This window comes from Actinoallomurus purpureus, assembly GCF_024055795.1.
GTDB classification, from domain to species: Bacteria; Actinomycetota; Actinomycetes; order Streptosporangiales; family Streptosporangiaceae; genus Actinoallomurus; species Actinoallomurus purpureus.
Genome location: NZ_JAMXMY010000016.1, coordinates 170,807 through 225,167 on the forward strand (window position 1 = coordinate 170,807; position 54,361 = coordinate 225,167).

The 54,361-nt window shown below is 71.2% G+C and carries 64 protein-coding genes and 1 tRNA gene (1 of these 65 only partly in view); 27 read left to right on the forward strand and 38 right to left on the reverse strand.

Features of this window, described 5'->3' with window-relative positions; translation table 11 throughout:
• Positions 1-90: 90 nt before the first annotated feature.
• From NE236_RS27500 to purU, 4 genes are all read right to left on the reverse strand, one after another.
• Positions 91-1,278 (reverse strand): M20 metallopeptidase family protein, encoded by a 1,188-nt coding sequence (locus NE236_RS27500; RefSeq protein ID WP_252845054.1) that lies wholly within the window; start codon positions 1,276-1,278, stop codon positions 91-93.
• Between the two features lie 11 nt (positions 1,279-1,289).
• A complete protein-coding gene (locus NE236_RS27505) occupies positions 1,290-1,847 on the reverse strand; it encodes an alkaline shock response membrane anchor protein AmaP (RefSeq protein WP_252845055.1) in 558 nt (185 codons plus the stop codon).
• A gap of 2 nt (positions 1,848-1,849) precedes the next feature.
• Positions 1,850-2,497 (reverse strand): DUF6286 domain-containing protein, encoded by a 648-nt coding sequence (locus NE236_RS44695; protein ID WP_252845056.1) that lies wholly within the window; start codon positions 2,495-2,497, stop codon positions 1,850-1,852.
• Positions 2,498-2,645: 148 nt separating this feature from the next.
• On the reverse strand, positions 2,646-3,491 hold the full coding sequence (gene purU / locus NE236_RS27515) for a formyltetrahydrofolate deformylase (protein WP_252845057.1): 846 nt from the start codon (positions 3,489-3,491) through the stop codon (positions 2,646-2,648).
• 326 nt (positions 3,492-3,817) lie between these two features.
• Between purU and NE236_RS27520 the strand changes: the two genes are divergently transcribed.
• The 8 genes from NE236_RS27520 to NE236_RS27555 all read left to right on the forward strand — a co-directional run bounded on the left by NE236_RS27520 (position 3,818) and on the right by NE236_RS27555 (position 15,315).
• Positions 3,818-5,920, forward strand: coding sequence for a hypothetical protein (locus NE236_RS27520; RefSeq protein ID WP_252845058.1), 2,103 nt, complete (start codon positions 3,818-3,820; stop codon positions 5,918-5,920).
• A gap of 164 nt (positions 5,921-6,084) precedes the next feature.
• Positions 6,085-7,029, forward strand: a complete 945-nt coding sequence (locus tag NE236_RS27525) for a CE1 family esterase (protein ID WP_252845059.1) — start codon at positions 6,085-6,087, stop codon at positions 7,027-7,029.
• A gap of 40 nt (positions 7,030-7,069) precedes the next feature.
• Complete coding sequence (locus NE236_RS27530; RefSeq protein WP_252845060.1) at positions 7,070-8,254, forward strand: amino acid deaminase/aldolase; 1,185 nt, start codon at positions 7,070-7,072, stop codon at positions 8,252-8,254.
• Between the two features lie 105 nt (positions 8,255-8,359).
• The gene (locus NE236_RS27535) at positions 8,360-9,478 is read left to right on the forward strand and encodes a carbohydrate kinase family protein (RefSeq protein WP_252845061.1); all 1,119 of its coding nucleotides are present in this window, start codon (positions 8,360-8,362) and stop codon (positions 9,476-9,478) included.
• 87 nt (positions 9,479-9,565) lie between these two features.
• Positions 9,566-10,909, forward strand: a complete 1,344-nt coding sequence (locus NE236_RS27540) for an ABC transporter substrate-binding protein (RefSeq protein ID WP_252845062.1) — start codon at positions 9,566-9,568, stop codon at positions 10,907-10,909.
• A complete protein-coding gene (locus NE236_RS44700; RefSeq protein ID WP_252845063.1) occupies positions 10,906-11,865 on the forward strand; it encodes a carbohydrate ABC transporter permease in 960 nt (319 codons plus the stop codon). Before NE236_RS27540 ends, NE236_RS44700 begins: the two co-directional genes overlap by 4 nt.
• Positions 11,862-12,662, forward strand: coding sequence for a carbohydrate ABC transporter permease (locus NE236_RS27550; RefSeq protein WP_252845064.1), 801 nt, complete (start codon positions 11,862-11,864; stop codon positions 12,660-12,662). The genes NE236_RS44700 and NE236_RS27550 overlap by 4 nt, the downstream gene beginning before the upstream one ends.
• A gap of 25 nt (positions 12,663-12,687) precedes the next feature.
• Positions 12,688-15,315, forward strand: a complete 2,628-nt coding sequence (locus NE236_RS27555) for a sugar-binding protein (protein WP_252845065.1) — start codon at positions 12,688-12,690, stop codon at positions 15,313-15,315.
• A 60-nt stretch (positions 15,316-15,375) separates the two neighbouring features.
• On the opposite strand, the gene NE236_RS27560 is transcribed toward NE236_RS27555, so the two are convergent.
• Positions 15,376-15,675, reverse strand: a complete 300-nt coding sequence (locus NE236_RS27560; protein WP_252845066.1) for a DUF3618 domain-containing protein — start codon at positions 15,673-15,675, stop codon at positions 15,376-15,378.
• 114 nt (positions 15,676-15,789) lie between these two features.
• Here NE236_RS27560 and bcp point away from each other — a divergent pair, with 114 nt between their 5' ends.
• Together bcp and NE236_RS27570 are read left to right on the forward strand one after the other, a co-directional pair.
• Complete coding sequence (gene bcp / locus NE236_RS27565) at positions 15,790-16,311, forward strand: thioredoxin-dependent thiol peroxidase (protein WP_289850932.1); 522 nt, start codon at positions 15,790-15,792, stop codon at positions 16,309-16,311.
• Between the two features lie 177 nt (positions 16,312-16,488).
• Positions 16,489-16,562, forward strand: a tRNA-Leu gene (locus tag NE236_RS27570).
• Positions 16,563-16,665: 103 nt separating this feature from the next.
• Here the strand turns inward: NE236_RS27570 and NE236_RS27575 are convergent.
• Complete coding sequence (locus NE236_RS27575; protein WP_252845068.1) at positions 16,666-17,493, reverse strand: SAM-dependent methyltransferase; 828 nt, start codon at positions 17,491-17,493, stop codon at positions 16,666-16,668.
• A gap of 195 nt (positions 17,494-17,688) precedes the next feature.
• The gene (locus NE236_RS27580; RefSeq protein WP_252845069.1) at positions 17,689-18,906 is read right to left on the reverse strand and encodes a S53 family peptidase; all 1,218 of its coding nucleotides are present in this window, start codon (positions 18,904-18,906) and stop codon (positions 17,689-17,691) included.
• A gap of 377 nt (positions 18,907-19,283) precedes the next feature.
• Between NE236_RS27580 and NE236_RS27585 the strand changes: the two genes are divergently transcribed.
• From NE236_RS27585 to NE236_RS27625, 10 genes are all read left to right on the forward strand, one after another.
• The gene (locus NE236_RS27585; protein WP_252845070.1) at positions 19,284-19,592 is read left to right on the forward strand and encodes a LysR substrate-binding domain-containing protein; all 309 of its coding nucleotides are present in this window, start codon (positions 19,284-19,286) and stop codon (positions 19,590-19,592) included.
• A 31-nt stretch (positions 19,593-19,623) separates the two neighbouring features.
• Positions 19,624-19,707: a putative leader peptide gene (locus tag NE236_RS45245; protein WP_372494447.1), complete on the forward strand. Its 84-nt coding sequence runs from the start codon at positions 19,624-19,626 to the stop codon at positions 19,705-19,707.
• A gap of 87 nt (positions 19,708-19,794) precedes the next feature.
• The gene (locus NE236_RS27590) at positions 19,795-20,619 is read left to right on the forward strand and encodes an ABC transporter permease (protein ID WP_252845071.1); all 825 of its coding nucleotides are present in this window, start codon (positions 19,795-19,797) and stop codon (positions 20,617-20,619) included.
• Positions 20,592-21,374, forward strand: coding sequence for an ABC transporter ATP-binding protein (locus NE236_RS27595; protein ID WP_289850933.1), 783 nt, complete (start codon positions 20,592-20,594; stop codon positions 21,372-21,374). The genes NE236_RS27590 and NE236_RS27595 overlap by 28 nt, the downstream gene beginning before the upstream one ends.
• Positions 21,371-22,369 (forward strand): ABC transporter substrate-binding protein, encoded by a 999-nt coding sequence (locus tag NE236_RS27600; protein WP_252845073.1) that lies wholly within the window; start codon positions 21,371-21,373, stop codon positions 22,367-22,369. Before NE236_RS27595 ends, NE236_RS27600 begins: the two co-directional genes overlap by 4 nt.
• Positions 22,363-23,469 carry an LLM class flavin-dependent oxidoreductase gene (locus NE236_RS27605; protein ID WP_252845123.1) on the forward strand — a complete coding sequence of 369 codons (1,107 nt, stop codon included), beginning with the start codon at positions 22,363-22,365 and terminating at the stop codon, positions 23,467-23,469. The genes NE236_RS27600 and NE236_RS27605 overlap by 7 nt, the downstream gene beginning before the upstream one ends.
• Positions 23,466-23,993 carry an NADPH-dependent FMN reductase gene (locus tag NE236_RS27610; RefSeq protein WP_252845074.1) on the forward strand — a complete coding sequence of 176 codons (528 nt, stop codon included), beginning with the start codon at positions 23,466-23,468 and terminating at the stop codon, positions 23,991-23,993. Before NE236_RS27605 ends, NE236_RS27610 begins: the two co-directional genes overlap by 4 nt.
• 33 nt (positions 23,994-24,026) lie before the next feature.
• Positions 24,027-24,530 (forward strand): flavin reductase family protein, encoded by a 504-nt coding sequence (locus NE236_RS27615; protein WP_252845075.1) that lies wholly within the window; start codon positions 24,027-24,029, stop codon positions 24,528-24,530.
• A gap of 134 nt (positions 24,531-24,664) precedes the next feature.
• A complete protein-coding gene (locus NE236_RS27620; protein WP_252845076.1) occupies positions 24,665-25,540 on the forward strand; it encodes an MEDS and STAS domain-containing protein in 876 nt (291 codons plus the stop codon).
• A complete protein-coding gene (locus NE236_RS27625; RefSeq protein ID WP_252845077.1) occupies positions 25,537-26,460 on the forward strand; it encodes an anti-sigma factor RsbA family regulatory protein in 924 nt (307 codons plus the stop codon). Before NE236_RS27620 ends, NE236_RS27625 begins: the two co-directional genes overlap by 4 nt.
• Here the strand turns inward: NE236_RS27625 and NE236_RS27630 are convergent.
• The 6 genes from NE236_RS27630 to NE236_RS27655 all read right to left on the reverse strand — a co-directional run bounded on the left by NE236_RS27630 (position 26,457) and on the right by NE236_RS27655 (position 29,107).
• Positions 26,457-26,891, reverse strand: coding sequence for a ribosomal protein L7/L12 (locus tag NE236_RS27630; protein ID WP_252845078.1), 435 nt, complete (start codon positions 26,889-26,891; stop codon positions 26,457-26,459). The genes NE236_RS27625 and NE236_RS27630 overlap by 4 nt on opposite strands.
• 17 nt (positions 26,892-26,908) lie before the next feature.
• Entirely contained in the window at positions 26,909-27,343 is a 435-nt protein-coding gene (locus NE236_RS27635; RefSeq protein ID WP_252845079.1) for a hypothetical protein, read from the reverse strand.
• Positions 27,336-27,848 carry a SigE family RNA polymerase sigma factor gene (locus NE236_RS27640; protein ID WP_252845080.1) on the reverse strand — a complete coding sequence of 171 codons (513 nt, stop codon included), beginning with the start codon at positions 27,846-27,848 and terminating at the stop codon, positions 27,336-27,338. Before NE236_RS27640 ends, NE236_RS27635 begins: the two co-directional genes overlap by 8 nt.
• 41 nt (positions 27,849-27,889) lie before the next feature.
• Positions 27,890-28,360 carry a hypothetical protein gene (locus NE236_RS27645; protein ID WP_252845081.1) on the reverse strand — a complete coding sequence of 157 codons (471 nt, stop codon included), beginning with the start codon at positions 28,358-28,360 and terminating at the stop codon, positions 27,890-27,892.
• Positions 28,361-28,571: 211 nt separating this feature from the next.
• On the reverse strand, positions 28,572-28,805 hold the full coding sequence (locus NE236_RS27650; RefSeq protein ID WP_252845082.1) for a hypothetical protein: 234 nt from the start codon (positions 28,803-28,805) through the stop codon (positions 28,572-28,574).
• Positions 28,802-29,107: a hypothetical protein gene (locus NE236_RS27655; RefSeq protein WP_252845083.1), complete on the reverse strand. Its 306-nt coding sequence runs from the start codon at positions 29,105-29,107 to the stop codon at positions 28,802-28,804. Before NE236_RS27655 ends, NE236_RS27650 begins: the two co-directional genes overlap by 4 nt.
• Positions 29,108-29,253: 146 nt before the next feature.
• On the opposite strand from NE236_RS27655, the gene NE236_RS27660 reads away from it, so the two are divergent.
• Positions 29,254-30,549, forward strand: a complete 1,296-nt coding sequence (locus NE236_RS27660) for an NsdA family TPR-like regulatory protein (RefSeq protein WP_252845084.1) — start codon at positions 29,254-29,256, stop codon at positions 30,547-30,549.
• Positions 30,550-30,855: 306 nt separating this feature from the next.
• Here NE236_RS27660 and rdgB read toward each other — a convergent pair whose 3' ends face one another.
• The 11 genes from rdgB to clpS all read right to left on the reverse strand — a co-directional run bounded on the left by rdgB (position 30,856) and on the right by clpS (position 38,759).
• Positions 30,856-31,452: an RdgB/HAM1 family non-canonical purine NTP pyrophosphatase gene (gene rdgB, locus NE236_RS27665; RefSeq protein ID WP_252845085.1), complete on the reverse strand. Its 597-nt coding sequence runs from the start codon at positions 31,450-31,452 to the stop codon at positions 30,856-30,858.
• Positions 31,449-32,168 carry a ribonuclease PH gene (gene rph, locus NE236_RS27670; RefSeq protein ID WP_252845086.1) on the reverse strand — a complete coding sequence of 240 codons (720 nt, stop codon included), beginning with the start codon at positions 32,166-32,168 and terminating at the stop codon, positions 31,449-31,451. The genes rdgB and rph overlap by 4 nt, the downstream gene beginning before the upstream one ends.
• Before the next feature lie 168 nt (positions 32,169-32,336).
• On the reverse strand, positions 32,337-33,086 hold the full coding sequence (locus tag NE236_RS27675) for an MBL fold metallo-hydrolase (RefSeq protein ID WP_252845087.1): 750 nt from the start codon (positions 33,084-33,086) through the stop codon (positions 32,337-32,339).
• 11 nt (positions 33,087-33,097) lie between these two features.
• A complete protein-coding gene (gene murI, locus NE236_RS27680; RefSeq protein WP_252845088.1) occupies positions 33,098-33,916 on the reverse strand; it encodes a glutamate racemase in 819 nt (272 codons plus the stop codon).
• A 106-nt stretch (positions 33,917-34,022) separates the two neighbouring features.
• Positions 34,023-34,802, reverse strand: a complete 780-nt coding sequence (locus tag NE236_RS27685; RefSeq protein ID WP_252845089.1) for a thioesterase family protein — start codon at positions 34,800-34,802, stop codon at positions 34,023-34,025.
• A 132-nt stretch (positions 34,803-34,934) separates the two neighbouring features.
• Positions 34,935-35,882 carry a PLP-dependent cysteine synthase family protein gene (locus NE236_RS27690; protein ID WP_252845090.1) on the reverse strand — a complete coding sequence of 316 codons (948 nt, stop codon included), beginning with the start codon at positions 35,880-35,882 and terminating at the stop codon, positions 34,935-34,937.
• 1 nt (position 35,883) lies between these two features.
• Positions 35,884-36,156 carry a MoaD/ThiS family protein gene (locus NE236_RS27695; protein ID WP_252845091.1) on the reverse strand — a complete coding sequence of 91 codons (273 nt, stop codon included), beginning with the start codon at positions 36,154-36,156 and terminating at the stop codon, positions 35,884-35,886.
• Between the two features lie 197 nt (positions 36,157-36,353).
• Positions 36,354-36,785: a M67 family metallopeptidase gene (locus NE236_RS27700; RefSeq protein WP_252845124.1), complete on the reverse strand. Its 432-nt coding sequence runs from the start codon at positions 36,783-36,785 to the stop codon at positions 36,354-36,356.
• 92 nt (positions 36,786-36,877) lie between these two features.
• On the reverse strand, positions 36,878-37,825 hold the full coding sequence (locus NE236_RS27705) for an anti-sigma factor RsbA family regulatory protein (protein ID WP_252845092.1): 948 nt from the start codon (positions 37,823-37,825) through the stop codon (positions 36,878-36,880).
• A 103-nt stretch (positions 37,826-37,928) separates the two neighbouring features.
• Positions 37,929-38,465, reverse strand: a complete 537-nt coding sequence (locus tag NE236_RS27710; protein WP_252845093.1) for a DUF2017 domain-containing protein — start codon at positions 38,463-38,465, stop codon at positions 37,929-37,931.
• A gap of 3 nt (positions 38,466-38,468) precedes the next feature.
• Positions 38,469-38,759: an ATP-dependent Clp protease adapter ClpS gene (gene clpS, locus NE236_RS27715; protein WP_252845094.1), complete on the reverse strand. Its 291-nt coding sequence runs from the start codon at positions 38,757-38,759 to the stop codon at positions 38,469-38,471.
• Positions 38,760-38,791: 32 nt separating this feature from the next.
• On the opposite strand from clpS, the gene NE236_RS27720 reads away from it, so the two are divergent.
• Positions 38,792-40,123 (forward strand): nicotinate phosphoribosyltransferase, encoded by a 1,332-nt coding sequence (locus NE236_RS27720; protein WP_252845095.1) that lies wholly within the window; start codon positions 38,792-38,794, stop codon positions 40,121-40,123.
• A gap of 119 nt (positions 40,124-40,242) precedes the next feature.
• Here the strand turns inward: NE236_RS27720 and NE236_RS27725 are convergent, their stop codons facing one another.
• Positions 40,243-40,551 (reverse strand): hypothetical protein, encoded by a 309-nt coding sequence (locus tag NE236_RS27725; protein WP_252845096.1) that lies wholly within the window; start codon positions 40,549-40,551, stop codon positions 40,243-40,245.
• A 167-nt stretch (positions 40,552-40,718) separates the two neighbouring features.
• On the opposite strand from NE236_RS27725, the gene NE236_RS27730 reads away from it, so the two are divergent.
• Together NE236_RS27730 and NE236_RS45250 are read left to right on the forward strand one after the other, a co-directional pair.
• The gene (locus NE236_RS27730) at positions 40,719-41,564 is read left to right on the forward strand and encodes a helix-turn-helix domain-containing protein (RefSeq protein WP_252845097.1); all 846 of its coding nucleotides are present in this window, start codon (positions 40,719-40,721) and stop codon (positions 41,562-41,564) included.
• A gap of 8 nt (positions 41,565-41,572) precedes the next feature.
• A complete protein-coding gene (locus NE236_RS45250; protein WP_372494446.1) occupies positions 41,573-41,668 on the forward strand; it encodes a DUF397 domain-containing protein in 96 nt (31 codons plus the stop codon).
• Between the two features lie 169 nt (positions 41,669-41,837).
• Here the strand turns inward: NE236_RS45250 and NE236_RS27735 are convergent, their stop codons facing one another.
• From NE236_RS27735 to NE236_RS27750, 4 genes are all read right to left on the reverse strand, one after another.
• Positions 41,838-42,488, reverse strand: a complete 651-nt coding sequence (locus NE236_RS27735) for a class I SAM-dependent methyltransferase (RefSeq protein ID WP_252845098.1) — start codon at positions 42,486-42,488, stop codon at positions 41,838-41,840.
• Between the two features lie 39 nt (positions 42,489-42,527).
• A complete protein-coding gene (locus NE236_RS27740; RefSeq protein WP_252845099.1) occupies positions 42,528-42,992 on the reverse strand; it encodes a hypothetical protein in 465 nt (154 codons plus the stop codon).
• A 358-nt stretch (positions 42,993-43,350) separates the two neighbouring features.
• Positions 43,351-44,280, reverse strand: a complete 930-nt coding sequence (locus NE236_RS27745; protein ID WP_252845100.1) for a CU044_5270 family protein — start codon at positions 44,278-44,280, stop codon at positions 43,351-43,353.
• Positions 44,273-44,830 carry an RNA polymerase sigma factor gene (locus NE236_RS27750; RefSeq protein WP_252845101.1) on the reverse strand — a complete coding sequence of 186 codons (558 nt, stop codon included), beginning with the start codon at positions 44,828-44,830 and terminating at the stop codon, positions 44,273-44,275. The genes NE236_RS27745 and NE236_RS27750 overlap by 8 nt, the downstream gene beginning before the upstream one ends.
• Before the next feature lie 183 nt (positions 44,831-45,013).
• Between NE236_RS27750 and NE236_RS27755 the strand changes: the two genes are divergently transcribed.
• Together NE236_RS27755 and NE236_RS27760 are read left to right on the forward strand one after the other, a co-directional pair.
• On the forward strand, positions 45,014-45,592 hold the full coding sequence (locus tag NE236_RS27755; protein ID WP_252845102.1) for a nicotinamidase: 579 nt from the start codon (positions 45,014-45,016) through the stop codon (positions 45,590-45,592).
• Positions 45,593-45,645: 53 nt separating this feature from the next.
• On the forward strand, positions 45,646-46,194 hold the full coding sequence (locus tag NE236_RS27760) for a gluconokinase (protein ID WP_252845103.1): 549 nt from the start codon (positions 45,646-45,648) through the stop codon (positions 46,192-46,194).
• Between the two features lie 18 nt (positions 46,195-46,212).
• Here NE236_RS27760 and NE236_RS27765 read toward each other — a convergent pair whose 3' ends face one another.
• The 5 genes from NE236_RS27765 to NE236_RS27785 all read right to left on the reverse strand — a co-directional run bounded on the left by NE236_RS27765 (position 46,213) and on the right by NE236_RS27785 (position 50,397).
• Positions 46,213-47,985, reverse strand: coding sequence for a DEAD/DEAH box helicase (locus tag NE236_RS27765; protein ID WP_252845104.1), 1,773 nt, complete (start codon positions 47,983-47,985; stop codon positions 46,213-46,215).
• 134 nt (positions 47,986-48,119) lie between these two features.
• Positions 48,120-49,130 (reverse strand): zinc metalloprotease, encoded by a 1,011-nt coding sequence (locus tag NE236_RS27770; RefSeq protein ID WP_252845105.1) that lies wholly within the window; start codon positions 49,128-49,130, stop codon positions 48,120-48,122.
• A gap of 83 nt (positions 49,131-49,213) precedes the next feature.
• Positions 49,214-49,459, reverse strand: coding sequence for a DUF3039 domain-containing protein (locus tag NE236_RS27775; RefSeq protein ID WP_252845106.1), 246 nt, complete (start codon positions 49,457-49,459; stop codon positions 49,214-49,216).
• 4 nt (positions 49,460-49,463) lie between these two features.
• Positions 49,464-50,039: a YqgE/AlgH family protein gene (locus NE236_RS27780; protein ID WP_252845107.1), complete on the reverse strand. Its 576-nt coding sequence runs from the start codon at positions 50,037-50,039 to the stop codon at positions 49,464-49,466.
• Between the two features lie 106 nt (positions 50,040-50,145).
• Complete coding sequence (locus NE236_RS27785) at positions 50,146-50,397, reverse strand: hypothetical protein (RefSeq protein ID WP_252845108.1); 252 nt, start codon at positions 50,395-50,397, stop codon at positions 50,146-50,148.
• On the opposite strand from NE236_RS27785, the gene NE236_RS27790 reads away from it, so the two are divergent.
• Positions 50,390-50,821, forward strand: coding sequence for a hypothetical protein (locus tag NE236_RS27790; RefSeq protein ID WP_252845109.1), 432 nt, complete (start codon positions 50,390-50,392; stop codon positions 50,819-50,821). The genes NE236_RS27785 and NE236_RS27790 overlap by 8 nt on opposite strands.
• Positions 50,822-50,909: 88 nt before the next feature.
• On the opposite strand, the gene NE236_RS27795 is transcribed toward NE236_RS27790, so the two are convergent.
• From NE236_RS27795 to icmA, 4 genes are all read right to left on the reverse strand, one after another.
• Complete coding sequence (locus tag NE236_RS27795; RefSeq protein WP_252845110.1) at positions 50,910-52,301, reverse strand: NAD-dependent malic enzyme; 1,392 nt, start codon at positions 52,299-52,301, stop codon at positions 50,910-50,912.
• A gap of 75 nt (positions 52,302-52,376) precedes the next feature.
• Positions 52,377-53,012 carry a cytidylate kinase-like family protein gene (locus NE236_RS27800; RefSeq protein WP_252845111.1) on the reverse strand — a complete coding sequence of 212 codons (636 nt, stop codon included), beginning with the start codon at positions 53,010-53,012 and terminating at the stop codon, positions 52,377-52,379.
• A gap of 27 nt (positions 53,013-53,039) precedes the next feature.
• A complete protein-coding gene (locus tag NE236_RS27805; protein WP_252845112.1) occupies positions 53,040-53,963 on the reverse strand; it encodes a tetratricopeptide repeat protein in 924 nt (307 codons plus the stop codon).
• Positions 53,964-54,109: 146 nt separating this feature from the next.
• Positions 54,110-54,361 carry the 3' end of a coenzyme B12-dependent isobutyryl-CoA mutase large subunit gene (gene icmA, locus NE236_RS27810; protein WP_252845113.1) on the reverse strand. 1,407 nt of this gene lie beyond the right edge of the window, so only the last 252 of its 1,659 coding nucleotides appear in the window; its start codon lies beyond the right edge, outside the window; it ends in the stop codon at positions 54,110-54,112.

The window sequence follows — 54,361 nt, forward strand, 5'->3', positions numbered from 1 at the left end:
CATGATAGGGGCCGGTGCGCGGCGATGGCGACCGAGCGGCGGGGCTCACCTCCGGAGCAAGGAACCCGGCGCACCGGCCGGGCACCGGGCTCAGGACCGCGCGAGTCTCCGGAGCGCGAGTTCGGCGAGCAACGCGGCCCCGTCCGCCAGCACGCCGTCGTCGAAGACCGCGTCCGGTGCGTGGTTGAACGGCGCGGTCGAGGGATCACGGTCGGGCGGACAGGCGCCGAGGAACACGAACGCCCCGGGCACCTGCTCCAGCACGTATGAGAAGTCCTCCGCCGCGGTGATGGGATTGGGTCCCCACACGAACCGGTCGGGGCCGTACAGGTCGCCGATCGTGGCCTCGGCGAACTCCGCCTCGGCGGCGGCGTTGACGGTGACGGGATACCCCATGTGGTGATGGACCTCGACGCCGAGGCGGTGCGCGGCCGCGATGCCGCGCAGAACCTCGTCGACGCCCTCGATGACCCTGGCGTGCGCCTCACGGGAGAAAGAGCGGATCGTCAGGTCGAACCGCGCCTCGGCCGGGATGATGTTGGCGGTGGTGCCGGCGTGGAAGCGGCCGACCGTGATCACCACCGGGTCGAAGGCGTCGAACGTCCGGGTGGTGAACGTCTGCAGCGCCGTCACCATCTCACAGGCCGCCGGGATCGGGTCCTTGGCGAGGTGCGGCTGGGAGCCGTGGCCGCCCGCGCCGCGCACGGTGACGTGAATCTCGTCCGCGGCGGCCATCAGCGGACCGCGCCGGGTCATGAACCAGCCACCCGGAAGGAGCGCTGAGGTGACGTGCAGGCCGTACGCCGCGACGGGCCGTGTTCCGGCCGCGTCGAGCACCCCTTCGGCGATCATGTGGAGCGCTCCGGCGAAGCCCTCCTCACCGGGTTGGAACATGAAGATCACGCTGCCGGCGAAGTCCGCGTCCGCGAGGATCCGCGCCGCACCGACGAGCATGGCGGCGTGCAGGTCATGACCGCAGGCGTGCATCCGGTCCTCGATGCGGCTGGCGTAGTCGAGACCGGAGCGCTCGGTCAGGGGAAGCGCGTCCATGTCCGCGCGCAGGAGGACGGCGGGGCCGGGCGACGAGCCGCGGAGCACGGCGGTCACCGAGGACGACGACCGCCCGAGGCCGATCTCCAGTGGAAGCCCGTCCAGCGCGGCCAGCACCTTCTCCTGGGTGCGAGGCAGCTCCAGGCCCAGCTCGGGCTCCCGGTGCAGGTCTCGGCGGAGGCGTACGAGATCGTCTTGAAGGTCGCCGGTGGCGCGCGGGGAGGGCATGGCTCCTCAGGTTACGCCGCGCCGGCCTCTTGGCGGTCGCGCACGACCCGAAAGATCACGACGCCGGTGATGTCGTCGCGGGCGAGCGCCGCCCGCAGGCGGGTCAGCGCCTCGCCGCGGATCCGCCCCCCGAGTCCGGCGAGGTCCGCGTCGGCGGCACACGTGACGCGCAGCAGCACCCGAGGGCCGGTCGCCCGCCCGGTGAGCCGCGCCCGCACGTCGCGTACGCCGTCGTACGCCGTGACGTCGGCGAGGACCGTGCGGACGGCGACGCGTGCGGCCATCCGTGTCGCGCCGGACCGCGTGTCACCGATCGCCAGCCTGCGGAGCCGCCGGCCCCGCCCCAGGGAGATGAGCCATCCGGCTCCCATGGCACCGACCGCACCGGCGGTCACGGCGACGACGGGCCAGAACCAGCCGTGCGCCGGCATCCAGCGCGACATCCCGGCGGTCCAGATCGGCCGGTGGGCGCATCGCCGCCCGAACGCCCCCCATCCGGCCGCCAGTGCCGAGCCGCCCACGCCCAGGAGCGCCAGGCCGGTCAGCGCGAGCCACACCCGGTTCGTCACGTCTAGTCCTCCCGCCACCTGAGGTGTACGACGACGCGCGGCGCCCGCACCAGGTCGGTGGCGTCGATCCGCGCCCGTACGGCGTCGGCCACCAGTTCCCGCAGCGTGCCCGGGTTCCGGTACCCGGTGGCCGCGTGAACGACGGCCCGACGCCGCAGCGGTCCGCGCAGCCGTACCCTCGCCTCGGTGATGCCGGGTACGCCCAGGGCGGCCGCCTCCAGCGCCGTGCACAGCCCCGCGCGCCCGACTCCGAGGAGGCACCGGGGGTCGCTCGCCTCCATCGCGGCCACGCCTCCGTGTCCGGGCAGCAGGGCGACCAGCACGAGCAGTAGTCCGGCGAGCCCGGCGCCGCCCGCGATGGCGAGGACGGCCGGGTCGTTCCAGGCCATCGTCCGCAGCAGCCGCTCCGCGTGGGCGACGGCCCGGGTCCTCGGGAGGGGATGACCGAGCATGGTGGAGATCAGCCCGGCGGCCGTCCCCGCGCCCGTGACCGTCAGCAGCGCCGCCGTGACGACCGCGGCGGGCGTCCTCCGGGGCCGGAAGAACCGCACCGCCACCCGGCGGAGGTCGGACGGATCCATCGGCCGCGCATGGACGGTGTGCACGACCGTGTCCCCGGCACCGATCGCGTCATCGGTGGTCCCCTCCACGGCGGTCTCCCGTCCGTCGCCCGTCGCACGGTGCCGTCACCGCGCGTCCTGCGGTCGGTTCGCCGGGGGTCGAATCGCTCACTCGAACAGTGAGACTAGAGAGCGGACGGTAATGATCGTTCCGCGACCGGCCCGCGGAACGGGAAACTCAGCGGAACACCACGGTTCGCTCGGCGTTGAGAAGGATCCGGTGTTCGGCATGCCAGCGCACGGCGCGGGCCAGCGCGAGGCACTCCATGTCCCGCCCGACCGCCATCAGCTCCTCCGGCCCCTGGGTGTGCTCGACGCGCGCGACCTCCTGCTCGATGATCGGCCCCTCGTCGAGCCGCGGTGTCACGTAGTGCGCGGTCGCGCCGATGAGCTTCACACCGCGCTGGTGCGCCTGGTGGTACGGACGGGCGCCCTTGAAGCTGGGCAGGAACGAATGGTGGATGTTGATGACGCGGCCCGGCAGCTTCGCGCAGAAGTCGTCGGACAGCACCTGCATGTACCGGGCGAGCACGACGAGGTCCGCCTGGTAGTGCTCGACCAGCGCGAGGAGCTCGGCCTCCTGCGCGGCGCGGGTCTCGGACGTGACGGGCAGGTGGTGGTAGTCGATGCCGTACGACTGGGTCAGCGGCCGCATGTCGGGGTGGTTCGACGCGACCGCGACGATGTCGACGTCGAGCAGGCCGGAGCGCTGACGGTAGAGCAGGTCGTTGAGGCAGTGTCCGTACTTGGACACGAGGATGAGAACCCGGGACCGGACGGCCAGGTCATTCAGGTGCCAGTCCAGCGCGAACTCCCCGGCCAGGGTGCCGAACGCCTCGTGGAGCGCGTCCTGCAGCCCCTCCGGCGCCTCGAACTGGATGCGCAGGAAGAAGCGCCCGGTGCTCCGGTCGCCGAACTGCTGGCTCTCCAGGATGTTGCAGTCGCGCTCGGCGAGCGCCCCTGACACGGCGGCCACGATGCCCGGCCGGTCGGGGCAGGACAGCGTGAGCACGTATTCGGACATGGCCTTACCTTCGAGATGTCGTGGATCATGCGGCCACACGGCCCGGTCGCTCAGGTCACGGGCCGGCCCGCGGTGTCCCTACGAGGGTAACGGGGCGGCCCGACCATCATCGGTGGTCAGGCCGGTGACGGCGCCAGGGCACCCCTTCCACCCTCAGAGATGGGCAAAACCTGCGGCGGCATGAGCGTACCGGCCGTGCGCCATGTTCGGAGCGGCCATACTTCACCCTGCCGACCAGGAAATTTAACGCGCGTGGCGGGTCGCACTCCGACCGACGGCCGTATTCTCCGCACCGGGTTTCCGGACCACTCGAGGGAGATGATCAGGTGCTGAGAGGCCCAGTCGTCGTGATGGCGGCGCTCGCCCTGACGCTCTTCGCGCCGTGCGGCTCGCCGGCCCGCGCCGAGACGGCGGCACCCGCGCGGCACGCCGTGCTGATCGGTGTCCCGGGCCTCCAGTGGAGCGACGTGAGCCCCACCGCGACGCCGCACCTCTGGCGGCTCGCGCGGGGGGCCGCGGCCGGGCTGCTGTCGGTCCGTGCCGTGGGCCGGCTGACCTGCCCGGGTGACGGCTGGACGACCGTGTCGGCCGGCGCCCGGTCCGCGGCGGGCCCGTACTGCCGCCGGGCGATCACCGTCTCTCCCTCCGGAACGGGCGCCGTCGTGAACGACATCGCCACGATCCGCCGTGTCAACGCCGGATTCGGCACGGTCGGGCTGTTCGGGGACTCCGTGCACCGGGCGGGCGGCTGCACCACCGCCGTGGGTCCCGGAGCGGCGCTGGCGGCCGGCGACCTCGGCGGCCGCGTCGACACGTACACGCGGGACATCGCCACGCTGCCCGCGGGCGACTGGGCGCGCTGCGCCGCCACCGTCGTCGACGCGGGCGCCGTCGCCGGGCCGGACCGCGCGTCCTCGGCGCGCCGCGCGGACGCCGCGGTCGGGGCGGTGCTGGCGCGCCTGCCGGCCGACGCCGACGTGCTCGTCGCCGGGATCTCCGACCACGACCGGACACCGCACCTCCGGCTCGTGCTGGCGACCGGGCCGGGGACCGCCGGGCGCTACCTCGGCTCGGAATCCACCCGGCGGGCCGACATGGTGATCCTGCCGGACCTCACCGCGACCATGCTGGCCTGGCTCGGCGTCCCCTACCCGGCCGGGCTGATCGGCACCCCGCTGCTCCCGGACGCCCACCGCCCGGCCGTCCTCGACTCGGCGGTGAACGACCTCAGGGCACAGGACGTCGCGGCTCAGACCCACCGCGACCTGCTCCCCCGTTTCTTCGCGGCGTTCGTGATCGGACAGCTGCTGCTCTACGGCGCGGCGGCCCTCGCGCTCCAGCTTCGGTGGGCCGGGCGGCGGCGCGTGCGGATCCTCGCCGCCACGCGCCTGACCGCACTGGTCGCGGCCGCCGTTCCCGCCTCGACGTACCTGGTCAACCTGGTGCCGTGGTGGCGCGCCGCCCACCCGCTCCCCTCCCTCGTGGCGGCCATCGCGGCCGTCGACGCGCTCGTGGTCGCGGTCGCCGTGTCCGGGCCGTGGCGGCGGCGGGTGCTCGGTCCCGGCACCGTCATCGCGGGCATGACCGCCGCCGTGCTGGGAGCGGACCTCCTCACGGGCAGCCGACTACAGCTCAACAGCCTCATGGGGTACTCCCCGCTGGTGGGCGGCCGCTACTACGGCATGGGCAACATCGCCTTCGCGGTGCTGGCCACCTCCACGCTGCTGGCCGCCTCCGGGGTGGCCCAGTGGCTCGAACCCCGCCGGGGCCGCAGGGCGGCCGTCGCCGCCGTGCTCGCCATGACGATGACCGCCGCGCTCCTGGACAGTTGGACCGCCTGGGGCAGCGACTTCGGCGGTCTGATCGCGTTCGTCCCCGGCCTGGCCACGACGGCGCTGCTGGTGAGCGGCCGCCGCGTGTCCTTTCTCCGGCTGCAGGTGCTCCGCGCGGCCGGCATGGCGCTCGTACTCGGGGTGGCGTTCATCGACCATCTGCGGCCGCCCGCCGAGCAGACGCACATGGGCCGCTTCTTCGGCCAGCTCGTCGAGGGCAACGCCCTGCCCTGGCTGGAACGCAAGTTCACCGCCATGATCCGTACGTTCGGCAACCCGACGCTCCTGCCCATCGTGGTCGCGGCCTTCCTGTTCCTCGTGCTCGTGCTGCACCGGCCGGGCCGTGCCGGGGCCGGCGGCCTGCAGCTCGCCTACGACCGCGCCCCGATGCTGCGGGCCGGCCTGTCGGGTGCGTTCGTGACCGCCTTGGTCGGCGGGGCGGTGAACGACTCGGGGCTCGCGGTGCCCGCCCTCGCCCTGGCCGTGGCCGTCCCGCTCGCCCTCACCGCGGCCGTGATCGCGCTCGAGGTCCGGGAAGGCTCCGATGCCCCGACCGGCCCGGTCCCCGGCCTCGCCCTGCGCACCGTCGAAAACTGATTCGACCGCTCCATAGCGGTAGGCCCTGTGGAGAAGACCCCACCCCCTCAGCGGGCGGCGTGACACGCGCTGGGCCATCGACTCGCACGTCGGTGCTATGGCGCGCACAGATTCGTACTACCAGTGAGTAGTTTCGAGGGGTGCGGGCGGGTTGGATCGGTGCCATGCGACGGGTTGCGGCGCTCGCGGTCATCGTCCTTCTCCTCCTCGGCGCGTGCGAGTCTCCGGGCTCCGGTGGGCACGGCTCGCCTCGGCCGGGGGCCTCTCACAGGCCCGCGGGCCACAAGGCGCCGGCGTCGGTCGGCGGCGTTCCCACGGCGGCGGGCACCCACCGGATGAAGATCGATGTGGGCACGCCCGGCCACCGGGAGTACCTGATCCACGTCCCTGCGGCGCTGGCGGAGCAGCGTTTCCGCTCGGGCCGCCCTGCACACCCCCTCCCCGTCGTGCTGGCCCTGCACGGCGGGGCCGACAACATGAACGGCTTCGAGAAGAAGACCGGGTTCGACGGCGTGGCCGACGACCACGGGTTCCTCGCCGTCTATCCCGACGGGTTCGCCTTCACGTGGAACGCCGGGGACTGCTGCGCCCCCGCCCGGCCGGCCCACATCGACGACGTCGGCTTCCTCACCAGGCTCATCGATCACCTGACCGGCATCGGGCTCGCCGATCCGAAGCGGGTCTACGTCACGGGGTTCTCCAACGGCGCGGGCATGGCCTACCGGTTCGCCTGCGAGGTCGCGGGGAAGGTCGCCGCGATCGGGGTCGTGTCCGGCGCGCTGGCCACGGCCTGCCATCCCGCCCGGCCGGTCGCGGTGATGGTCTGGCACGGCACCGAGGACCACAACGTCCCGTACGACGGCGGCGGGCATCGTGATCTGGGCGATCGCCGGCCGTTTCCCCCCGTGAGCAAGGCGGTGGACTTCTGGCGTCGGGCCGACGGCCTGTCCCCGCTCCGGACGAGCGTCGATCGCGGCTGCCGGTCCACGGGACGCGGTGACGCCGGCGTCGAGGTCGTCCTGTGCACGGTCGTCGGTGGCGGGCACCAGTGGCCGTCCGACGCGAGCCGCCGGCTCTGGGCGTTCTTCGCCGCTCATTCCCGGACGTGAACTCTTTTCATATTCGACCGGTCTGTGGCACGCTGCGGGCATGACGCTGCGCAAACGGTACGACATGGCCACATCTCACCTGGAACCCCCATTCGCCATCGTCGATCTCGCGGCGTTCCGCTCCAACGCGGCGGATCTGACCCGGCGCGCGCACGGCAAGCCGATCCGGGTCGCCAGCAAGTCGGTGCGCTGCCGGGCACTGCTCGAACAGGTGCTGGCCATGGACGGATTCGCCGGCATCATGGCGTTCACGCTCCCGGAGGCGCTGTGGCTGGCCGGCGAGCGGGTCAGCGACGACATCCTCGTCGCCTATCCGACGGCCGATCGGACCGCCCTCGCGCGGCTGGCCGACGACGAGCACGCCGCGGCCACCGTCACCGTCATGGTCGACTGCGTCGAGCACCTCGACCTCATCCAGAAGGCGACCGGCGGCCGCCCCGTCCGGGTCTGCATCGACATCGACGCCGCGTGGCGCGCGGCCGGTGGCCGCATCCGCGTTGGAGCGCTCCGATCCCCCGTGCGCTCGCCCGAACAGGCCGCGGAGCTCGCGCGGGAGGTCGGCCACCGCCCGGGCCTGCGGCTGGTCGGCCTGATGGCGTACGAATCCCAGATCGCGGGTGTCGGGGACGACCCGCCGGGCCGACCGATGTTCTCCCGCGCTCTCCGCCTGATCCAGGCGCAGTCGCGCGTCGAGTTGGCGCGCCGCCGGGCGCTGATCGTCAAGGCGGTACGGGAGATCACCGACCTGGAGTTCGTCAACGGCGGCGGGACCGGCAGCGTCGAGAAGACTGCGGCCGAGAAGGCGGTGACCGAGGTGGCGGCGGGCTCGGGCCTGTACCAGTCCGTGCTGTTCGACCACTACACGAACTTCTCCGGCAGCCCGGCGGCGCTGTTCGCCCTACCCGTCGTACGGCGCCCCGGGCCGGGCGTGGTGACCGCGCTCGGTGGCGGCTACCTCGCCTCGGGGGTCGCCGACCGGAACCGGCTTCCGCAGCCGTACCTGCCCGCCGGGCTGCGCTTCGACGCGCGAGAGGGCGCCGGCGAGGTGCAGACCCCGCTGCTCGGCGCCGCCGCCGACGGGCTGCGGATCGGCGACCGGGTGTGGTTCCGGCACGCGAAGGCCGGTGAGTTGTGCGAGCGGTTCGACACCCTTCACCTGGTCGACGGCGACCGTGTCATCGACTCGGTACCGACCTACCGTGGGGAGGGAAGGACGTTCCTCTGAGCCGAGGCCTCCCCCGGCTGGAACTTCTCGAACATCTCCTGGGAACGCTCCAGGAGCGCGTAATGTCGTACGACAGTGTTGAGATCCCCACGGATGGGAGGCGCCGTGGACCAAGTCAGACCGATGATCGCGCCGCCGGGTCGCCCGCCCGAGCCGCGACTGGAAGATCCGTGCGTCGAGCGGGAGACCGCCGCCGAGCTCCTGCACGGCGACGCCGGTGGTCTCGATGTCTTCCTGGCCGGCACGGTGTTCATGGACATGATCTTCACCGGCCTGCCGGGCCTGCCGCCGCCCGGGACCGAGTTGATCACCGACGGCCTGGGGTCGGCGCCGGGCGGCATTGCCAACATCGCGGTCGCGATGAGCCGGCTGGGACTCAACGTCGGTCTGGCCGCGGCGTTCGGCGACGACATGTTCGGCGCCTACCTGTGGCGGACCCTGTCCGAGCAGGAGGGGGTGGGGCTCGCCCATTCCCGGCGGCTGCCCGGCTGGCCCACGCCGGTCACCGTGTCGCTGGCCTACGACGCCGACCGCAGCATGGTGACCTATCACCGGCCCATGCCGGTGCTGCCCGAAGCGCTCGTCGGCACCCCGCCCAGAGCCAAGACCTGCTTCCTCGACCTCGCCCATCCCGTGCCGGGATGGGCCGCGACGATGCGCGAGAACGGCGCCGCCGTCGTCGCCGACGTCGGCTGGGACCCCACCGAGACCTGGTCCGTCGACGTCCTCGACCGCCTCGAGCTGGTCGACGTGTTCCTGCCCAACGCCGTCGAGGCCATGGCGTACACCCGGACCAGCTCGCCCGAGCAGGCCCTCGACGCCCTGGTCGAGCGCGTGCCCATCGTCGTGGTCAAACGCGGCGGCGACGGCGCGATCGCGATCGACACGACGACGGGCGAGCGCGCCGAGGTGACCGCGCTGCCGGTCAGGGCCCTGGACCCCACCGGTGCCGGCGACGTGTTCGCCGCCGGATTCGTCTACGGCACCCTCGCCGGGTGGTCCCTGAACGAGCGGCTGCGGTTCGCCAATCTCTGCGCCGGGCTGTCCGTCCGGCACCACAGCGGGTCGCTGGGCTCGCCCTGCTGGGGCGAGATCGCGGCGTTCGGCGAGTCCGGCGAGGTGCCCGACGAGATTCTGCGGGACTACGCCTTCGTCGTCCCCTACATCCCCGACTCCTCGGCCGACACGGTGGCGCGCGCGGAGCCGACCGTACGCCATGCGTGATTCGTAACGAACGGCCGCACCACCGAGAAGATCTTGAGAGTAGGCCTCGCCGCCTATCGCCGGTTCGGTTGACGAAGGAGCCCCGCCATGCGGAAACCGTTCGTGGTCCTGACAGCGGCACTGGTCGCCGCGTCCGCCTGCGCCCCCGGGTCCGGCGGTGACAAGCCGAAGTCGACGGCGCCCAGCGCCGTCAGCACGGACGTCGCCAAGGCCGGCCCGGTCACGCTGACCGTCTGGGACCAGGAGGTCCTCGGGGGCCAGAACGAGCAGATGGAGAAGCTCAACGCGGCGTTCCACGCCAAGTATCCGAACGTGACGATCAAACGGGTGTCGCGGTCCTTCACCGACCTGGAGAAGACGCTGCGCCTCGCGCTGTCCGGCGGCAGCCCGCCCGACGTCGTCGAGGCGAACCAGGGGTACGGCATCATGGCCGCCCTCGTGAAGGCCGGCGCGCTGGTCCCCCTGGACCCGTACGAGCAGGCGTACGGCTTCCGAAAGCGCTTCCCCGCCGGGCTGAACCAGCTCAACAGCGTCACCCCGGACGGCAAGACGATCGGCTCCGGCAGCCTGTACGGCGTCGCGATGACCGGCGAGGCCGTCGGGATCTACTACAACACCGACAAGCTCACCAAGCTGGGTCTCAAGCCGCCGACGACGTGGGCGGAGTTCGAGCAGGACCTGGCGACGGCCAAGGGCAAGGGCGAGACCCCGATCTACCTGGCCAACCTGGAGAAGTTCCCCGCCATCCACGAGTTCGGGGTGCTGCTCGGCCAGACGACGGGCAAGGACGCGCTGCGGAACCTCGTCTTCGGCCGCGGCGGCGCCTGGACCGATCCATCGGTCGTGCAGGCCGCGCAGAAGCTCGCCGACTGGGCCAAGAACGGCTACTTCCCCTCCGGCGTCAACGCCGGCAAGTACAACGACTCCCCCGGACCGTTCGCCAAGGGCGAGGGCGTGTTCCTGATCGGCGGCCCGTGGTTCGCCGCCGACCTGCAGAAGAAGATGGGGGACAAGGTCCGCTACCTCCTGCCGCCGCCCGCCCAGGCCGGAGGGGCGCCCGCCGCCACTCTCGGCGGCCCGGGCCTGCCCCTCGTGATCACCTCCAAGTCCAAGCACCCGGACGTCGCCGCCGCGTACCTGAACTTCATGACCACCCCGCAGGCGATGGACGTCGTCACCCAGACCGGCGGGCTGGCCGCGGTGACCCCCGCGAGCGCGCAGCCGACCACGCCCGTGGGCCGCGACCTGTACTCCGCCTGGAAGACCGCCAGCGAGAAGGACATCCTCGTCCCCTACCTGGACTACTCCACGACGACCTTCCTCGACACGCTCGGCGGCGTCCTGCAGGAGATCATCGCGGGGAGGAAGACGGCACAGCAGGGCATGCAGGACGCCCAGCGCGACTACGCGGCCTTCCTGGCCAAGCGGTGAAGCCCCCGGTCACCAGAGCACCCGACCACGCGGCCGGCGACCGCGCACCCGACCCGGCCCCGGCTCCCGCACGCCCGGCGGGTGCCAGGCCGCCGGGCGAGCCCCGCAGGATCGGCTACCTCTACGTCCTCCCGGCCCTGGTGGTCTACGCGGCGTTCCTGCTGTGGCCGCTGCTGCACGGCGCGTACCTCTCGCTGTTCCACTGGGACGGGCTCACCGTCGGCACGTGGGCCGGGCTCGGCAACTACACGCAGGCGATCAGCGACCCTCACCTGCGCGGCACGTTCCGACACGCCGCCGTGCTCGTGCTCTTCTACGCCGTCCTCCCCTGCTGTATCGCGTTCCTGCTGGTCGCCGTCATGTCCCGGTCCCGGCCACGCGGCCTGACCTTCTTCCGTACGGTGCTGTTCCTGCCGCAGGTGGTGGCCATGGTCGCGGTCGCGGTGGCCTGGCAGTGGATCTACTCCGAGCACGGCCCGATCAACGGCACGCTGCGCCTCGTCGGCCTGGGCGGGCTCGCCCGCGGCTGGCTGGGCGACTTCACCTGGGCACTGCCGTCCGTGGGGCTCATCGGCACGTGGGCGGAGATCGGGCTCGCCATGGTGCTGTTCCTGGCCGGCGTGCAGAAGATCCCCCGCGAGCTGTACGAGGCGGCGCGCGTGGACGGCGCCGGGGCCGTCCGGGAGTTCTTCGCGGTCACCCTGCCCGGCCTCCGGCGGGAGCTGTCCGTGGCGCTGACACTGACCATCATCGCCGCCCTCCGCAACTTCGACCTGATCTACCTGACCACCGGCGGCGGCCCCGGCGACGCGACACGGGTCCCGGCGTACGAGGTGTACAACCGGACGTTCAACACCGGAGAGGTGGGGCTCGCCTGCGCCATCGGCATCACGATCGCGATCGTCGTGTTCGCCGTGACCGCCGGCGTCGGCCGCCTCGTGGAGGGCCGCGCGTGACACCCACGACCTCGCGTGCCGAGCGCACCACGACGTACGCGGTGCTGATCGTCTTCACGGTGATCGCCGTGTTCCCCCTGCTGGCGGTCGCCTCCCAGGCGTTCGGCCTGCCGCACCCGTCCACCGACGCGTTCACCGGAGCCTGGCGGAAGGGCCACTTCGCGCGGTACCTGACCAACAGCCTCATCGTCGTCACCGTGGTCGTCCTCGCCGCCTCGGTGCTGTCGATCCTGGCGGGGTACGCCCTGGGAACGATGGAGTTCACGGGCACGACAGCGCTGTTCTACGTGTTCCTCGCCGGTCTGATGGTGCCGACCGAGGCCATCGTGGTGCCGCTGTACTTCGACCTGCGCTCCGTCGGCCTCGACAACACGCTGCCCGGCCTCATGCTGCCGCAGATCGCGCAGTCCGTGTCATTCGGGGTGTTCTGGATGCGCGCCTACTTCCGGTCGGCCCCACGCTCCCTGATCGAGGCGTCCCGCATGGACGGCGCCTCCAGCTGGACCACGCTGTGGCGGGTGCTGCTGCCGGTCGGCCGCCCGGCGATCCTCACCATGGTCGTACTGATCGCGATGTGGACGTGGAACGAGTTCCTGCTCGCCCTGGTGATCATGAACTCCAACGAGGACCTGCGCACCGCGCCGCTCGGCCTGTCGATCTTCCAGGGCCAGCACCAGACCGAGTACCAGATGCTGATGGCCGCCGCGCTCATCGTGGCGGCGCCCGTCGTGCTCGTCTACGTCTTCCTCCAGCGGCACTTCATCGCCGGAATGCTCTCGGGGGCGATCAAGGAATAGCGTGACCCACAAGGAGTTGACGCCCATGCGCACGAAGCTCGCCCTCTCCCTGACACTCGCCGCGGGCCTGATGGGCCTGGCGCCCCCCGCCCACGCCGCACCGGCCGACCCGCCCCGGCCGGGCCGACTCGACGTGCTGTTCGTCGGCGCGCACCCGGACGACGAATCGTTCAACCTCTCCACGTACGGGCAGTGGCACGAGAAGGCGCACGTGAAGACCGGGGTGCTGACCATCACCCGAGGTGAGGGCGGCGGCAACGCCGTCGGCACCGAGGAAGGCCCGGCGCTCGGCCTGCTCCGCGAAGGCGAGGAACGCGCCGCCGTCGCCAAGGCGGGCATCACCGACGTCCACTACCTCGACAAGGTCGACTTCTACTACACCGTCAGCGACCGCCTCACCCGCGACGTCTGGGACCACGAGTCGACGCTCGCCAAGGTCGTCCGGCTCGTCCGCGAGACGCGCCCCAAGGTCATCACGACCATGACGCCGTCCCCCATCCCCGGCCAGCACGGCAACCACCAGGAGGCCGGGCGCCTGGCCGTCGAGGCCTACTACCTCGCGGCCGACCCGAAGGCCTTCCCCGAACAGCTCACCAAGGAGCACCTCAGGCCCTGGCGCGCCGCCCGCCTGCTCCACCAGGAACACCTCGTCAAGAGCGGCACCGGCGCCTCCTGCGAGACGACGTTCACGCCCACCGACCCCAGCGCCGACGTCTACGGCGTCTGGGACGGCCGCGCCTCCGCGAGCGGCAAGACCTGGGCGCAGATCGAGGCCGAGGCCGGGCGCCTCTACGCCAGCCAGGGCTGGGCACACAACCCTGACGCCCCCGGCGACCCGAACAAGATCGGCTGTGACTACTTCACGCTGGTCGACAGCCGGGTGCCGTTCACCCGCGGGAACCACGATCCGCTCGCCGCGCTCGAAGGCGCGACCTACCCTGCCAAGGGCGGCCTTCCCCTCGGCACCGAGTTCTCCCTGACCACCAGCCGCTTCGGCGTCGCCCCCGGCGAGCCGTTCACCGTCACCGCGCACGCCTCGGTGCCCGGCCGCGTCGCGCTGTCCGTGCCCGCCGGCTGGACCGTCACGGGATCGGGCGCCCTGCGTCACGGCGCCGCGACGTTCACCGTCACCGCCGCGGGCAAGGCCGGCCGCGTCCGGCTCGGCGCGACGCTGGCCGGCGCACACGGCACCGGCACCACCGGCCGCGCCGTCGAGGTCGAACCCGCCGTCACCGGCCGCCAGCAGCCGCTGCCCCGCGTCTCCGACTTCGACGCCTGGGCGGCCGAGACCGGCGCCCCGCAACTGTCCGACCGGGTCAAGCGGGTCCTCACCCTCGCCTCCGGCGGCTCCCGCCAGGTCCGCGTCGACCTCGCCGACACCACGAAGGAGGCCCAGAAGGGCTCCGTCGCCCTCAACCTGCCGAAGGGCTTCGCCGCCGACGCCGCGTCCAAGCCGTACACCCTCGCCGCCGGCGCGACCGGCTCGGTGACCTTCACCGTGCGCGACACCGACACGTCACTGCCGACCTCCAACCAGGGCGGCAGCGGCGGCGACTACGACTACACCATCACGACCACGTCCTCCGGCTCCCCCGACGTCGCGACCGCCACGCTCGAACTGGTTCCGGCCACCACCGTCCCGCACGCGGCCAAGGAGCCCACGGTCGACGGCGCGGAGTCCGCCGCCGAGTACCCCGGCCCCACCCTGAACCTCTCCCGGCTCTGGGAGGGCACCGCCTGCGAGTCCGCCGCCGACTGCGCCGCCACCGGCAAGGTCGCCTGGTACGACGACGCCCTGTACGTCCTCGTCCACGTCACCGACGACAAGCAGGGCAGCGTCCTCGACCCCGCCGACTGCAAACGGCACTGGCGGACCGACTCCGTCGAGATCTCCCTCGACCCGCGCGGCGACGCCGAGAACACCTCCACCACCTTCAAGACCGGCATCCTGCCCACCACCACGAGCGGGACGCCCTGCTTCGAACGCGATGCCGACAACCGCCAGGGCCCCGGCACGCAGACCGCCCCCGGTATGCGGGTCGCCTCGACCGTCAGCAAGCCCTACACCGGATACACCGTCGAAACGAAGATCCCGCTCGCCGACCTGCCCGCCGCCGTCGACCCGTCCCGGCTCGGCCTCGACATCTTCGTCTACGACTCCGACACCACCGACAAGACCGGCCAGACCCGCATCGGCTGGTCCACCTGGGGCGGCGTCCAGGGCGACCCGTACCGCTGGGGCCTGGCCACCCTCCCCGGCTACACCCCGCCGTCCGGCCGGCCCACCACCGCACCGCCCCCGGTGATCTCCAAGACCGCGGCGCTGTCCGTCAACTCGCCCCAGTCGATCCTGCAGGCCGCCACCATCGGCGTCCCCCTCGCCGCCGGACCGGCCGCACCCCGATCCGACACCGCCCGCGTCGTCGGACGGCCCACGGTGAACGGCGGCGCCGTCACCTTCCGGCTCCGGGCCACCGGCCCCGGCACCGCGTACGCCTATGTCTGGAACGGAAAGATCCTCGGTGAGAAGAAGGTGGCCTTCACCGAGGCGGGGACCCGCACCCTGACGGTCCCCGGCGCCGACGGCACGCTCAGCGTGGCCTTCGACGCCCAGGCGGGCGGCACCGCGAGCACCGCCGTACGCCTGCGCTGACGAGAACGACGAAGCGCCCAGGTCCCGCCGGCAAGGGACGTGGGCGCTTCGTTCGTACGATCAGCGGCGGCGTCGGCGCAGCAGCAGGCGGATCGCGACGGTCGTCACCACGACACCGGCGCCGAGCAGGACCGGCCCGGTCAGCGGGCTGCGCGGCCGATCCCGGGTCTCCTTGCGGGCGATCGCGCCGATGTCCTCGGCGACGCGCCCGGCCTCCTCCTTGACCTTCGCCATGCCACGCTGCGCGGCGTTCTTGGGGCTCAGCCGGTCGGCGAGCTCGTCGATGCTGCGCGCCAGCTCCTCGCGCGTCTGCTCGATGTCCCGCTCAATCGCCGCTGGATCGCGGGCTCTGTCGGCCATGAGGTTTCCTTCCTGCGGTCGTGATCGAATCGGCGGCATGACCCCCGGACAAGTCTGTCAGGTACGACCGCCGTACATCGCCTCCTGGCCACTTGTACCCCGATCACGCGCCGTATGCTGCGACACGGGTACGGTGGGACTCAGCTCGATCGGAAAGGTGATCCAGTGACGGAGCAACGACTGCAGCCCGGAGACGTGGCCCCGGAGTTCACGCTTCCCGACGCCGACGGCAACCCGGTGTCGCTGTCGTCGTACCGCGGCCGACGCGTGATCGTCTACTTCTACCCGGCGGCCATGACGCCCGGCTGCACCAAGGAGGCCGTCGGCTTCCGCGACGCCCTCCCCGCGCTGGAGGAGGCGAGTGTGGCCGTGCTCGGCGTCTCCCCCGACGAGCCCACCAAGCTCGCGAAGTTCCGCGACCGCGACGAGCTGACCTTTCCGCTGCTGTCCGACCCCGAGACCAAGGTCCTGCAGACGTACGGCGCCTACGGCGAGAAGAAGCTGTACGGCAAGACCATGGTCGGCGTCATCCGGTCGACGTTCGTCGTCGACCCCGACGGCAGGATCGAGAAGGCCTTCTACAACGTGAAGGCCACCGGCCACGTCGAACGCATCCTCAAGGAACTCGGCCTCTGACCCGACCGCCGCAAGACTGTCCGACCCTGGCGCTATCTTCGCCCCAATCGACAGTTTCCATTTCTGCCGTCAAGCGTGGGACAAGGAAAGCCGGCAGCGCGCAACCTGACGCCCGATCAGGTTTTCGCCGGAAATCCTGCGAACGTATGCCGGTAGAATGAACGGCAAGAAGAGCAAGGGGCCGTAGCCCAACCGGCCGAGGCACACGGTTTAGGTCCGTGACAGTGTGGGTTCGAGTCCCACCGGCCCCACAATGTGATGTCTCAGGACATCGGAAACCCTCCGAACCCACGGTTCGGAGGGTTTTTCATCGTCACATGCGGGGCTTCAGGGCGTGCGGTCTGCGGACGGCATTCAGGGTTTGCGGGCGACGCCGGCGTACATCCAGCGGGTGCCGTCTCCGGTGCCGGGGTCGGGCCGCCACTGGGGCACCCACACCACACCGGGCTCCAGCAGGTCGAAGCCGTCGAAGAGGGCCTCGACCTCCTTCTGGGTCCGGCTCCGCAGGCGGGCGGTGGCGTTCTTCCACGCGCTCACGGCCTTGTCGCCCGTCTCCGGGTGCCCTTCGGTCGTGCTGTGCGACATGATCAGGAGGCTGCCGGGGGCCATGACCTCGCGGAACGCCTTGATCGCGTCGCGTATCTCGTCGTCGGTGGCGAAGTGCAGCACCGCCAGCATCAGCACGGCGACCGGCTCGTCGAAGTCGATCAGTGACCGCGTCTTCGGGTGCTCGAGGATGGCGGCCGGTTCGCGGAAGTCGGCCTGGATCACGATGGTGGTCTCGGACGGCGGCAGCAGCGCCCGGGCGTGGACGAGCACGATCGGGTCGTTGTCGACGTAGACGACGCGGGCGTCCGGGGCGAGCGACTGGGCCGCCTCGTGCACGTTGCCCTGGGTGGGGAGCCCGGTGCCGAGGTCGAGGAACTGCCGGATGCCGCTCTCGACGGCGAGGCGCACGGCCCGGCCGAGGAACGCGCGGTTCTCGCGGGCGGCGCGGGGGATGTCGGGCCCGGCCTCCATCGCGATCTCGGCCGCCGCCCGGTCGGCGGCGTAGTTGTCCTTGCCGCCGAGGAAGACGTCGTAGATCCGGGCCGGGCTCGGCGTCCGGACGTCGATGCCCGGTGGGGCCTGTTCCTCGCCCCGGTCCGTCCCGCTCGCCGCCGGGTCCGTTCCGTTCGTCACGGCCGCCACCCCCTCATCGGTCGCCGATCGACTCTGGTCGACTCGTAGAGATCATCGTACTGATCGGTATCCGTGGTGGCGCCGCATGCGGACATCCCGTACGCCGCCGGCGACCTCCGCGCCTGCCATCCGCTCGGCCGGAGACGTGAAAGGCGGGCCCGGCGTCGTGCTCGCCGGGCCCGCCGTCTCATTCGCCTAGAAGGCACCGGTTCCGTTGGGGGTGCCCAGGCCGGTGGGGCCGTCCCAGCCGGTGCGGGCCTTGCACAGCTGCGAGGTGGAGCAGCTGCCGTTGCTGCCCGAGGTCACGTCGAACAGCGAACTGGAGTGCGAGTAGGGGTAGTTGTTGTCGATGCTCGCGGCGTTGCCGGCCGCGCCGTACACGCCGCCGATGACGGGCGCCGCGACGCTGGTGCCGCCGAAGACCATCCAGCCGCTCTGGCCCTGGTAGGCGGTGCTGTCGTAGACGGCGACGCCGGTGTTCGGGTCGGCGACCGCGGAGACGTCGGCGACGGCGCGGCGGGAGCAGCCCGTTCCGACGCCGGACTGGCCGGACAGTGCGGTGTTGTAGGACGAGCAGCCGCTGCCCGCGCCGCTCCAGGCGGTCTCGGTCCAGCCGCGGGTGTTGCTCGCGGTCTTCAAGGAGGTGCCGCCGACGGCCGTGACGTAGTGCGAGGAGGCCGGGTACTCGACGCCGTAGCCGCTGTCACCCGAGCTGACGGTGATCGCCTTGCCGGGGTGGTTGTAGTACGTGCCGTAGGTGGAGTCCGACGCGTCGGAGCCGCCGTAGCTGTTGCTGATGACGTTGGCGAGGCCGGCCGCGGTGTTCTCGGCGGTGCCGAGGTTGGCGAACGACGCGGAGGTCGCCTCCACGAGCACGATCTTGCAGTTGGGGCAGACGGCGGAGACCATGTCGAGGTCGAGGGAGATCTCCTGCGCCCAGCCGCCGTCCGTGCTCGGGTATGACGTGCCGCCGGTCTGGTTGACCTTCTTGAAGCAGCCGTTGGCGGTCGTGCACGCGGGGAGCCCGTACTGGCTCCGGTAGACGCCCAGGTCGGCCTCTGCCGTGGGGGCGTTGTAGGCGTCGACGATGGCGACGGTCTGGCCGGAGCCGCCACTGGCCGACAGCTTGTAGGCGCTTTGCAGGTTGGCCGGCGACAGGCCGGACGGGGCCGCGGCCGCGCGCCGTACGGCGGCGGCGCTGGTGGCGACGTCACCGCGGACGAGCGCGTTACAGCTCGCCCGGCCCGCTCCCGGCGTGGAGCAGGCGTGGTGGAACGGGTGTTGGACCACGGGCGCCGCCGCGACGGTCGCGCTCGTGGCGGCGGCCGGGGCGGCGGAGGCCGGGCTGGACAGGAAGGGGACCAGGGCGAGGATCAGCCCACCCGCAAGGGTCCCTGCTGTGCGTCGTCGCATGTGCTCTCCTCAGAGCCGGCGGGGGGAACGACGCCCAGATCCTCACATGCGTCTCGACAACACCAAAAGGGCCTAGTTTGGTCGCTTTTTCGGCAATACCTGCCAAATCTGTAAAAAACAATGACAATAACGGTGTGCGTCAATACATCTATCTGAAATGTCAAGGAGGTGACGGTAAAACTCCGGCAAAGTCGCCCTGAGCTCGAGGCGCGGCCGTGCCCGTCGAGCCGGCCGCGCCTCGTGCTGGAACGAGCGTCAGACGATCGCGGTCACCTCGACCTCGAGCAGGGCGCCGGGAACGAACAGGCGGGACACCTCGACGGTCGTACTGGCGGAGGGGGCGCAGGATCGCGGGCAGTTCCCGCCCTGAGGACACGTTGATCAGCGCGACGCCGCACCCCGGGTTCCGGCCGCGGATCACCTACGTCGTGGGCGAGTGGATCGCCAAGCAGGGGCTGGTGGCGGCGGGCCTGGGCGTGACGCTCATCCCGTCGCTGGCGGCGGGGGCGGCGCGGCCGGACATCGTCGTGGTGCCGCTGCATCCCGATGACTCCCCGGTGCGCCGGGTGTACGCCGCGACCCCCGCCGGCGTCACGGCTCCCCCCGCGCTGACGGCGTTCCTCGGCTTCCTCGACGAGGCGGTGGCGGGGCTGCGCCGGCGGAGTATTTCCTACATATCCGGTTGACTTTGTCCGTATTCTCGCCGACCATGGCAGCGTGAGTCCTGGTCAGCTTCTCGTGGTGCGCCTGCACGTCGATCTGCGACGGCAGGCCAGCGCGCTGTGTGCGCCGAAGCACTGAGTCCTCTCGCCGGCGACCGCGTCGGCTGCCATGAGCGCCCCCCGCGCTCCGACATCGACAGCTCACCACACGAAGGTCACCCATCCCATGTCCTCACCCGCCCTGGATCTGGGGCAGGCGCACCGGGCTGCCCGGCGGCGGGCACGCGTCCCGCGGGCCCCGGGACTGCCGCGCCTCATCAGTCCGATCGTCCTCGTCCTGCTCTGGCAGGCCGCCGGCTCGTCCGGTCTGCTCCCCGAACACCTCATCGCCGCACCGGTGAAGATCGCACGTACGGCCGTCGACCTGACCGAGGCCGGGACCCTCCCGGACGCGATCATCGTCTCCCTGCAGCGCGTCGCCGTCGGCTTCCTCATCGGCGCGGTGGCGGGCGTGGCGCTCGCACTCGCCGCCGGGCTCAGCCGGCTCGGCGAGAACGCCATCGACCCGCCGATGCAGATGCTGCGGGCCCTGCCGTTCTACGGCCTGATCCCGCTGTTCATCCTGTGGTTCGGGATCGGCGAGACGCCGAAGATCGCGCTTGTCGCCCTCGGCGTCGCCTTCCCGCTCTACCTCAACACCTACGCCGGAATCCGCGCCGTCGACGGCAGGCTCGTCGAGGCCGGCCGGGTGCTGAGGCTCGGCAGGACCGCGCTCATCCGGCACGTCATCCTGCCCGCCGCGCTCCCCCAGGCGCTGGTCGGGCTGCGGCAGAGCCTCGGCATCGCCTGGCTGGCGCTCATCGTCGCCGAGCAGGTCAACGCGGACGCCGGACTCGGCTGGATGATCAACGATGCCCGGGAGTTCATGCGCACCGACGTGATCGTCGTCGGGCTCGTCGTCTACAGCGTTCTCGGCCTGCTCACCGACGCCCTCGTACGGCTCATCGAGAGGAGGGCACTGGTATGGCGGCAAGCCTTCCAACCCGCGTGACCGGATCCGTGGAGACCCGCGCGGCGGCGACCGCCCGTGTCGCGAGCGTCCGTGGCCTCACCCGCGTCTTCGGTGACCGCACCGTGATCGACGGTCTCGACATCGACATCGAGCGCGGCGAGTTCGTCGCGCTGCTGGGACGCAGCGGATCGGGCAAGTCGACGCTGCTGCGCGCGCTGGCCGGCCTCGACCGGGACGCGACCGGCAATCTGACCGTCGACGGGACCGTCGCGGTCGCCTTCCAGGAGCCACGGCTGCTGCCGTGGAAACGCGTGATCGACAATGTGGCGCTGGGGCTGGACCGGCCGAGGGCCGAGGCGCGGCAGGCCCTGGAGGAGGTCGGGCTGGGCGGGCTCGCCACGGCGTGGCCGCTCACGCTCTCCGGCGGGGAGGCACAGCGCGCCTCGCTGGCGCGCGCCCTGGTCCGCGAACCCGACCTGCTGCTGCTCGACGAACCGTTCAGCGCGCTGGACGCGCTCACGCGGATCACCATGCACCGGCTCGTGCTCGACCTGTGGACGAGACACGGCCGGAAGGAGGAGGACGCGGCCGGGCGCGGAGGCCTGAGCGTGCTCCTCGTCACCCATGACGTCGACGAGGCGCTGCGGCTCGCCGACCGCGTGCTCGTCCTGGGCGAGGGCCGCATCGCGTACGAGACGCGGGTCGACGCCCCGCGCCCGCGTTCCGCCGGGGATCTGATCGGGCTGCGCACCGACCTCCTCGAACAGCTCGGAGTCAACGAGGAGGACCGATGAAGAGGCTCGTCACCGTGCTCGCCGCCGCCGTCGTGGCCGTGGCCGGCTGCGGGAGCTCGGGGAGCGGCGCGGACACCGCGATCCGCAAGGACGGCTCGGTCGACCTGGGCAAGGTGACCCTGCACGTCGGGGACCAGAAGGCCGGAGTGCAGGTGATGCTGCAGGCCGCCCACGAGCTGTCCGGCGTGAAGTACAAGATCGCCTGGTCGCAGTTCACCTCCGGGCCCCCGCTGCTCGAGGCGGCGGGCGCCGGCGCGATCGACGTCGGCGGTGTCGGGAACACGCCTCCGATCTTCGCCGCCGCGGCGGGCTCGAAGATCACCGCGATCGGCGCGGGCGCCCAGGACGTCAGGGCCCAGGCGGTCCTCGTGCCGAAGAACTCCCCGATCCGTACGATCCAGGATCTCAAGGGCAAGAGGATCGCGCTCGCCAAGGGCAGCTCCGCGCACGCGCTGCTGCTGGGCGTACTGAAGAAGGCGGGCCTGGGCTTCGCCGACATCCAGCCGCAGTACCTGCAGCCCGCCGACGCCCTCTCGGCGTTCAGCGCGGGCAAGGTCGACGCCTGGTCGATCTGGGATCCGTACCAGGCGCAGGCCCAGGCGCAGACCGGTGCCCGCACCCTCGTGAGCGGCGACGGCTTCACCAGCAACTACAACTTCACCGTCGCCTCGGCCAAGGCGCTGAAGGACAAGGCCAAGGTCGCGGCGCTGCGTGACTACCTGGCCCGAGTGAACCGGGCGTACATCTGGACCGCCACCCACCAGAAGGAGTGGGCGCAGACGTGGTCGCGGGAGATCGGGCTGGCCCTGCCGGTGGCCGAGGTCGCCGTCGGGCGGCGCGTCACCAGGCCCGTACGACTCGACGCGACCGTCATCGGCGCCGAGCAGGCCCTCGCCGACGCGTTCGCCGACGCGAAGCTGCTCCCCGGCCGGGTGAAGTTCACCGACTTCGTCGACCCCCGCTTCAACGACACCGTCCCTGGAGGATCATCGTGACCGCGTTCCACTGGTTCCTGCCCACCAGCGGCGACGGCCGCACCCTCGTCGGGGGCGGTCACGGGGCCGGCATACGCGGCGTGCAGCGCGAGCCCGACATCGAGTACCTCGCGCAGATCGCCCGTACCGCCGAGCAGCTCGGATTCGAGGGCGTGCTGACGCCGACCGGCACCGGCTGCGAGGACGCGTGGCTGACCACGGCGGCGCTGACCCGCGAGACCGAACGGCTGAAGTTCCTCGTCGCCTTCCGCCCGGGCCTGCTGTCTCCGACACTCGCCGCGCAGATGGCCGCGACGTACCAGCGGCTGTCCCGCGGGCGGCTGCTGCTCAACATCGTCACCGGCGGGGAGACGGCCGAGCAGGCGCGCTTCGGCGACCACCTCGGCCACGACGAACGCTACGCGCGCACCGACGAGTTCCTGTCCATCCTGCGGGGGGCGTGGAGCGGCACGCCGTTCGACTTCGCGGGCGCCTACTACGACGTCGAGGCCGCCACCGTACGGGAGGCTCCTGACCCGGTGCCCGAGCTGTACTTCGGCGGGTCGTCCGGCGCCGCGGGTCCCGTCGCGGCACGGCACGCGGACGTCTACCTCACGTGGGGAGAGCCGCCCGAGCAGGTACGCAGGAAGATCGAGTGGGTCCGGGAGCTCGCTGGCGAGCAGAAACGGACCCTCCGGTTCGGCATCCGCCTGCACGTCGTGACCCGCGACTCGGCCAAGGATGCCTGGGCGGCCGCGAACCGGCTTCTCGACGACCTCGACCCGGCCGAGATCGCCGCCGCCCAGAAGGGGCTCGCGCGCAGCGAGTCGGTCGGCCAGCAGCGGATGCGCGCCCTGCACGAAAGCTTCCGCGACGGAGGGTCGAGCCACGGCCTGGAGATCTACCCGAACCTGTGGGCGGGCGTCGGTCTCATCCGCGGCGGGGCCGGCACCGCGCTGGTCGGCAGCCACGCCCAGGTCGCCGAGCGGATCGAGGAGTACGCCGCGCTCGGCATCGACGAGTTCATCCTCTCCGGCTACCCGCACCTGGAAGAGGCGTACTGGTTCGGCGAGGGTGTCCTGCCCGAGCTCGCCCGGCGAGGCCTGCTGAGGGCCGCATGAGCGCGCCGCAGGAACGCAGCACGGTTCCCACGCGGCTCGGCACGCGCGTCGTCGCGCTGGTCGGCAACCCGCGCCCGGCGTCGCGCACCCACGCCATCGCCGCCCGTGCCGCCCGGGCGATCGCGCCGGGCGCCACACCGGAGACGGTGGACCTGACCGAGTTCGCGGACCGGCTCTTCAGCCAGGACCCGTCCCCACTTCTGGACGAGGCGGTGTCGCGGGTGGCGTCCGCGGACCTTCTCGTGGTGGCCAGCCCGACGTACAAGGGCACCTACACCGGCCTGCTCAAGGCGTTCCTCGACCGGGTGCCGTCGTTGGCCGGCGTGACGGCGCTGCCCCTGCTGGTGATGGGTTCGCCCCGGCACGCTCTCGCGGTCGAGGTCCACCTGCGGCCGCTTCTCGTCGAACTCGGCGCGAGCGTCCCCACACCCGGCCTCGCCATCGTCGAGGCCGACATCGACCGCCTGGACGACGTCCTGGCCGAATGGGCCGCCACCGTACGGCTCCCCGAAGCCGTCTGGTGACCCCGGCGTCAGCGAAAACGGAGGCGACAGGTGATGGGCACACGCGTGAGACAGACACCGGTGGTGGACGGGGAGCGCTTCCGTCAGGCGCTGGGCCGGCACGCGGCCGGGGTGGTCGTGGTGACCGGCCCGGGGCTCGTGGGGCTCACGGCCACATCGTTCACCTCCGTCAGCCTCGATCCCCCTCTCGTGTCGTTCTGCGTCGCACGCACGTCGACGACCTGGCCCGACCTTCGCAAGGCCGCGACGTTCGCGGTGAACGTGCTCGCCACCGACCAGGCGGAGATCGCGTCCCGGTTCAGCGTGCGGGGCATCGATCGCTTCGGGCCGCCCACGTCATGGCGTCCGGGGCCGGGTGAGGTGCCGATCCTCGACGGGACGGCGGCGCACCTGCTGTGCGAGCCGTACGACACGATCGCGATGGGAGACCACTGGCTGGTCGTCGGTCTGGTCGTCGACACCGGCCTCGGCTCACCGGCCGTTCCTCTTCTCTACCATCGCGGCCGGTACGGCCGGTTCAACCCGCACTCCGGGTGATCGGTGACGACGCGAGCGTGACAGCGGGTTTCACGGAAAGTTTCGGCCATGGCCGGTTCCGTGAAAACGTCGTCACGCTGCGTCGTTCGCCGTATGGTAGAGGCCACCTGCCGACGTGACGCGGGAGGAGGCACATGGAGCCCTGGTTCGCCCAAAGATCCGTCGGAGAGTTGCTGCCCGGAGACCATGCATGGTTCTCCTATGCCGACCGGGAGGAGCAGGACCACGTCATCGGCGCCTTCCTCCACGGCGGGCTGGCCGGATCCGACAAGGTCATCTACATCACCGACACCGGCCCGCGCGACCTGCCCGACCTGCGATCGCGTTACCGGCTCGACCCAGAGGCCTACCTGCGCAGCGGGCAGTTGGCCATCCTGCCCCAGGCGGAGACCTGCCTGACCCGTGGAGTGTTCGACCCGGCGCGGATGACCGCGACCCTGCGAGAGGTCCTCGAGCGGGCGGAGTCGGAGCGCTTCCGCGGCGTCCGGGTCACCGTCGACATGACGTGGGCGTTCCAGCAGGAGAGAGGGCGTGACGGCGTGCTGGAGTGCGAGGCCCGGGTCGACGCGGCGATCTCCCCGAGTACCATGGCGATCGCGATCTGCCAGGTCGACGCGCGCTCATGCACGCCGGAGGAACTCACCGCGCTGAAGGAGAGACACGAGGTGCTCGTGGGCGCCGATCCCTACTTCGATGACGGAGTGCTGAGCATCACCCCGACCTTCCGCCCCCGCGGTCTGCGGCTCAGCGGCGAGCTGGACGGCGCGCGGCACGCCGTGTTCGCCGAGTCGCTGCGGAAGGTCGTCGACCGGAGCGGCGACGTGCATCTCGACCTCGCCGAACTGCGGTTCATCGACCTCGGCGCGCTCAGCATGATGGCGGGCACGGCCATGCACCTCGGCGCACGCGTGGTCCTCGACAATCCCTCGGCCCATCTGGCGGACATCGTCGAGCTCGTGAGCAGCCGGCTGCTGCCGTGGCTGGAGATCGGCGACGGTGAGGCCCGATGACCGGACTGATCCACCAGGTCCTGATGTACGACAACGAGAAGGACATCCTGGACACGGTCGTGCCGTTCCTCCAGGAGGGTCTCAGCGCGGGCGAGGCCGTGCTCACGGTCGGCACCGCGCCCAACCTCTCCTGCCTGCGTCAGGCGCTGGGCACCGACTCCGACTCCGTCGAATTCGCCGACTCCGCCTCCTGGTACATCCAGCCGACGCGCACCATCAACAACTACAGCTCGTTCATCGCCGAGAACGCCACCGCCCGGATCAGGGTCGTCGCCGAGCCCGGCTGGGAGACCGGGACGCCCGCCCAGATCTCCGAGTGGACCAGGTACGAGTCAATCATCAATCAGGCGTTCGCCGACGTCAGCGCGTCGGTGCTGTGCCTGTACGATCGGCGCACCACCGACCCCGAGCTGCTCGACGGGGCTCTGCGCACCCATCCTCAGCTCGTCGAGTACGCCTGCGCCCGCTGCAACGGCGCCTACCTCGACCCGGCGACCGTCAACGCGCGGGTCGACCGTGATCCGCTGCCCGCCCCGCCGCCCGGCGCCGTGCGCCTTCCGATCGACGATGACGACCTGAGCGCGTTGCGCTCATTCATCAGCGGCCACGCCCGCCATCACGGCATGTCACGGCCCCGGGTGAACGACCTGCTCGTGGCGGCGACCGAGGTGGCGACCAACGCCATCCGGCACGGCCGCCGTCCGATCAGCTGCCAGATGTGGCGGGAGGACGACGATCTGATCGTCGATGTGACCGACGCGGGTCGCTGGCTGCCGGACCCGCTTCCCGGTTTCGTCCCGCCCGACCCCTCATCGCTGTCGGGGTTCGGGCTGTGGGGGGTCCGCATGCTGTGCGCGCTGGTCCAGCTGCGCACCGGCCCCGGCGGCACGACGGTCCGCCTGCACATCCCCTGCCGTTAACCCAGCGTCGCGACGAACCGCTCCGCGTCCAGCGGCGCCATCCCGGTCTCCGCCCGCACCAGCGCGACCGCACCGGCGAAGTCCCCCGTGTCGCGGATCTGCCGCGCCCGCTCGGCGACGCTACCGGGCCCGCCGGGCCCGCCGGGCACGTACGGGCCCGGTTCCGGCAGAGGCCCGCTGCGCAGCGCGTCAACGATCTGCTTGGCCTCTTTGAGCCCGAGCCCGGTGGCCTCCCGGACCTCCTTGATCGCCGTAACCGGCTTGCCCTCCCCCAGCAGGACCCGGACCCGGGTCTGCAGCGCGGCGGGCACCGCCATCGGCGGCATGGGTGCCGCCGCTCCCGATCTCCTGACCACGTTGACGACCACGGTGACGAGCAGGACGAACAAGACCACGCCGACCGCGGCGATCAGCAGAATTACGGCACCCATGTGTGGATTCTGACAGATCAGGGACGCGTCGGCCGGGGGGTGGACGGTGAGCGCCTCGTGGCCGAGGGGTGCGGCGTCTCGGTCGACGCGCCCGTGGGCCGCGGGCTCGGGGGGACCGGCACGGCGCGCCGTGCCGGCTTCGTGAGTCGCGGCGTCGGGCGTGTCGTCAGCGGCGACGGACTCGGCATCGGCGGTGAGGGCACGGTCGTCGCGGGAGGCGGCGCCATCGGCACGCCGCGGCGGCCTGGATGATCCGGCCGGGAGAGGCTCCAGGCCACGAGGGCGATCGCCACGACCGCCGCCGCCGCGAGCAGCATCCGCGGCCACGAGCGGACGGCCCGCGTCGGGCGTCCAGCCCTGCGGAAACGGTCCATCAGCTCGGCGTCCGGCTGAACTCCGTCGGCCGCGCGCCGGTAATGCTCGCGGAGCAGGGCGTCGAGGTCGTCACTCATGAGCCGCTCCTTCCTCCGAGAGTTGCCGTCGCAGCGTCGCCATCGCCCGCGACGTGTGACTCTTCACCGTCCCCCGCGAGATGCCGAGCGCCTCCGCGATCTCGTGCTCGCTGAGGTCACACCAGTAGCGCAGCACCACGACGGCCCGCTGCTTGACGGGCAGGGCCGCGAGGACGTCGTCGAGCGGGGTTCCCTCCGCGTCATACGCCTGGCGCGCCCCGGTGAGACGCTCGACGTCGCCCGTGCCGCCGACCAGCACGTCCGGTCGCCTTCTGCGGCGCTTGTGGTGGTCGATGGCGAGGTTGACCAGCACCTTGCGCGCGTACGCCTCCGGCTGGTGCCCGCCGCGCAGGATCCGCGCCCAGCGCCGCGCGACCCGCTCGTACGTGGTCTGCAGGAGGTCCTCGGCGAGGTGACGGTCGTAGACGAGGAACACGGCGGTGCGCAGCAGGCGGCCCGCGGAGGCGACGACGAACTCGTCGAACGTGAGCTCGTCGTCGCTCACTCCGCGGGCCTCCTCACGGCTCAGCGTGGACAGTGTGCCACCTATCCCAGGCCCGGCACGGTCGAAGGCTCCGGACGCGCGCACTGCGGCACCGTCGAGGGCACCGGCCGGGGCTCCGGCGTGGCCGTCGAGGGCCGCGTCGGGCGAGGCTCCGGCGTGGCCGTCGAGGGGCGTGGGCGGGGCTGCGGCCGCGCGGTGACCACACATGTCGGCCGCGGGTGCGGCACCTCGGTCGGAGTGGGCCGCGGCGTGACGGTCCTGGTCGGCCGGGGAACCGGCGTGCCCGTCGCCGGCGGCCGGGTCTCCGGCTTGCTCGTCGCCGGCGGCCGGGGCTCAGGCGTCCGTGTCGACGCGTTGGCGTTGACCCTGGAGGAGTCGGCGACGTTCTTCACCCCGTGGTCCGAGCCCCCGGCGATGGCGGCACCGCCCGCCCATACTCCTGCCAGCACGGCGACGGCCGCGCCGGCCCCCGCGAGAGTGAACGTCGTCCGCCGACGTCTGCGGTCGTTCATAGTGAGATCCCTTCGTTTCCGTACACCCCCATCAACCCCGCCGCCGTGCCGATCGGTTGTCATCGTCTTTGACGGAGTCGGTACCTGTGGCTCTGGAGACGTGGGAGCGCCCGTTCATCGACTCCGCAGCGGACCGAACGCTCGGCAAAGGTGAACCGCGACGTTGGCCTGTCCCGCGAACAGGCGGTATGTCCGGGGCGCCACCGCGCCTTTACCGAGCTTTCTGTACCGCCCTGCCATGGATTCCAAAGCGGGGGCTCGGCGGCCAGGGCCAGGACACCGCGTTGACGATGGCGCGGGTCAACTCTTCCGGGTCGAGCGCCTCAACGAGCCGCCACCCCACCGGTGGCGGCACGAGCGCCCACCAGGAGCCGGTGTACGGGCCGTACCAGATGACCATGCCGGGGAATCTCCGGCGCAGGATCCCCCTCGCATCCGCGCTCATGGACGGCCGTCCGGCCGCCCGGCCAGGTACTCCGTGATCTGGGCGGCCGCACCCGCCGGGTCGTCCGCGCCGTGGCGCACCTGATCGGTCCGCCGCCAGACGAACGACCCGCCTTCGACCTGAATCCACAGCCGACTGCCGGTAAGGCCGGCGCGGACGGACAGGGCCGGCCGTGCGTCGCTTAATCCGACGTACAACCCGGAGCCGGACAGTTCACGGCACAATTCGACAAGAAGCCGAAGTTTTCGATCGCGGCCGAAATCGACGCTTTTATTTTGATCACTTTCCGGCGGAATCACCACGGCACCTTCCCTGCTCCACCCGCTTGACGACGGATGATGGACATTGTTTGCTGACACCAAGGAAAGCCATCGCCACCGAGCGTCACGACCCCCGAACACCCCTCCTTGTCTCCCCCATCTTTTTGGAGGAAGCCAAAATGCCGGAAATGAGCACAACGCCTAATGTGCAGCTCACCGCGTGGCGGGAGGCGCAAGGCGGGACCGGGTGGAGTCGCTCCCAGATGGCGAACGCCGTGAACCGCACCCCGGCAGGCATCGCGGAAGGGCTGGTGTGCGACGAGGAGCGCATCCGCCGATGGGAGCGCGGGGAGGTGCTGTGGCCGCATCCGCCGTACCGCCGGGCGCTTGAAGAGCTGACCGGACGGTCCGCGGAGGAGCTCGGCTTCCTCCCGCCGAGCAGGCAGCGGGAGCGACGCCTGGTCGCGGCGCGCATCCTCCCCCAGGACGCGCTGCGCACGGAGGCGGAGCTCTTCAGCACCATGGAGCTGGCCCGGATGGCCGACGTCTCCGATATCGGCCCCGGCACCGTCGAGGCGATCCAGGAGGCGGTCGAGCTACTGTGCCGCGCGTATCCGACCACGCCCGCACGGCTCCTGCGGGACCGCACGAAGCAGCGGCTGTCGTACGTCCTCGGCCTGTTGAACGGACGACTGACCCTCGCACAGCACCGGGAGGTCCTCGTGCAGGCGGGCTGGCTCGCCGCGCTACTCGGGTGCCTCCACTACGACCTCGGCGAGCGCGAGCACGCGGAGGCCGCGCGGCTCGGTGCGCTACAGATGGGCAAGCAGGCCGACCACGGCGAGCTGATGGCGTGGGCGCACGAGATGGCCGCCTGGTTCGCCCTGACCGAGGGCCGCTACGAGGACGTCCTGGAAGCCGCCGAGCGTGGCAAGGCCGTCGCGGGCACCAGCAGCGCGATGGTGCAGCTCACCCTCCAGGAGGCCAAGGCACACGCCCGGCTGCGCAACCGCCGGGAAGCGGGCGCGGCGCTCGAACACGGCGCCGCGCTGCTCGCCAAGCTGCCGACTCCCCGGCACCCCGACCATCACTTCGTGTTCGACAGCACGAAGTGGATCTTCTACGCCGCGACCGTCTACGCATGGCAGGGGGACGATGTCCGGGCTGAGGAACACGCCCGCGAGATCCTGACCCGGCACACCCGTCCCGACGGCTCCACCAACGCCCCGATGCGCAGCTCGAACGCCCACCTCGACCTCAGCCTCATCTACGCGCGGCGTGGTGACCTCGACGCGGCCGTGGAGGAGGCCCTGACCGCGTTCGGATACGAGCGCACCACCCTCCCAAGCCTTGTCTACCGTGGCGCGGAAGTGGACCGCATACTGCGGGAGAGGTATCGGGGCGAGCGGCGGGCCGCCGAGTTCCACGAGCGGCTGATGACCGCCCGCCGTGCGCTCACGGAGAATCGACCGGAACTGCTGTAGCCGCGCAGGCCTACATTCCTTGGGGATATCTCCGGTAGAGGCCGCTACTTCCTGGTGTAGGCGAGGAGCAGCGTGCCGTTTTCGAAGGTGCGGCTGTCGGACAGGTCGAACGGGCGGCTCCACCGAAGAGCCCGAGTGATCGGCCGTTCAGGCCGACCGCTCGGGCTCTTCGCCGTTGGAACCGCCGGCTCAAAGCGGCATGGTTCAGCCCGTCAGCGTTGAATGGGATTCCCGTCGGCTATCGCCGCTGCGGCCGACCGAAGGTAGAGGCCCCAGGCCCAACTTCCGCGGGGACGGACTGATCCCTCAGTCCCTACGATCCGCCCGCGTGCGGACGCGATCCGCGAGGGCGGTGAAGGCCTTACCGCGGTGGCTGATGGCGTCCTTCTCCTCGGGGCTCAGCTCGGCGGTCGTGCGGGTGTCGCCCTCGGGCACGAAGATCGGGTCGTAGCCGAACCCGTTGGTGCCGCGCGGCGCGTCGATGACGACACCGTCCAGGTGGCCCTCGACGGTGTCCTCCTCGCCGGACGGCCAGGCGATGGCGGCCGCGCACACGAAGCGGGCGCCCCGGCGCTCGGGCGCCACGTCGGACAGCTGGCCGAGGAGTAGCTCGAGGTTGGCCTGGTCGTCGCCGTGCCGGCCGGACCAGCGGGCGGAGAACACCCCGGGCATGCCGTTCATGGCGTCGACGCACAGGCCGGAGTCGTCGGCGACGGCGGCCAGGCCGGTGTGCGCGGCGATCGCGCGGGCCTTGAGGAGGGCGTTGCCCGCGAACGTCAGCTCGGTCTCGGGAACCTCCGGCGCGCCGGGGAACTCTTCGAGGCCGACCACGTCGATGCCGTTCAGGATCCGTCGCAGCTCGGCGATCTTCCCCTGGTTGCGCGTGGCGAGCACGACCTTCATGACGCCAGGGCCTCCTGCTGGATGCGGGTCAGCTCGGCGCACCCACCGGCCGCGAGGTCGACCAGGGCGTCGAGCTCCGCGCGGTCGAACGGCTGGCCCTCGGCCGTGCCCTGAACCTCGACGAAGCGGCCGTCACCGGTGCACACGACGTTCATGTCGGTCTCGGCGGCGACGTCCTCCTCGTAGCACAGGTCGAGCCGGGGCTGTCCGTCGACGACGCCCACGCTGACCGCCGCGACCGAGCCGACGAGGGGACTGGACTTGACCAGCTTGCGCTCGCGCATCCAGGCGACGGCGTCGGCGAGGGCGACGTACGCTCCGGTGATCGCGGCGGTGCGGGTGCCGCCGTCGGCCTCCAGCACGTCGCAGTCGAGGATGATGGTGTTCTCCCCGAGCGCCTTGTAGTCGACGCAGGCCCGCAGCGACCGGCCCACGAGACGCGAGATCTCGTGCGTGCGCCCGCCGATCTTGCCCTTGACCGACTCGCGGTCGTTGCGGGTGTTGGTCGCGCGCGGCAGCATCGCGTACTCCGCCGTCACCCAGCCGAGTCCCGAATCGCGGCGCCAGCGCGGCACGTTGGTCTGGACGGACGCGGCGCACAGCACACGTGTGCGGCCGAACTCCACCAGCACGGAACCCTCGGCGTGAGAGAGCCAGCCGCGCTGGATGCGAATGGGACGAAGCTGGTCGGCTGATCGACCGTCGGGGCGAGCCATGAACGTCACCCTACCCAGAGCGTTCCGCCGCCGCGCGCGCCTCCGCCGCGGTCGTCAGCGGATCGTGAGCCGGCGGCGCGGCTCCCTCAAGGCGTGAGCCGCACGGCACCTCACCGGCGGGCCGTGCGTGAGTCGGCCCGGTGAGGTGTGCCCCCCGGCGAGCCGCCCCTAGAGCTCGTAGACGGCGTCCTGATGGGCCAGCTCGATGGAACCGCCGTAGCCGCTGGACTTGGCCTCGGCGAGGATGCTCGCCGAGTCGTTCCAGGGGACGAGGTGGGTGAGCACGAGCCTTCCGGCACCGGCCCGGGCCGCGTGCTCCCCCGCCTGCCGCGCCGTGAGGTGAAGGTCGGGGGGCAGGCCCGCCCGTTCGAGGAACGACGCCTCCGCCAGCAGGAGGTCGACCCCGCGGGCCAGCTCGACGAGCTCGTCGCATTCGCCGGTGTCACCGGAGTAGGCGATCGCCGCGCCTTCGTGCTCCACGCGGAAGCCGTACGCCTCGACGGGGTGGCTCATCGGGGCCGTGGTGATGGTGAACGGCCCCAGGCGGAAGGTTCCGGTACGCAGGGCGTGGAAGTCGAACGCCTGCCGCATCCCCGGGTCCAGGTCGAGGTCGTAGGCGCGCGCCATCCGGTCGGCGACGCCCTCGGGCCCGTACACGGGGATCCGCGGCTTGGGACCGGCCGGCGCGTACGTGCGGGCGACCCAGTATCCGCACAGGTCGAGGCAGTGGTCGGCGTGGAGATGAGACAGCAGGACCGCCTCGATGTCGTACAGCCCGATGTGGCGCTGAAGTGGGCCGAGGGCTCCACTGCCGAGGTCGAGCAGGATCGCGAAGCCGTCGGCCTCGACGAGATAGCAGGACGCCGGACTGTCCGGGCCGGGGAAGCTCCCCGAACAGCCGATCACCGTGAGCCGCACGGGCCGACCTCCTAACGAGCCGTGGACGGAATGCCGACGATCGCGGATTCGACGAGCCCGATCTCCGGGCCGAGAAAGCGACGGCCGAGGACGCCGAACGGCGTCGGGTCTCCGGTCGCCAGGAACCGGTGGCGCGGCTCCGGGGAGCCCTCCGCGCGGGCCAGGCGGCTGTCGTGCAGCACCCGGTAGACGTCCTTGGCGGTCTCGTCGGCGCTTGATACGAGGGTTACCCCGTCACCGGCGACGTATGAGATCGCACCGGTCAGCAACGGGTAATGCGTGCAGCCGAGAATGAGGGTGTCGCACCCCGCGTCGAGAATCGGCCGAAGGTAGCCGCGCGCGACGTCGAGGAGTTCGTCGCTCATCGTGATGCCATGTTCCACGAACTCTACAAAACGCGGACACGCCGCACTTGTCAGTGTCACATGAGGCGCAGCGGCAAACGCGTCGTCATAAGACCGGCTGGTCACGGTCGCAGAAGTCGCCACCAGTCCCACGTGGCCCGTACGACTGGCGCTCACCGCGGCGCGCACCGCCGGCAGGATCACCTCGACGACCGGGACGTCGTAGCGCTCCCGTGCGTCGCGCAGTACCGCGGAGCTGGCGCTGTTGCAGGCGATGACGAGCATCTTCACGCCCTCGGCCACGAGGTGGTCGAGCACTTCGAGGGCGTAGGCGCGGAGTTCGGCGATCGGCTTCGGGCCGTACGGGAAGCGGGCGGTGTCGGCGACGTAGATCACCGATTCGTCCGGCAACTGGTCGAGGATGGCGCGGGCGACGGTCAGCCCGCCGACTCCGCTGTCGAAGATCCCAATTGGCGCGTCAGACATGATCCCAACAGGCTAAGAGACCGACGGAGCAGTCGCGGCCGGATGCGCCGCACATCACAGTGTGATTTCCGGTCCTTTACGGCGGCCGCTTCCGGACGAAGAGAAATCAGCCGCTGCGGCCGGCACGGGCGATCTGGCGGCTCTGCGCGACGAGCCTTCCGGCGGAGTCCCAGACCTCCACCTCCTCGTCGAACCACCCGTCGCGCACGAGACGGCCCCGGCCGTGGACGGACAGCCAGCCGGGCGCGGGGACGGCGCGCATGTGCCAGGTCAGTTCGACGGTCGGCGCCCAGCCCTTCGCCCCGGTGTTGAGCACCACGGGCGGGAGCGCGTCGACGGCGAGCGCGAGGAGAACGCCGTCGGGCTCGTACGGCTCACGGAGCCGCAGGTGCCCGCGGATCTCGGGAACGCCGGTGGGCCGCCCGTCGAGCCACCCCATGGTCGCGGGGTCGTAGCGCATGTCGACCTGGCGGCCGAAGCCGTGGGTGGGCCCGAACTCCAGACACTCCTCGACCGGGGGCTGCTTCTCCTGGTCCACCGAGTAGACGGGCTCGGCCTCACCGTCGAGGGTGCCGGTCGTGATGAGCGCCTCGACCAGGGCCTGGTCGTTCTGGACCAGCGTGACGCGCGCCACTGCCGCCGTACGCCCGGCCTTGAGCGGCTCGACCCGGACCTCGGCCGGCCCGGCCTTCGCGACGCGCAGGAAGCTCGCGCTGGTGGCGACCGGGTGCGGGTGCGGCGACTGGTCGAGCACGGCGCGGGCCATCACCGCCATGAGGTAGCCGCCGTTGATCGCCCCCTCGATGCCGAGGTCCCCGTCGAGGTCGGCGGCGTAGCGGCCCTCCGCCTTCTTCCGAACCGTCGTGGCCGCAGCGAAGCCGCCCATTCCCCCACCTCACCACCGAATAGAATCGCGTTCGGTCAATACCGTACCGCTCCGGTGGCGCACAACCGCGACAATCAGCCCAGATGGGACGATCGCCACACGGCGTCAGACGGCGAGCGCCCGTGCCGGACGTCAGGCCCAGAGCTGGCCTTCCAGGCGTTCCTCGGCCTCCTCCAGGGTGCCGCCGTACGCCCCGGTCGACAGGTACTTCCAGCCGCCGTCGGCCACGATGAACGCGATGTCGGCGCGTTCGCCCGCCTTGACGGCCTTGTTCGCCATGCCGAGCGCGGCGTGCAGGGCGCAGCCGGTGGAGATGCCGGCGAAGATGCCCTCCTGCGTGAGCAGCTCACGCGTGCGCCGCAGCGCGTCCGCCGACGTCACGGAGTAGCGCGTGGTCAGCACCGACTCGTCGTACAGCTCGGGGACGAAGCCCTCGTCGATGTTGCGCAGGCCGTACACCAGCTCGCCGTAGCGCGGCTCGGCGGCCACGACCGCGACGCCGGGCACCTGCTCGCGCAGGTACCGGCCGACGCCCATGAGCGTGCCGGTGGTGCCGAGACCGGCGACGAAGTGGGTGATCGACGGCAGGTCCTCCAGCACCTCCGGACCGGTCGTCTCGTAGTGCGCCCGGGCGTTCGCCTCGTTGCCGTACTGGTAGAGCATCACCCAGTCGGGGTTCTCCTCCGCCAGCCGCTTGGCGACGCGCACGGCCTCGTTGGAGCCGCCGGCCGCCGGGGAGTAGATGATGCGCGCGCCCCACATCTCCAGCAGCTGCCGCCGCTCGGCCGAGGTGTTCTCCGGCATGACGCAGACGATGGCGTAGCCGCGCAGCCTGGCCACCATCGCCAGCGAGATGCCGGTGTTCCCGGAGGTGGGCTCCAGGATCGTCCGGCCCGGGGCCAGCAGCCCCTCCTTCTCCGCTTTGGCGATCATCCAGAAGGCGGGGCGGTCCTTGACCGAGCCCGTCGGGTTACGGTCCTCCAGCTTGGCCCACAGCCGGACCTCGGGCGAGGGCGACAGCCGGGGCAACCCGACCAGCGGCGTGCGGCCGAGGGAGTCGAGCAGGGAGTCGAAACGCACGTCAGCCGCCGGCGACGGCGGGCAGCACCGTCACGGTGTCACCGTCGGAGACCTTCGTCTCCAGGCCGCCCAGGAAACGGACGTCCTCGTCGTTCAGGTAGACGTTGACGAAGCGCCGCAGGCCCTTCTCGTCGACCAGCCGGCCGCGCAGGCCCGGGTGACGGGACTCCAGGTCGGCGAACAGCTGGTCGAGGGTGGCTCCGCCGCCCTCCACCGCCTTCGCCCCATCGGTGTAGTTACGCAGGATCGTCGGAATCCGAACCTCGATCGCCATCGCGAGTGTGCTCCTTCGTCGTACGTTCCCGGCATGGCTCAACACGGCCGGATGCGCGGGGATTCCGGGCTGGAGGGGGGAGTCAGCCCAGGCGACAGTCGTAGACGACTTCGGCCCGGGAGTGGCCGAAGAGGAAGTTCTGCACGGGCGTGACGAGCCGGGCCGGGTTCGGGCGCTCCGCCAAGGTCGTCACGGGTTCAGTCTACCGAGTCGGTTTCGTACGACTCCACGATGCGGACCTCCTCCTCGGCCACCTCGCCGTCGACGATCCGATAGGAGCGGAACTCCGTCTCGTCGTCTGCCCGGGTGGACACCAGGACGTAGTGCGCGTTCGGCTCCGAGGCGTAGGACACGTCCGTGCGGGAGGGGTAGGCCTCCGTCGCGGTGTGAGAGTGGTAGATCACGACCGGCTCCTCGTCCCGGTCGTCCATCTCGCGCCACACCTTGAACTGCTCCATCGAGTCGAATCGGTAGAACGTCGGCGAACGCTCGGCGTTCGCCATCGGGACGAACCGGGACGGACGGTCCGAGCCCGCAGGTCCGGCGACGACGCCGCACGCTTCGTCCGGGTGGTCGGCGCGCGCGTGCGCGACGATCTGGTCGACGATGGCCCGTTCGATGGTCAGCATGCGCATGCGCAAAGGGTATCGACGGCGGCGCCGGCCCCCGTGTCCGGCCGCTCCCCCCGACTCCGCCGCGAGGCCGGGGCGGCGAGGAGACGTCAGCGGGGCTCGAAGCGCATGTGCAGCCGTACGACCGAGCCGTCGGCGCCGGACCGGATCTCCACGAGGTCGCACAGCTGCCGGACCGCCCACATGCCCGCGCCCGCGGGCCGGTAGAGGGTGGGCGGGAAGTAGCCGAGGAGCCGGTCGTCGAGGGAGGCACCGGTGTCGACGACATCGCAGATCAGTCTCCCGTCCGCGGACCACACCCACACCGATCCGGGCCCTCCGCCGCTCCGTACGACGTGCGCGGCGACCTCGTTGACCGACTGCACCAGGGCGAGACGGCGCTCGCGGGGCAGCCCGTGGCGCTCGGCCGCCGCCGCCACGAAGGCGCGCAGCCCGGTCAGGTCGTCGCCCGAGAACCCGCGGCTCATCACGGGCTCGGCCGGCGGGGCGAGCGGGATCCGGCCCCGTTCGGCGAAGAAGACGGCCGGGTCGGTGAACAGCGCGCTGTTCCGGCTTCCGGTCGCGCCGACGAGTTCGGGATGGGTACGGCTCACGTCCTCGGCGGCCTCGGCGGGCAGAGAGCGCACGTCGTACGCGCACAGCAGGCGGGTCCGGGTGCCGGCGAACGCGACGTTGAGCAGCGACTCGAGCCGCCCCCACTCCCGGATCTCGGGCCGGGTGCGGGCCCGCCACACGGGCTCCGCGACGAGGTACAGCGGGCCCCGCGGCCACCAGTGCTCGCGCGCGTGCGCGAGATAGGCCGTGAGGGTCCGCGCGGGCGCGCCGAACCAGCCGGAGGCGTCGATGAACTCGACCTTGCCGGCACCGCGGCCGAGCCTCCGGCGTACGAGCCCGGCCCGCTCACTGATCACGACGGGGCGGCCGCCCCCGGACACGCCCTCGCGCAGGAAGGGAATCGTCACGTCGAGGAACTCGTCCTCGTGGCCGTACAGCAGAGCACGGTGGACGAGCACATCGACGGAGTCCGTGGCGGTCACACCCGTTCCTCCTCGCGCGGAGTCCGGCGGCGACGCCAAAATACCAAGCCGTCGAGCGCAAAAGAGCGCTAAGCGACAATCAACCCGCATCCAGGGACGATGCTCACCAAAGGGCTCGGACGAGGTCCTCTAGGAGGTAGGTGAGCCAGTCATACGCCGCGAACGGGGCGGTCCGCGGATCGTTCCAGTCCAGCGCGCGCGTGCGTTCGAGGGACTCCTCGGTGATCTCCAGACGGGTCCCCAGGGCGAGCCGCAGGTCGTTGAGCGACCGCAGCCACACCTGGGCCTGCTCGTCGTCCAGGAAGATCTCCCCGCCCTCGCCGAGCGTTTCGAGCACCAGCTGGGCCGCCGCCCGCTTGCCGTCGCGCAGGCTCGCCTCGGTGTAGCGCCGGAACTCCGCCGACGCGGCACCGTCCTCCTGATAGGCGTCCGGGAACAACCGGGCCAGGACCGGGTCGTCGGAGACGGTGGTGTTCTCCGAGAAGCTGAGGTTCGGCAGGCCGTCGTCGCGCTGGTCGGGCGCGGGACCGCCGAGCAGGTCGAGGAGCTGAGTGACCAGCGCATGGACGACGGATGCCTCCTCCCGGGTGATCCTCAGCCGTACGCCGCCCCCGTGGACCCGGGTGAACCAGGTGTTCATCACTCAGACATCCTGCCGCACCGTGGCCCAAAGTCCGTAGGAGTGGAGGATCTCGCAGTCGCGCTCCATCTCCTCCCGCGTGCCGCTCGAAACGACGGCGCGGCCCTTGTGGTGCACATCGAGCATCAGTTTCTCGGCCTTCTTCTTCGAATAGCCGAACACGGCCTGGAACACGTAAGTCACGTACGACATGAGATTGATGGGGTCGTTCCAGACGATCGACACCCACGGACGGTCCGGACGTACGTCCTCGGCGGCGTCCGGCCGATCGAGCTCGACGGGAGCCGTGGTCACTTCAGTGCCTCCTTCCGGGGTGCTGCTCGCACATGGTGTACACACCACACCGTAATCTGCCACTCGTGGATCATTCGACGGCGCTGCTGACCGACCGCTACGAACTCACCATGCTCCAGGGTGCCCTCACGGCCGGCACCGCGGAGCGTCGGGCGATCTTCGAGGTGTTCGCCCGGCAACTGCCGAACGGCCGTCGTTACGGCGTCGTCGCCGGCGCGGGCCGGCTGCTCGACGCGCTGGAGTCGTTCCGGTTCGGCGGACCGGAGCTGGAGTTCCTCGCCTCCCAGGGCATCGTCGACGAGCCGACCGCCGCGTGGCTGGAGTCCTACCGGTTCTCCGGGAACATCTGGGGCTACGCGGAGGGCGACTGCTACTTCCCCGGCTCGCCGATCCTCGTCGTGGAGGGCAGCTTCGCCGAAGCGGTGATCCTCGAGACACTCGCGCTGTCGATCCTCAACCATGACTGTGCGATCGCCTCCGCCGCCTCCCGTATGGTGCACGCCGCCGCCGACCGTCCGCTCATCGAGATGGGATCCCGGCGCACACACGAGATGGCCGGCGTGGCCGCCGCTCGCGCAGCCTACCTCGCCGGCTTCCGATCCACGTCCAATCTGGAAGCGGGGCGCACCTACGGGGTTCCGACCGCCGGCACCAGCGCGCACGCCTTCACCCTGCTGCACGACAGCGAACGCCACGCCTTCCAGGCGCAACTCGACGCGCTCGGCGCGGCGACGACCCTGCTCGTCGACACCTACGACGTCGCCCGCGCGGTCGCGGTCGCCGTCGAGCTCGCCGGGCCGGAGCTCGGCGCCGTCCGGATCGACAGCGGCGACCTGCAGGAGATGGCGCGCGAGGTGCGCGTACAGCTCGACGCGCTCGGCGCGCCCAAGACCCGGATCATCGTCACGGGCGACCTGGACGAATACTCGATCGCCGCCCTCGCCGCCTCCCCCGTGAACGGCTACGGCGTCGGCACCTCACTGGTCACCGGATCCGGCGCGCCGACCGCGTCGCTCGTCTACAAGCTGGTGGCCCGCGCCCAGTCCGACGACGGGCCGCTGCGCCCGGTCGCCAAGCACTCGGTCGGCAAGCCGAGCAAGGGCGGCCGCAAGTGGGCGGTCCGCCACCGCGACGAGAACGGCAGGGCCATCTCCGAGGTCGTGTCGACGAGCGAGCCGGCCCCCGGCCCGTACGACCGGCCGCTGCTGACGCCCCTCGTCGTCGACGGCGAGGTCGTCGGCCGCGAACCCCTCGCCGAGGCCCGCGCCCGCCACGAGCGCGCCCTGGCGGAGCTCCCCCCGTCGGCGTTCCAGCTCTCCCGCGGCGAGACCGCCATCCCGACGACCTTCGTCAACGGCTCCTGACCAGGCCCCGGCGGCGCGGAGCGGTGCCGGGGCCGCCGGACGGAAGCCACCATGATCACCGGCGCATGCTGCGCCTCTATGCGCAGCATGCGCCAAGGATCAGCCGACATCCTTCGGCGTCAGTCCTCCACGGGCTCGTCGAGCCAGATGAGGCGAACGTCATCGCGCCGGGCCAGCAGCCGCCGCGCGTGGTCCGCGCTCCCGGTGCGGAGGAACCTCTGGAACGAGTCGTCGACCGGGAGATAGGCGATCGCCTCGTCGCCGAAGTCCAGCCCCCATCCGACGACGGCGCCATCGTCGTGCTGGATGTCCAGCAGCCCGAGAGCGAACCGACGCGGTGCCGTCTCGGCCGACAGTTCGACAAGCTCGGCGAGCAGACGCTGCTCGCCGCACTCCTGAGACCCGTCTCTCGTTACCTCGCCCATCATGACCCCGTTTCCGCGACGCCTGCGGTTCCCCGTCGGCAGCGTTTCTCGTGTTGCCGAAACAGTGACAGCACAGAGTTATGATCGCAACACTTTCCGCGACAATCGCCTGAGTGCGAGGTACCGGCGCCTCTAAGGTCGACGAGAAGGATCAGCGGAGGAGGCGGGCGATGCCGAAACGACCGGCGACCGTACGGGCCCGAGGTCTCGGTGCCGAGCTACGCGAACTGCGGGAGCAGAGCCGCTTAACGACTCGTGAGGTCGCCAAGCGGCTGGACTGGTCGGCGAGCACCGTCAGTCGCACGGAGACCGGCCAGCGCAACATCAGCAGCGAGGACGTCGCCGCACTGCTCGCGTTGTACGGCGTAACCGGCAAGGAACGCGACCGACTCCTGACACTGGCCCGTGAGGCCGACCAGCCTGGGTGGTGGGAGACCCGGCACCCGGGCCTCCCCAGCCAACTCACCGCTTTGATCGGCTTCGAGTCCCAGGCCGCCCAGATCACCGACGTGGCCCTCGTTGTACTCCCTGGGCTCTTGCAGACTGCCGACTATGCCCGCGCAGTGATGGACGCAGCGGGCATTCCGGCGATGCAGGCTGAGACCAGAGTCGCCACCCGGCTCGGCCGACAGGCAGCGCTCAGCCGTCCGAATCCGCCTGGTTATCTTGCGATCCTGGACGAGGCGGTCCTACGTCGCCCGATCGGCGGTCGAACGACCATGGCGGCACAGCTCCGCCACGTACTAACGATCATCGAGCGACCAAACGTCGAGGTCATGGTGGTTCCCCATGATCGAGGCGCACACGCCGGGCTCGCGGGCTCCTTCGTACTTCTGACGTTCCCCAAGGCGCCGGCGATCGTGCATCTCGAACACAAACGCTCATCCCTGTTCCTCGACGAGCCGGAGGATGTCGCAGCCTTCATCAAGGCCGCGCACTTGCTCCGAGACGTCGCGTTTGATCCCATTCGTTCAGCTGAGTTCATCGCCACGGTGGCCACCGAGTACGAAAGCTGAGGGAACCCATGGATCTCCCGGGCGCGGTATGGCGCAAGTCTGATCACAGCGCCGAGGAGACTAACTGCGTAGAAGTCGCGGTGGTCCGACACGCGGGCCAGTGATGACCTGACGGCCTCTTGCGAACGCTGCGTCCCAAAACGGAGCGACCACCAGTGGTCATGCGCAACTCGGTCTCTCGGCCCGTTACCGCATCCGCCCCCCGTTGAGTTCGGGAGGATCGCCCATTCCCGGTGCCATGTAACGGCAACTTTCCCGAACTCAACGTTGGGTTCACGCCGGGGTGAGGGCCGGGTGAGGGCGGGGGCAGGGTTGGAAGCGGGCCAGGTAGGCGAAGGTCGGGCCGCGCCGTTCCTCCAGGTGGAGGCCTGCCGCGTCGGCGAGGCCGTGCAGCCGGCCGAACGGGATCCAATGGCGGTCGAAGAACTCCCCGACCACGAGACGGCCTGTCGGCGCCAGCACCCGGGCGGCCTCGTGGAGGACCCGGTCCGGTTCGGGGATCTCGCCGAGCGCGGTGACGAGGTACACCGCGTCGAACGTGTCGTCCGCGAACGGCAGCGTACGGGCGTCCGACTCGGTCGCGGTGATGGTGTCGATGCCGCACTCCTTCGCGCGGCGGGTCACGTGGTCGAGCATCTCCGGCTGGATGTCCACGACGTCGAGCCGCCCGTCCGGGCCGAGCTGCGGTGCGACGTGCAGCGACTGCAGACCTGTGCCGGGACCGACCTCCAGGATGCGCTCGCCGGGCCGGGGCCGGAGCACCTCGTCGAGACGGCCGCAGGTGAGGTAGGGCAGCGGGATGTCGAGCAGGCCGCGCTGGGCGTACGGGTAGGGGGCCTTGTCGCCGAACCACCACGCGGCGGCCGCCGCGCCACCGGCGGCGGCCAGTCCCCAGCGGGTACGACGAGCGGTCAGTACGGTCATGCTTCCTCCGGTGAGTCGTGATGGTGAGAAGCCGGGGCGTCAGGCGCTCCGGGGAAGGATCGCGCCGGGATCCCGGCGCGGGAACGTCCTGATGGCCAGGACGGCGCACGTGATCGCCAGGGGCAGCTCCGGGAAGACCGCCATCGCCACGGCCGTGGCCCGGTCGCCGCCCGGCGTTGCCGTGACCACGTCGAACCAGGCGTCCACGACCGGCAGCGGTGCGGTCGCGGCAGCCGCCAGGCAGCCTCGAGGGTCACGCCGCCCGAGAAGCGCGCCCGTGGTGATCAGGCTGAGCGCCTCCAGACCGTCGAACCCCGCCCATGCGGTCGACCAGTGCGCGGCGACCGCCGTGGCCGGGAGCCCGAACGCGAGCACGAACAGCCACGGGACCAATCCCAGTCCGGCCCCGATCAGTACGAGCGCCGGCCAACGCGGCCTGTCCCGCCGCCGGTCCGGGCGGACCGGCACGGGAGGCGGGGAAAGCGAGGGAACAGGAGTGGTCACCGAGTCGCTCTCCTTGTAGGTGCCATGCTTTTTGCGTCGGCGCCAGGCCGCGGAGGCCATGTCCTCCGTGCCTCGAACGTAGAAGGGCCGTCAGGCATCCGGCGTCGTCCTGATCGCCGATCTTCGGCACGCCCGCGCGACCAAAGATGTGGTCACGCGCGGACGGCTCAGCCGGGCACGTGGAACAACTGCCGGGCTGTGAAAGGGCGGTACCAGGCGGATCGGCACCGGGGCGAAAGGGGCTGGAGGGGTCAGTACGCGGAACGGGCTACGGCACCGGCACTACCCTTCCGGGGACGCCCAAGTGGCGTTCCGGAGAAGGGTGCCCTTCTCCGGTGTCGATCACGAGCGGCAGGGCCTACCTGGGCAACGTGTTGGTCCACTCGGCCGCGTCGACCTTCGACGTACCGCTCGCGTTGTGATCGGCGTCGCCGAAGGCGGAGTTGAGCAACCGCGAGGTCGCCGGATCGAGGACCATTCTCGACCAGCCATCGTGGAAGGAGATCTGCAGGCCCACCCCGCCCTTCACCGGACCGAGGTTCTTGACCTCCGGGAGCTTGGCGAGTGCCCGGAAGGCGGCCGCGCGGACCGCAGGCGGAGCCGGCGTCATCTCGAGAAGACTGGATATCCCTCCGATGAGGACCTCGTCCACGGACATTCCTCCCTTGTCGACAGGCTTGCCGACAAGCCGCATCAAGTCGCTGTGCCGGGTGATGTAGGTCTTCAGCGCGGTCGGGTCGGCCGGTAGCCGCTGGATCTGCTCGAAGCTCAGCTTGGTCGTCCCCACGAAGAAACCGTTGTTCCAGGTTCCGCTGTGGGGGCCTCCGTTCTCCTTGACCGGGCTGGTCGGAGAACCCTCCCTGACCCAGGATCGACCGTCGCGCCGGGTCCACGTCTCGATCACCGACGCTCCCGTGTCGGTGTCGCCCTTGGAGGTTTTGGTGTACACCGTCTTGACGTGCCAGTAGATGCCGGAGGCCGCGGGCGCCTTCTCCGCGGTGGTCGCGGCGGCGAGGAGGATCTGCCGGCCGGACAGCGGCGACTGCGCGGCCGTGGACGGTGGGCTGTTGGGGTGGGCGGTGGTCGTCGTTCCGGTCGAGGTGACGAGGATCGCGGTCGCCGCCGTCGCGGCGGTGAGGCCGAGGCCGCCGGCCAGCCAGCCGATCCTGCGCTTGCGGACCGGGCCGCCGCGCATCGTGTTCTGCAGCCGGTGCCGGCTCCGGTCGGCCGCCTCCTGGGACGGCTCCGGGCTCCCGAGCGCCGTCGCGAGCATCTTCAGTTCATCCATTGATTGCCTCCTTGAGCTTCTTGCGGGCGCGGTTGAGCCGGGAGCCGACCGTGCCGGCGGAGATCCCGAGGGCCTGGGCCACCTCGTCGTAGCTGAACTGGCTGAGGGCGACGAGCAGGACGACGTCGCGCTCGCCCTGCGACAGCCGGGCCAGGGCCCTGACCAGCTGCGGCTGCAGGGCGGTGGCGGCCACCGAGGCGAGGACGCGGTTCTCGTGGCTGTCGGCGGCCGGCTCGGCACCCGTGCGTGCCAGCGCCTTGTAGTGCCGTGCCTCTTTGCGCCGGTGGCGTGCCACGAGGTTCGTGGCGATGCCGAACAGCCAGGGCCGCAGGCCACCGCGCCGGGGATCGAACCGGTCGCGGTCGCGGAACGCCACGCAGAACGTCTCGGCGGCGATGTCCTCCGCCGTCTGCGCGTCGAGCCGCCCGGCCGCGTACAGGTAGATGTCGCGGAAGTACCGGTCGTGGACGGCGGTGAACCGGTCCGGATCCCGGCGGAACCCGTCGGCGAGCTCGGCGTCGCTCGCTTGCTCGCCCACGTCGGCGGTCACGTCCGTGTCTCCGTCATGCGGTACCTCCTGGGTGAGGGGATGAAACGGTCACCCATGCTTCGCCGCACCCCGGAATCGTCTTCCCTACCGCTTCGGGGGATCGTGGAGGGACGTGGAGAAATCCTGGGCGTGACCGATGATGTTTCCGGGCCCGGCGGGGTAGCTTCCCTCTTGGAGGCATACATGAGCACGGCGCTGATCATCGTGGATGTGCAGAACGACTTCTGTGAGGGCGGATCGCTCCCCGTGAAGGGTGGAGCGGCCGTCGCCACGGCGATCTCGACGTACGTCGACGACAACCGCCGGGCGTACGCGCACGTCGTCGCGACCAGGGACTTCCACCTGGACCCGGGCGAGCACTTCTCCGACGATCCCGACTATGCCGGCACCTGGCCGCCGCACTGTGTGATCGGCACACCGGGCGCCGACTTCCACCCGAACCTCGACCTGGCGCCGATCGAGACGGTCTTCAGCAAGGGCGAGCGTAAGGCCGCCTACAGCGGGTTCGAGGGCGCCGCCGATGACGGCACGCCGCTGGGCGAGTGGCTGCGCAAGCGGGAGATCGACTCGGTGGACATCGTCGGCATCGCCACCGACCACTGCATACGCGCCACCGCCCTGGACGCCGTACGGTCCGGGCTCACCACCAGGGTGCTGCTGGGCATGACGGCCGGCGTGGCGGAGGAGACCGTCGAGCGGGCGCTGGGCGAGATGGGCGCCGCGGGCGTCGAGCTGTCCGGGCAGCCGGTCGTCCTGAAATGACGACGCGGGGGGCGTTCACCCGCGTGTCGTGATCGCTGGGTACGTTTCGAGGTATGCGGAACCCGATACTGCTCGTCATGGGCGTCTCCGGCAGCGGCAAGACGACCATCGGCGCGATGCTGGCCGGCCGGCTCGGCTGGAGGTACGGCGAGGCGGACGACTTCCACCCGCTCGCGAACGTCGAGAAGATGCACGCCGGCCTTCCGCTGACGGATGAGGACCGCTGGCCGTGGCTGCGGGCCCTCGGTGCGTGGATGGGCGAGCAGACCGATCCGGCGGTGGTGACCTGCTCGGCGCTGAAGCGCAAGTACCGGGACCTGCTCCGCGAGGACCGCCCGGACCTCCGGCTGATCTACCTCGACGGCAGCAAGGAGCTGATCTCCGCCCGCCTCACCGCGCGGCACGGGCACTTCTTCCCCAAGCAGCTCCTGGAAAGCCAGTTCGCCGATCTCGAACCGCCTCAGGAGGGCGAGGACGCGCTGGTCGTCTCGATCGACCAGCCGTTGGAGAAGATCGTCCAGGAGATTTACGAACGTCTCGGCCTGCCGGCGGACGCGGCCCCGAGTCCCGGTGAGACCGATTCGGGGCGGGGCCGGTCCTGATCCGCGGGGCGGGACAGGTCAGTCGCGGACGCGGGGCATCGGGCGGGTGGCCCACTCACGGAGCTTGGCGATGCGATTGCGGACGTCCTCGCTGCTGGCCTGCGCGCTGGGCGGCCCGCCGCAGACCTTGCGCAGCTCGGCGTGGATCACCCCGTGCGGCTGGCCCGTGCGGTGGTGCCACGCGCCGACGAGGTTGTTGAGCTCCTTGCGCAGCGTGTGAAGGTCCTCGGCCGCGGTGTGGTCCTCCGGGGTCGCCCCGCCGCTCTGGCCCTTGGTCCTGCGCTGCGCGGCCAGGTGCTCGGCCTGCCGCTGCTTCAGCAGCTTCGCGACCTGCTCCGGCTCCAGGAGGCCGGGGATGCCGAGGAAGTCCTCCTCCTCCGCCGATCCGGGCGCCGCGGACATGCCGAACTCGCCGCCGTCGAACACCACCCGGTCGAACGTCGCGGACGCCTCGACCGTCTCGAAGGGGATCTCCTCGCCGACGTCGGGGTTGTCGCGCTGCCGGTTCGCCTCGGCGAGCAGGTCGTCGTCGAGGCCGTCCTCGCGGACGGGCCGGTCGAGGACGTGGTCGCGCTCGGTCTCCATCTCGGCCGCGTGCCCCATCAGTGTCGGCACGGACGGCAGGAACACCGACGCCGTCTCACCGCGCTTGCGGTTCCGGACGAAACGGCCGATCGCCTGGGCGAAGAACAGGGGTGTCGAGGTGGACGTCGCGTAGACGCCGACGCAGAGGCGCGGGATGTCGACGCCCTCGGACACCATCCGCACCGCGACCATCCAGCGGTCCTCCGACGCGCCGAACTGCTTGATCTTCTTGCTCGCCGTGGGGTCGTCGGACAGCACGACGGTCGCCTTGGTGTTGGTGGTCTCCCGGATCATCTTCGCGTACGCCCGCGCCGCCTCGTGGTCCGAGGCGATCACCAGACCGCCCGCGTCGGGGACGCCCCGGCGCACCTCGGTGAGCCGCCGGTCGGCGGCGGTGATCACCTGCTTGATCCAGTCGCCCTTCGGGTCGAGGGCGGCCCGCCACGCCTGGGAGGTCTGGTCCTGGGTGAGCGGGTCGCTCAGGCTGGCGGTGATCTCGTCACCGGCGCGCGTGCGCCAGCGCATCTCCCCGGCGTACGCCAGGAAGATCACCGGGCGGACGACCCCGTCGGCGAGCGCCGGGCCGTAGCCGTAGATGTAGTCGGCGCGGCTGCGGCGGATGCCGTCGCGCCCCTCCTCGTACGTCACGAACGGGATCGGATTGATGTCGGTGCGGAACGGGGTGCCGCTGAGCGACAGCCGCCGGGCCGCCGGCTCGAACGCCTCGCGGATCGCGTCGCCCCAGGACCGGCCGTCGCCGGCGTGGTGGACCTCGTCGAGGATCACCAGCGTCTTCTGCGTCTCGGTGCGGTTGCGGTGCAGCGCGGGATGCGCGGCGACCTGGGCATACGTCACCGCGACGCCCACGAAGTCCTTGGCCGTACGGCCCTGGGAGTTCTTGAACTCCGGGTCGATCTTGATGCCGACGCGGGCCGCGGAGTCGGCCCACTGTCGCTTCAGGTGCTCGGTCGGGCAGACGACGGTGATGCGCGCGATGGCCTTGCGGTTCAACAGCTCGGCCGCGAGCCGGAGTGCGAACGTCGTCTTACCGGCGCCGGGGGTCGCGACCGCCAGGAAGTCGCGCGGGCCGGTGCGGAAGTATTCCTCCAGGGCCTGCTGCTGCCAGGCACGCAGCGCTGTCGCGGTGCCCCAGGGTGCCCGATCGGGCAGCGCGGGTGGGGTGTCTGATGCGGCGAACGTGCTCACGGTGAAAGAAGGCTACCTTGACCGACCGACAGGACGGGCCCGCCCTCCCGAGGTGTCCGAGACGTTTGAAGCCCCTGTTACCGACGTCACCTCCGGTCCAGCGGTGTGTCCCGCCTGGTGCGCCGCCCGGCACGTCACCGGTATCGCGCCTGGCCGGCGGCCGGCACGGCGCCGATCCGGTAGGCGGCCCACATCGTCCGGATCCGCAGGCCCTGGCCTGGAGTGAACTCCCGCATGCAGCTGTCGAAGCCGTAGTCCATGAAATTGTGCACCGGGTCGGCGCCGGGCGCCGGGCACGTGTCCTTGGCGGCCGGGCAGCCGATGGTGGGCAGCGCCTCGTACGGCGTGTCGTCGACGCCGTCGCCCGGCGGCTGGCAGCCGTTCTCGAACGTGTGGAAGAGCCCCAGCCAGTGCCCGATCTCGTGCACCGCGGTGAGCCCGCGGTCGAAGTGCGGGAACGGGCCGCCGGGGAGGCTCCGGTAGTCGACCACGACCCCGCCGAGGCCCGGGCGGTCACGCGCCCACTGCGGGAACGTCGAGAAGCCGAGCATCTCGGAGCCCACCGCGGCCGTGTACAGGTTGAGCGTGCCGAACCCGCCCCGGGCGAGCGCCGACTCGATCGGCACGCGATGGTCGTGCGGCCGCTCGAACCACTGCGCGTTGGTCGTCACGTCCACGCCGTCGAGGCGGAAGGACACCCCCGTGTCGGCGCCCGCCGAACTCTTCGACGCGGACCGCGCCGCGCCTCCGGCACCCGCGAGCCGCCCGCCGTACGAGGCGTTGAGGACGGCCACCTGCTGGTCCACGGCGGAACGGGAGAGCCGGCCGTACCGGCCGTCGGTGAGGACGTGGAATCGCAGCGGGATCACGACCCGTGCGGGGACGCGATGTGCGGCGGCCAGGGCGCGCTCGTCTGCGACGCCGTACCGCGCGCGGAGCGCGTCGGTGAAGTCGCGCAGCATCGCCCGCGCCTGCTCCGGGGTGAGGGCGTCGCCGTCGGCGGGTCGCGTGGACCGGGCCGCCGACGTGCGGCGCGCGCAGGCCGCCGCCGTCCCGTGCACCGGCTGGACGCGCGCGCTCCCGGGCACGGCGGCACACGACGCGATGATGACTCCGAAGAGCCCGGTCAGACCTCTCCGTCTCATGGCGATCCCCCCGAGACGGAGAGGCTAGCTTTCACGCCGTCAGGCGTGACCCGACGCGCGGGCCCTTCACGCCGATTTGACGATCATTCCTGGCCGTCGCCGCGGGACATCGACTCGTAGATCTCCTTGCACTCCGGGCACACCGGATACTTCTTCGGATCGCGGTTGGGCACCCACACCTTGCCGCAGAGCGCGATCACGGGAGTGCCGCTGACGGCACTCTCCATGATCTTGTCCTTCTGCACGTAGTGCGCGAACCGCTCGTGATCACCGTCGCCATGGGAGAGATCAGGCCTGGTGTCGCTCTCAGGAAGGATCTTCGTACTCACGTGCTCAGTTTAGTGACGGATCCTCGGGAAACGTCGCGACGAACGCGAGTTCCCCGCCCTGGCGGCGAAGAACGGCGGGCCACAGGCCGTCCGGATCCTCGGCGAAGACATCTCCGGACTCCGCCGGAAGGACGTACCACGCGCCATCGTCGACCTCCGACCGAAGCTGGCCGGTCCCCCAGCCGGCGTATCCGGCGAAGACCCGGAACCGCGCCACCTCCGGTGCGAGGATCTCCGGCGGGACGTCCAGGTCGACGAGGCCGACTCTGGCCACCGCCGGGCTGCCGTTCAGCGCCCGCCAGCCGAGCGGCTCGTCGGTGCCCGGCACGTGCGCCAGGGCGAGCGCGCTGTCGAGCGCCACCGGCCCTCCCTGGAACACCACCGAGGGACCGGTCACCAGCTCCGACCAGGGCGGTAGTACCTGATCGACCGGAACCTCGGTGGGCCGGTTGAGCACGACACCGAGCGTGCCGCCCTCCGGCTCGTGCTCCACGATCAGGACCACGCTGCGCCGGAAGTTCGGGTCGGCCAGCTGTGGCGTCGCTACGAGCAGCCGGCCGGTGGAAATGCCGTCGTCCATGCCTTCATCATGCTTTGCTCAGGGGTGGAGGGAACACAGGACGGTCGGGTCCGTCGGTTACGTACGCGAGGAGCGTGGGTAATCGGCAGAATACCGGCGTAGATCATCACCCCCCGGAGGATGCGATGCCGCTGTCGAGGGTCGCGATCGCGGCCGTGTTCTTCATCGTCGGGGCGTTGATCGTCTTCCCGATGCTCACCGACTCCTCGTCGCCCTCCCGGGCGGCCAGCAGCACCCCCAGCGCCAGCGTCTCCGCGACCGTCAGCCCGAGCCCGACGAAGAGCTCCCACCGGCCGACGCACAAGGCGTCCCCCACGCACACCTCGACGCGGCACTCGACCACGGAGTCGATGCCCACCGCCGGCACGTCCTCGCCGCTCAAAGTCCAGATCAGCAAGGTCCGGTGCCCCGGCCGGACGGTCCAGGTGGCGGTCGTCAACACCAGCGCGCAGGCCGAGGACTACGCCATCCTGACCGACGGGTCGATCTCGGTGGCGGACCGCATCCCGGCGGGGGCGACCCGCAGGTCGACCGTCAACGTCAAAGAGGACCGCACCACGACCGTCGCCGTGACCTGGCGCAACCTGCCGGTGCAGAGCGCCGACCGCCACGCGAACTGCGTGCGCAAGACGCCGAACCAGACACTGCCCCACACCGGCCCCGACAGCGGAATGATCGTCGCGCGGGTCGCGACCGGCATCGCCGCCATGCTCACCGGCATCGTCATCTTCTGGTACGGCCGTCAGTGGCCGCGCCGCCGCGGCAAGATGTTCGACCAGTAGACGGCGCCCGCTCAGGATCCGACCGCGTTGGAGCACCGCGCGGAATGGGCGCCGGACGCGAGCCCGGCGGTCCATTCCGCGCAGGCTCTTACTTCGCCGACTCGGCGGCCTTCTGGACGGCGGCGGCGACGGCGTGGGCGACGTCCGGGTGGAAGACGCTCGGCACGATGTAGTTCGGGCCCAGCTCCTGGTCGGTGACGACGCCGGCCAGGGCCTGCGCGGCCGCGTGGAGCATGTCGAGCGTGACCGTACGGCCCTGCGCGTCCAGCAGCCCGCGGAAGACACCGGGGAAGGCCAGCACGTTGTTGATCTGGTTGGGGTAGTCGCTGCGGCCGGTGGCGACCACGGCGGCGTGCTCGCGCGCGGCGGCCGGGTCCACCTCCGGGTCGGGGTTGGCCAGCGCGAAGACCACCGCGTCGTCGTTCATCGTGGCGATGTCGTCGCCGCTGAGGATGCCCGGGGCGGAGACGCCGATGAAGACGTCGGCCCCGCGGACGGCGCCGCGCAGGTCGCCGTCATAGCCCTCGGGGTTGGTGTTGTCGGCGATCCAGCGCAGCGAGTCGTCGAGGTCGTCACGGCCGGTGTGCACCGCCCCGTGGTAGTCGCAGACGACCATGTGCTTGGCGCCCGCGTGCATGAGCAGTTTGAGCACGGCGTTGCCGGCCGCGCCCGCGCCGGCCATGGCGATGCGCACGTCGGCCAGGTCCTTGCCGACGACCCGCAGGGCGTTGGTCAGGGCGGACAGCACGACGATCGCGGTGCCGTGCTGGTCGTCGTGGAAGACGGGGATGTCCAGCAGGTCGCGGAGCCGCCGCTCGACCTCGAAGCAGCGAGGCGCGGAGATGTCCTCCAGGTTGATCCCGCCGAACGCCGGCGCGATGATCTGCACCGTGCGGACGATCTCGTCGGTGTCCTGCGTGTCGAGGCAGATCGGCCAGGCGTCGATGCCGGCGAACCGCTTGAACAGCGCCGCCTTGCCCTCCATGACCGGCAGGGCCGCCTCCGGCCCGATGTTTCCGAGGCCGAGCACCGCGGACCCGTCGGTGATCACCGCGACGCTGTTGCGCTTGACGGTCAGCCGCCGGACGTCTTCGGGGTTGCGGGCGATGGCGAGCGACACCCGCGCGACGCCGGGGGTGTACGCCATCGACAGCTCGTCGCGGTTGCGCAGGGGCACCTTCGACTGCATCTCGATCTTTCCGCCGAGGTGCATCAGGAAGGTGCGGTCGCTCACCTTGTGGATCGAGACGCCGTCCAGCCCCTCCAGGGCGTCGACGATCTCCTGGGCGTGCTCGGTGTCGCGAGTGGCGCAGGTGACGTCGATGCGGAGCCGGTCGTGACCGGCCGGGGTCAGGTCGAGCGCGGTGACGATGCCGCCCGCCTGCTCCACCGCTGCGGTGAGCTGGCTGACGGCCTTGCCGCCCGCGGGGACCTCGAGGCGGACGGTGATCGAATAGGACACGCTCGGCACGGTGGCCACGTCAACTGCTCCTTTGTGAGGCGAAGACTCCGCACGCCAATGGTGTCATCCCTGCGTACGGAGGTCATGGCGAGGTCAGCTGATCGCGTGCGCCGCCGTCACCACGATGTCGGCACAGGCAGCCGCGGCCAGCCGCGTACTGTCGATTACCAGATGATAAAGGCCTGGATCGGCGGGATCCGCCCGGTAGAAATGTTTGACGTACGCGGTGCGCGCCCGGTCGTTGTCGACGAGGAGGCGCTCGGCCTCCGCGGCGGAGATCTCCATCGACTCCTGGACGCGGGCGATCCGGCGGGCGCGGGGACCGTCGAGGCGGACGTGCAGCGTGGCGGGGTGGCCCGCGAGCACCATCTGCGCGGCCCGGCCGAGGATCACCGCCCCCTCGCCCCGGTCGGCGATCTCCTTGATCACCTGCTCGGTGCGGTGGACGAACTCCTCCTCGAGGACCACGCCGCGCTGCGGGAGGTAGACGTCCATGCCGCCGAGCGTGACGTTCGGCAGGCGCGCCGCGTTGGCCAGGATGCGGCCCAGCCCGTGCTCGGCGCGGTCGTCGTGGACGAGCGCCTCTTCGAGCGTGCAGCCGATGTCGGCCGCCACGGTGTACGGGATGGCCCGGTCGACGAACGGCACGCCGAGGCGCTCGGCGACGGCGGGGCCGATGACGCTGCCACCCGCCCCGAACGTCGCGGAGATCGTGACGACTCCGGCCATCACCCGCTCATCTCCGTTGGACCAATCTCAGAACAGCGCCGAGGCGAGTTTTCTCCGCGCGCGGGTCACGCGCGGGTCGTCCGGCGGAAGGACCTCGAACAGCGACAGCAGGTGCTTGCGGGCCGTCTCCCGCTCGTCGCCCGAGGTGCGGCGCACGGCGGCGATGAGGCGGTCGAACGCCTCATCGACCCGCCCTTCGACCAGTTCGAGGTCGGCGACCTTGGCCTGGGCGGCCGCGTCGTCGGGACGGGCTTCGGCGTCCGCGCGCACCGCCGCCGGTTCGTAGGACTGGGTGCGGCGCTGCAGGTCGACCAGGGCGAGACCGCTCTTGGCGAACGGGTCGTTCGGCCTGGTCTCCAGGATCCGCCCGAATGCCTGGGCGGCGCCTTCCAGGTCCCCCCGCTGCAGGGCGGCCTCGGCCTCGACGTCCAGCGGATCGGCGGCCGGCTCCTGGACGCCGTCGGCCTCCTCGCCCTCGGGCAGCAGGCCCTGCTCGCGGAGCGCCGCGAACAGCTGGTCCAGCACCTGACGCACCTGCGGCTCGGGCGCGGCGCCGTTGAGCACGGGGAGCATCTGGCCCGCGACCACGGCCGCGACGAAGGGGATGCCCTGGACGCCCATCCGGGAGAGCTGCTGGCCGAGTGCCGGGTTCGCGTCGATGTCCACCTTGGCGAGCACCCAGCGGCCCCCCGCCTCGCGGGCGAGCTTCTCCAGGATGGGGCCGAGCTGCTTGCACGGCTGGCACCAGTCGGCCCAGAAGTCGACGAGGACCGGCACGCTGCGGGACCGGTCGACGACCTCGGTGTTGAACGTCGCGTCGGTCACGTCGATGACGTGAGAAGAGTCTTCCGAAGGTCCCGAGGCGGGGCGCTGCTGCTGCTGTTTCTGGGCCGCGGCACGCCGCGCACCGAGGTCGATCGCGCCGTGCAACGAGAAGTCCGATGACGTCATGTGTCCATCCTGCCGCATGCACCGCCGAACGAATACGCGCGGCCGCCAGGTGATCGACCGAACACGCTCAATGATCAGGCGAACACGGCCAGTGGCCGGGTAGCACCTCGGGTGCTACATCGTCGGGGGCCCGACCGGCTCCGGCGTCAGAAACGGGCCGGTTCCGCGTAGTCGCCCCACTCCTCCCGCAGCACGCCGCAGATCTCGCCGAGGGTCGCCTCGACCCGTACGGCGTCCAGCATGGCCGGGATCAGGTTGTCGTCGGTCCGGGCGACCTCGATCATCCGCCGCAGCGCCGCGTCGACCGCCGCCTGGTCCCGCGCCCCGCGCCGCTCGGCCAGGAGCCGGTTCTGCTCCCGCTCGACCTCGTGGCCGACCCGAAGGATCTCCAGGGGCTC

Bases quoted from the DNA above. Each gene is read 5' to 3' on its own strand.
- NE236_RS27615 (WP_252845075.1), top strand. From the start codon at position 24,027: ATGGGCACACGCGTGAGACAGACACCGGTGGTGGACGGGGAGCGCTTC.
- NE236_RS27525 (WP_252845059.1), top strand. From the start codon at position 6,085: ATGCGACGGGTTGCGGCGCTCGCGGTCATCGTCCTTCTCCTCCTCGGC.
- NE236_RS27755 (WP_252845102.1), top strand. From the start codon at position 45,014: ATGAGCACGGCGCTGATCATCGTGGATGTGCAGAACGACTTCTGTGAG.
- NE236_RS45250 (WP_372494446.1), top strand. From the start codon at position 41,573: ATGGATCTCCCGGGCGCGGTATGGCGCAAGTCTGATCACAGCGCCGAG.
- NE236_RS27805 (WP_252845112.1), bottom strand. From the start codon at position 53,963: ATGACGTCATCGGACTTCTCGTTGCACGGCGCGATCGACCTCGGTGCG.
- NE236_RS27790 (WP_252845109.1), top strand. From the start codon at position 50,390: ATGCCCACCGCCGGCACGTCCTCGCCGCTCAAAGTCCAGATCAGCAAG.
- NE236_RS27620 (WP_252845076.1), top strand. From the start codon at position 24,665: ATGGAGCCCTGGTTCGCCCAAAGATCCGTCGGAGAGTTGCTGCCCGGA.
- NE236_RS27695 (WP_252845091.1), bottom strand. From the start codon at position 36,156: ATGGCGATCGAGGTTCGGATTCCGACGATCCTGCGTAACTACACCGAT.
- NE236_RS27500 (WP_252845054.1), bottom strand. From the start codon at position 1,278: ATGCCCTCCCCGCGCGCCACCGGCGACCTTCAAGACGATCTCGTACGC.
- NE236_RS27780 (WP_252845107.1), bottom strand. From the start codon at position 50,039: ATGGACGACGGCATTTCCACCGGCCGGCTGCTCGTAGCGACGCCACAG.
- NE236_RS27600 (WP_252845073.1), top strand. From the start codon at position 21,371: ATGAAGAGGCTCGTCACCGTGCTCGCCGCCGCCGTCGTGGCCGTGGCC.
- NE236_RS27685 (WP_252845089.1), bottom strand. From the start codon at position 34,802: ATGGGCGGCTTCGCTGCGGCCACGACGGTTCGGAAGAAGGCGGAGGGC.
- NE236_RS27725 (WP_252845096.1), bottom strand. From the start codon at position 40,551: ATGATGGGCGAGGTAACGAGAGACGGGTCTCAGGAGTGCGGCGAGCAG.
- NE236_RS27625 (WP_252845077.1), top strand. From the start codon at position 25,537: ATGACCGGACTGATCCACCAGGTCCTGATGTACGACAACGAGAAGGAC.
- NE236_RS27660 (WP_252845084.1), top strand. From the start codon at position 29,254: ATGAGCACAACGCCTAATGTGCAGCTCACCGCGTGGCGGGAGGCGCAA.
- NE236_RS27555 (WP_252845065.1), top strand. From the start codon at position 12,688: ATGCGCACGAAGCTCGCCCTCTCCCTGACACTCGCCGCGGGCCTGATG.
- NE236_RS27595 (WP_289850933.1), top strand. From the start codon at position 20,592: ATGGCGGCAAGCCTTCCAACCCGCGTGACCGGATCCGTGGAGACCCGC.
- rph (WP_252845086.1), bottom strand. From the start codon at position 32,168: ATGGCTCGCCCCGACGGTCGATCAGCCGACCAGCTTCGTCCCATTCGC.
- NE236_RS27530 (WP_252845060.1), top strand. From the start codon at position 7,070: ATGACGCTGCGCAAACGGTACGACATGGCCACATCTCACCTGGAACCC.
- NE236_RS27580 (WP_252845069.1), bottom strand. From the start codon at position 18,906: ATGCGACGACGCACAGCAGGGACCCTTGCGGGTGGGCTGATCCTCGCC.
- NE236_RS27745 (WP_252845100.1), bottom strand. From the start codon at position 44,280: ATGGATGAACTGAAGATGCTCGCGACGGCGCTCGGGAGCCCGGAGCCG.
- NE236_RS27730 (WP_252845097.1), top strand. From the start codon at position 40,719: ATGCCGAAACGACCGGCGACCGTACGGGCCCGAGGTCTCGGTGCCGAG.
- NE236_RS27645 (WP_252845081.1), bottom strand. From the start codon at position 28,360: ATGAACGACCGCAGACGTCGGCGGACGACGTTCACTCTCGCGGGGGCC.
- murI (WP_252845088.1), bottom strand. From the start codon at position 33,916: ATGTCTGACGCGCCAATTGGGATCTTCGACAGCGGAGTCGGCGGGCTG.
- NE236_RS27635 (WP_252845079.1), bottom strand. From the start codon at position 27,343: ATGAGTGACGACCTCGACGCCCTGCTCCGCGAGCATTACCGGCGCGCG.
- bcp (WP_289850932.1), top strand. From the start codon at position 15,790: ATGCTGCGACACGGGTACGGTGGGACTCAGCTCGATCGGAAAGGTGAT.
- NE236_RS27590 (WP_252845071.1), top strand. From the start codon at position 19,795: ATGTCCTCACCCGCCCTGGATCTGGGGCAGGCGCACCGGGCTGCCCGG.
- NE236_RS27735 (WP_252845098.1), bottom strand. From the start codon at position 42,488: ATGACCGTACTGACCGCTCGTCGTACCCGCTGGGGACTGGCCGCCGCC.
- NE236_RS27700 (WP_252845124.1), bottom strand. From the start codon at position 36,785: ATGCTGACCATCGAACGGGCCATCGTCGACCAGATCGTCGCGCACGCG.
- NE236_RS27540 (WP_252845062.1), top strand. From the start codon at position 9,566: ATGCGGAAACCGTTCGTGGTCCTGACAGCGGCACTGGTCGCCGCGTCC.
- NE236_RS27800 (WP_252845111.1), bottom strand. From the start codon at position 53,012: ATGGCCGGAGTCGTCACGATCTCCGCGACGTTCGGGGCGGGTGGCAGC.
- NE236_RS27710 (WP_252845093.1), bottom strand. From the start codon at position 38,465: ATGAACACCTGGTTCACCCGGGTCCACGGGGGCGGCGTACGGCTGAGG.
- NE236_RS27560 (WP_252845066.1), bottom strand. From the start codon at position 15,675: ATGGCCGACAGAGCCCGCGATCCAGCGGCGATTGAGCGGGACATCGAG.
- NE236_RS27760 (WP_252845103.1), top strand. From the start codon at position 45,646: ATGCGGAACCCGATACTGCTCGTCATGGGCGTCTCCGGCAGCGGCAAG.
- purU (WP_252845057.1), bottom strand. From the start codon at position 3,491: ATGTCCGAATACGTGCTCACGCTGTCCTGCCCCGACCGGCCGGGCATC.
- NE236_RS27770 (WP_252845105.1), bottom strand. From the start codon at position 49,130: ATGAGACGGAGAGGTCTGACCGGGCTCTTCGGAGTCATCATCGCGTCG.
- rdgB (WP_252845085.1), bottom strand. From the start codon at position 31,452: ATGAAGGTCGTGCTCGCCACGCGCAACCAGGGGAAGATCGCCGAGCTG.
- NE236_RS27610 (WP_252845074.1), top strand. From the start codon at position 23,466: ATGAGCGCGCCGCAGGAACGCAGCACGGTTCCCACGCGGCTCGGCACG.
- NE236_RS27630 (WP_252845078.1), bottom strand. From the start codon at position 26,891: ATGGGTGCCGTAATTCTGCTGATCGCCGCGGTCGGCGTGGTCTTGTTC.
- NE236_RS27650 (WP_252845082.1), bottom strand. From the start codon at position 28,805: ATGAGCGCGGATGCGAGGGGGATCCTGCGCCGGAGATTCCCCGGCATG.
- NE236_RS27720 (WP_252845095.1), top strand. From the start codon at position 38,792: ATGGTGTACACACCACACCGTAATCTGCCACTCGTGGATCATTCGACG.